The 56,440-nt window shown below is 48.4% G+C and carries 56 protein-coding genes, 2 tRNA genes and 1 other RNA gene (2 of these 59 running past the window's edge); 29 read left to right on the plus strand and 30 right to left on the minus strand.

Going from position 1 to position 56,440, the window contains the following annotated elements; translation table 11 throughout:
• The 6 genes from HA050_RS13265 to HA050_RS13290 all read right to left on the minus strand — a co-directional run.
• Positions 1-38, minus strand: partial view of a 50S ribosomal protein L25/general stress protein Ctc gene (locus HA050_RS13265; RefSeq protein ID WP_166826969.1) — the 5' end (the start) only. The gene continues 544 nt to the left of window position 1, outside the view; the window shows 38 of its 582 coding nt (coding positions 1-38); the start codon lies at positions 36-38; the stop codon falls past the left edge of the window.
• Between the two features lie 106 nt (positions 39-144).
• Positions 145-1,095, minus strand: a complete 951-nt coding sequence (locus HA050_RS13270) for a ribose-phosphate pyrophosphokinase (protein WP_099396806.1) — start codon at positions 1,093-1,095, stop codon at positions 145-147.
• A 62-nt stretch (positions 1,096-1,157) separates the two neighbouring features.
• Positions 1,158-1,234, minus strand: a tRNA-Gln gene (locus tag HA050_RS13275).
• A gap of 11 nt (positions 1,235-1,245) precedes the next feature.
• Entirely contained in the window at positions 1,246-2,097 is an 852-nt protein-coding gene (gene ispE, locus HA050_RS13280; RefSeq protein ID WP_166826972.1) for a 4-(cytidine 5'-diphospho)-2-C-methyl-D-erythritol kinase, read from the minus strand.
• On the minus strand, positions 2,097-2,624 hold the full coding sequence (gene lolB / locus HA050_RS13285; RefSeq protein WP_166826975.1) for a lipoprotein insertase outer membrane protein LolB: 528 nt from the start codon (positions 2,622-2,624) through the stop codon (positions 2,097-2,099). The genes ispE and lolB overlap by 1 nt, the downstream gene beginning before the upstream one ends.
• A complete protein-coding gene (locus HA050_RS13290; protein ID WP_166826978.1) occupies positions 2,624-4,390 on the minus strand; it encodes a tetratricopeptide repeat protein in 1,767 nt (588 codons plus the stop codon). Before HA050_RS13290 ends, lolB begins: the two co-directional genes overlap by 1 nt.
• A 244-nt stretch (positions 4,391-4,634) precedes the next feature.
• On the opposite strand from HA050_RS13290, the gene mutM reads away from it, so the two are divergent.
• From mutM to cysN, 5 genes are all read left to right on the plus strand, one after another.
• Positions 4,635-5,450: a bifunctional DNA-formamidopyrimidine glycosylase/DNA-(apurinic or apyrimidinic site) lyase gene (mutM, locus tag HA050_RS13295; protein ID WP_166826981.1), complete on the plus strand. Its 816-nt coding sequence runs from the start codon at positions 4,635-4,637 to the stop codon at positions 5,448-5,450.
• 68 nt (positions 5,451-5,518) lie between these two features.
• Positions 5,519-7,525, plus strand: a complete 2,007-nt coding sequence (locus tag HA050_RS13300; RefSeq protein WP_166826984.1) for a dynamin family protein — start codon at positions 5,519-5,521, stop codon at positions 7,523-7,525.
• 172 nt (positions 7,526-7,697) lie between these two features.
• A complete protein-coding gene (locus HA050_RS13305; RefSeq protein ID WP_166826986.1) occupies positions 7,698-8,441 on the plus strand; it encodes a copper homeostasis protein CutC in 744 nt (247 codons plus the stop codon).
• Positions 8,442-8,590: 149 nt separating this feature from the next.
• Complete coding sequence (gene cysD, locus HA050_RS13310; protein ID WP_166826989.1) at positions 8,591-9,508, plus strand: sulfate adenylyltransferase subunit CysD; 918 nt, start codon at positions 8,591-8,593, stop codon at positions 9,506-9,508.
• A 134-nt stretch (positions 9,509-9,642) separates the two neighbouring features.
• Positions 9,643-11,079, plus strand: coding sequence for a sulfate adenylyltransferase subunit CysN (gene cysN, locus HA050_RS13315; RefSeq protein ID WP_166826991.1), 1,437 nt, complete (start codon positions 9,643-9,645; stop codon positions 11,077-11,079).
• Positions 11,080-11,137: 58 nt separating this feature from the next.
• Here cysN and HA050_RS13320 read toward each other — a convergent pair whose 3' ends face one another.
• The 5 genes from HA050_RS13320 to HA050_RS13340 form a co-directional block, all read right to left on the minus strand.
• Entirely contained in the window at positions 11,138-12,868 is a 1,731-nt protein-coding gene (locus HA050_RS13320) for a PglL family O-oligosaccharyltransferase (protein ID WP_166826994.1), read from the minus strand.
• Positions 12,869-12,948: 80 nt separating this feature from the next.
• Positions 12,949-13,365 (minus strand): pilin, encoded by a 417-nt coding sequence (locus HA050_RS22385; RefSeq protein ID WP_166826997.1) that lies wholly within the window; start codon positions 13,363-13,365, stop codon positions 12,949-12,951.
• Between the two features lie 139 nt (positions 13,366-13,504).
• Positions 13,505-15,025 carry a tetratricopeptide repeat protein gene (locus tag HA050_RS13330; RefSeq protein WP_166827000.1) on the minus strand — a complete coding sequence of 507 codons (1,521 nt, stop codon included), beginning with the start codon at positions 15,023-15,025 and terminating at the stop codon, positions 13,505-13,507.
• 167 nt (positions 15,026-15,192) lie between these two features.
• A complete protein-coding gene (locus tag HA050_RS13335) occupies positions 15,193-15,603 on the minus strand; it encodes a pilin (protein WP_166827003.1) in 411 nt (136 codons plus the stop codon).
• Positions 15,604-15,710: 107 nt separating this feature from the next.
• Complete coding sequence (locus HA050_RS13340; protein ID WP_115228523.1) at positions 15,711-16,121, minus strand: pilin; 411 nt, start codon at positions 16,119-16,121, stop codon at positions 15,711-15,713.
• Positions 16,122-16,320: 199 nt separating this feature from the next.
• Between HA050_RS13340 and HA050_RS13345 the strand changes: the two genes are divergently transcribed.
• Positions 16,321-16,396 (plus strand) — tRNA-Thr (locus HA050_RS13345).
• A 187-nt stretch (positions 16,397-16,583) separates the two neighbouring features.
• On the opposite strand, the gene HA050_RS13350 is transcribed toward HA050_RS13345, so the two are convergent.
• The 3 genes from HA050_RS13350 to HA050_RS13360 form a co-directional block, all read right to left on the minus strand.
• The gene (locus HA050_RS13350; protein ID WP_166827008.1) at positions 16,584-17,186 is read right to left on the minus strand and encodes a Maf family protein; all 603 of its coding nucleotides are present in this window, start codon (positions 17,184-17,186) and stop codon (positions 16,584-16,586) included.
• Between the two features lie 94 nt (positions 17,187-17,280).
• Positions 17,281-17,751, minus strand: a complete 471-nt coding sequence (rlmH, locus tag HA050_RS13355; protein ID WP_099396792.1) for a 23S rRNA (pseudouridine(1915)-N(3))-methyltransferase RlmH — start codon at positions 17,749-17,751, stop codon at positions 17,281-17,283.
• Entirely contained in the window at positions 17,748-19,298 is a 1,551-nt protein-coding gene (locus tag HA050_RS13360) for an EAL domain-containing protein (RefSeq protein WP_166827011.1), read from the minus strand. Before HA050_RS13360 ends, rlmH begins: the two co-directional genes overlap by 4 nt.
• Before the next feature lie 67 nt (positions 19,299-19,365).
• On the opposite strand from HA050_RS13360, the gene HA050_RS13365 reads away from it, so the two are divergent.
• Positions 19,366-20,052 (plus strand): TIGR01621 family pseudouridine synthase, encoded by a 687-nt coding sequence (locus tag HA050_RS13365; RefSeq protein ID WP_166827014.1) that lies wholly within the window; start codon positions 19,366-19,368, stop codon positions 20,050-20,052.
• A 184-nt stretch (positions 20,053-20,236) separates the two neighbouring features.
• Here the strand turns inward: HA050_RS13365 and HA050_RS13370 are convergent, their stop codons facing one another.
• Positions 20,237-21,004: a LytR/AlgR family response regulator transcription factor gene (locus HA050_RS13370; protein ID WP_046353753.1), complete on the minus strand. Its 768-nt coding sequence runs from the start codon at positions 21,002-21,004 to the stop codon at positions 20,237-20,239.
• Entirely contained in the window at positions 20,973-22,025 is a 1,053-nt protein-coding gene (locus tag HA050_RS13375) for a sensor histidine kinase (protein ID WP_205836427.1), read from the minus strand. The genes HA050_RS13370 and HA050_RS13375 overlap by 32 nt, the downstream gene beginning before the upstream one ends.
• A gap of 182 nt (positions 22,026-22,207) precedes the next feature.
• Here HA050_RS13375 and HA050_RS13380 point away from each other — a divergent pair, with 182 nt between their 5' ends.
• Both HA050_RS13380 and parE read left to right on the plus strand, forming a co-directional pair.
• Positions 22,208-23,704, plus strand: coding sequence for a YifB family Mg chelatase-like AAA ATPase (locus HA050_RS13380; RefSeq protein WP_166827020.1), 1,497 nt, complete (start codon positions 22,208-22,210; stop codon positions 23,702-23,704).
• Positions 23,705-23,923: 219 nt separating this feature from the next.
• Entirely contained in the window at positions 23,924-25,900 is a 1,977-nt protein-coding gene (gene parE / locus HA050_RS13385) for a DNA topoisomerase IV subunit B (RefSeq protein ID WP_166827023.1), read from the plus strand.
• A 68-nt stretch (positions 25,901-25,968) separates the two neighbouring features.
• Here parE and HA050_RS13390 read toward each other — a convergent pair whose 3' ends face one another.
• The gene (locus HA050_RS13390) at positions 25,969-27,306 is read right to left on the minus strand and encodes a M48 family metallopeptidase (protein WP_166827026.1); all 1,338 of its coding nucleotides are present in this window, start codon (positions 27,304-27,306) and stop codon (positions 25,969-25,971) included.
• 210 nt (positions 27,307-27,516) lie between these two features.
• Here HA050_RS13390 and HA050_RS13395 point away from each other — a divergent pair, with 210 nt between their 5' ends.
• The 3 genes from HA050_RS13395 (at position 27,517) to HA050_RS13405 (ending at position 29,485) form a co-directional block, all read left to right on the plus strand.
• Positions 27,517-28,059, plus strand: a complete 543-nt coding sequence (locus tag HA050_RS13395) for a hemerythrin domain-containing protein (RefSeq protein WP_166827028.1) — start codon at positions 27,517-27,519, stop codon at positions 28,057-28,059.
• Positions 28,060-28,103: 44 nt separating this feature from the next.
• Positions 28,104-28,754 carry a 4'-phosphopantetheinyl transferase family protein gene (locus HA050_RS13400; RefSeq protein ID WP_166827031.1) on the plus strand — a complete coding sequence of 217 codons (651 nt, stop codon included), beginning with the start codon at positions 28,104-28,106 and terminating at the stop codon, positions 28,752-28,754.
• Positions 28,755-29,020: 266 nt separating this feature from the next.
• The gene (locus tag HA050_RS13405; RefSeq protein ID WP_166827033.1) at positions 29,021-29,485 is read left to right on the plus strand and encodes a ProQ/FINO family protein; all 465 of its coding nucleotides are present in this window, start codon (positions 29,021-29,023) and stop codon (positions 29,483-29,485) included.
• A 79-nt stretch (positions 29,486-29,564) separates the two neighbouring features.
• On the opposite strand, the gene HA050_RS13410 is transcribed toward HA050_RS13405, so the two are convergent.
• Complete coding sequence (locus HA050_RS13410) at positions 29,565-30,551, minus strand: TDT family transporter (protein WP_166827036.1); 987 nt, start codon at positions 30,549-30,551, stop codon at positions 29,565-29,567.
• Positions 30,552-30,648: 97 nt separating this feature from the next.
• On the opposite strand from HA050_RS13410, the gene HA050_RS13415 reads away from it, so the two are divergent.
• Positions 30,649-31,533 (plus strand): LysR substrate-binding domain-containing protein, encoded by an 885-nt coding sequence (locus HA050_RS13415; protein WP_166827039.1) that lies wholly within the window; start codon positions 30,649-30,651, stop codon positions 31,531-31,533.
• Between the two features lie 102 nt (positions 31,534-31,635).
• Positions 31,636-33,399: a SulP family inorganic anion transporter gene (locus HA050_RS13420; protein WP_166827042.1), complete on the plus strand. Its 1,764-nt coding sequence runs from the start codon at positions 31,636-31,638 to the stop codon at positions 33,397-33,399.
• Here HA050_RS13420 and HA050_RS13425 read toward each other — a convergent pair.
• The 8 genes from HA050_RS13425 to HA050_RS13460 form a co-directional block, all read right to left on the minus strand.
• Positions 33,302-34,015 (minus strand): anaerobic ribonucleoside-triphosphate reductase activating protein, encoded by a 714-nt coding sequence (locus HA050_RS13425; protein WP_166827045.1) that lies wholly within the window; start codon positions 34,013-34,015, stop codon positions 33,302-33,304. The two genes, HA050_RS13420 and HA050_RS13425, sit on opposite strands and share 98 nt — an antisense overlap.
• Complete coding sequence (gene nrdD, locus HA050_RS13430; RefSeq protein WP_099396776.1) at positions 34,015-34,194, minus strand: anaerobic ribonucleoside-triphosphate reductase; 180 nt, start codon at positions 34,192-34,194, stop codon at positions 34,015-34,017. Before nrdD ends, HA050_RS13425 begins: the two co-directional genes overlap by 1 nt.
• Positions 34,195-34,322: 128 nt before the next feature.
• Positions 34,323-36,317 carry a ribonucleoside triphosphate reductase gene (locus tag HA050_RS13435; RefSeq protein ID WP_166827048.1) on the minus strand — a complete coding sequence of 665 codons (1,995 nt, stop codon included), beginning with the start codon at positions 36,315-36,317 and terminating at the stop codon, positions 34,323-34,325.
• 158 nt (positions 36,318-36,475) lie between these two features.
• Positions 36,476-36,739, minus strand: a complete 264-nt coding sequence (locus tag HA050_RS13440; protein ID WP_166827051.1) for a hypothetical protein — start codon at positions 36,737-36,739, stop codon at positions 36,476-36,478.
• Between the two features lie 67 nt (positions 36,740-36,806).
• Complete coding sequence (gene cobS, locus HA050_RS13445; protein WP_166827054.1) at positions 36,807-37,535, minus strand: adenosylcobinamide-GDP ribazoletransferase; 729 nt, start codon at positions 37,533-37,535, stop codon at positions 36,807-36,809.
• 171 nt (positions 37,536-37,706) lie between these two features.
• A complete protein-coding gene (locus tag HA050_RS13450) occupies positions 37,707-38,321 on the minus strand; it encodes a histidine phosphatase family protein (protein ID WP_166827056.1) in 615 nt (204 codons plus the stop codon).
• 70 nt (positions 38,322-38,391) lie between these two features.
• Positions 38,392-39,429 (minus strand): nicotinate-nucleotide--dimethylbenzimidazole phosphoribosyltransferase, encoded by a 1,038-nt coding sequence (gene cobT, locus HA050_RS13455; RefSeq protein ID WP_166827059.1) that lies wholly within the window; start codon positions 39,427-39,429, stop codon positions 38,392-38,394.
• A gap of 85 nt (positions 39,430-39,514) precedes the next feature.
• A complete protein-coding gene (locus tag HA050_RS13460) occupies positions 39,515-40,117 on the minus strand; it encodes a GGDEF domain-containing protein (protein ID WP_166827062.1) in 603 nt (200 codons plus the stop codon).
• 73 nt (positions 40,118-40,190) lie between these two features.
• Here HA050_RS13460 and waaC point away from each other — a divergent pair, with 73 nt between their 5' ends.
• Entirely contained in the window at positions 40,191-41,141 is a 951-nt protein-coding gene (waaC, locus tag HA050_RS13465) for a lipopolysaccharide heptosyltransferase I (RefSeq protein ID WP_166827065.1), read from the plus strand.
• Positions 41,138-42,406, plus strand: coding sequence for a lipid IV(A) 3-deoxy-D-manno-octulosonic acid transferase (gene waaA / locus HA050_RS13470; protein ID WP_166827067.1), 1,269 nt, complete (start codon positions 41,138-41,140; stop codon positions 42,404-42,406). The genes waaC and waaA overlap by 4 nt, the downstream gene beginning before the upstream one ends.
• Positions 42,407-42,705: 299 nt before the next feature.
• On the opposite strand, the gene HA050_RS13475 is transcribed toward waaA, so the two are convergent.
• Positions 42,706-43,557: a DMT family transporter gene (locus HA050_RS13475; protein WP_166827069.1), complete on the minus strand. Its 852-nt coding sequence runs from the start codon at positions 43,555-43,557 to the stop codon at positions 42,706-42,708.
• A gap of 250 nt (positions 43,558-43,807) precedes the next feature.
• Here HA050_RS13475 and parC point away from each other — a divergent pair, with 250 nt between their 5' ends.
• The gene (gene parC / locus HA050_RS13480) at positions 43,808-46,174 is read left to right on the plus strand and encodes a DNA topoisomerase IV subunit A (RefSeq protein ID WP_166827072.1); all 2,367 of its coding nucleotides are present in this window, start codon (positions 43,808-43,810) and stop codon (positions 46,172-46,174) included.
• 8 nt (positions 46,175-46,182) lie between these two features.
• On the plus strand, positions 46,183-46,701 hold the full coding sequence (locus HA050_RS13485; protein WP_166827075.1) for a M15 family metallopeptidase: 519 nt from the start codon (positions 46,183-46,185) through the stop codon (positions 46,699-46,701).
• 395 nt (positions 46,702-47,096) lie between these two features.
• Here HA050_RS13485 and HA050_RS13490 read toward each other — a convergent pair whose 3' ends face one another.
• Positions 47,097-48,053 (minus strand): AraC family transcriptional regulator, encoded by a 957-nt coding sequence (locus HA050_RS13490; protein WP_166827078.1) that lies wholly within the window; start codon positions 48,051-48,053, stop codon positions 47,097-47,099.
• Between the two features lie 16 nt (positions 48,054-48,069).
• Positions 48,070-48,915: a bifunctional hydroxymethylpyrimidine kinase/phosphomethylpyrimidine kinase gene (gene thiD / locus HA050_RS13495; protein ID WP_115228583.1), complete on the minus strand. Its 846-nt coding sequence runs from the start codon at positions 48,913-48,915 to the stop codon at positions 48,070-48,072.
• 59 nt (positions 48,916-48,974) lie between these two features.
• On the opposite strand from thiD, the gene HA050_RS13500 reads away from it, so the two are divergent.
• From HA050_RS13500 to hemL, 5 genes are all read left to right on the plus strand, one after another.
• Positions 48,975-49,139 (plus strand): rubredoxin, encoded by a 165-nt coding sequence (locus tag HA050_RS13500; protein WP_115228584.1) that lies wholly within the window; start codon positions 48,975-48,977, stop codon positions 49,137-49,139.
• Between the two features lie 10 nt (positions 49,140-49,149).
• On the plus strand, positions 49,150-49,986 hold the full coding sequence (locus HA050_RS13505) for a M48 family metallopeptidase (protein ID WP_166827081.1): 837 nt from the start codon (positions 49,150-49,152) through the stop codon (positions 49,984-49,986).
• Positions 49,986-50,408: a CopD family protein gene (locus HA050_RS13510; protein ID WP_166827083.1), complete on the plus strand. Its 423-nt coding sequence runs from the start codon at positions 49,986-49,988 to the stop codon at positions 50,406-50,408. The genes HA050_RS13505 and HA050_RS13510 overlap by 1 nt, the downstream gene beginning before the upstream one ends.
• 22 nt (positions 50,409-50,430) lie before the next feature.
• Complete coding sequence (locus tag HA050_RS13515; RefSeq protein ID WP_166827086.1) at positions 50,431-50,892, plus strand: CYTH domain-containing protein; 462 nt, start codon at positions 50,431-50,433, stop codon at positions 50,890-50,892.
• A gap of 182 nt (positions 50,893-51,074) precedes the next feature.
• The gene (gene hemL, locus HA050_RS13520) at positions 51,075-52,355 is read left to right on the plus strand and encodes a glutamate-1-semialdehyde 2,1-aminomutase (protein ID WP_166827089.1); all 1,281 of its coding nucleotides are present in this window, start codon (positions 51,075-51,077) and stop codon (positions 52,353-52,355) included.
• A gap of 115 nt (positions 52,356-52,470) precedes the next feature.
• Here hemL and HA050_RS13525 read toward each other — a convergent pair whose 3' ends face one another.
• On the minus strand, positions 52,471-52,974 hold the full coding sequence (locus HA050_RS13525) for a TlpA family protein disulfide reductase (protein ID WP_166827092.1): 504 nt from the start codon (positions 52,972-52,974) through the stop codon (positions 52,471-52,473).
• Positions 52,975-53,342: 368 nt separating this feature from the next.
• On the opposite strand from HA050_RS13525, the gene ylqF reads away from it, so the two are divergent.
• The 6 genes from ylqF to ptsP all read left to right on the plus strand — a co-directional run.
• Positions 53,343-54,242 carry a ribosome biogenesis GTPase YlqF gene (gene ylqF / locus HA050_RS13530; RefSeq protein ID WP_099396758.1) on the plus strand — a complete coding sequence of 300 codons (900 nt, stop codon included), beginning with the start codon at positions 53,343-53,345 and terminating at the stop codon, positions 54,240-54,242.
• Between the two features lie 113 nt (positions 54,243-54,355).
• Entirely contained in the window at positions 54,356-54,556 is a 201-nt protein-coding gene (locus HA050_RS13535; protein ID WP_099396757.1) for a hypothetical protein, read from the plus strand.
• Positions 54,553-54,870 carry a cell division protein ZapA gene (locus HA050_RS13540; protein ID WP_166827095.1) on the plus strand — a complete coding sequence of 106 codons (318 nt, stop codon included), beginning with the start codon at positions 54,553-54,555 and terminating at the stop codon, positions 54,868-54,870. Before HA050_RS13535 ends, HA050_RS13540 begins: the two co-directional genes overlap by 4 nt.
• A 22-nt stretch (positions 54,871-54,892) precedes the next feature.
• Positions 54,893-55,069, plus strand: a non-coding RNA gene (ssrS, locus tag HA050_RS13545) — 6S RNA.
• A gap of 18 nt (positions 55,070-55,087) precedes the next feature.
• A complete protein-coding gene (locus HA050_RS13550) occupies positions 55,088-55,684 on the plus strand; it encodes a 5-formyltetrahydrofolate cyclo-ligase (RefSeq protein ID WP_166827098.1) in 597 nt (198 codons plus the stop codon).
• A 239-nt stretch (positions 55,685-55,923) separates the two neighbouring features.
• Positions 55,924-56,440 carry the beginning of a phosphoenolpyruvate--protein phosphotransferase gene (gene ptsP, locus HA050_RS13555; RefSeq protein WP_166827101.1) on the plus strand. The gene runs 2,033 nt beyond the window's last position, so only the first 517 of its 2,550 coding nucleotides appear in the window; the start codon lies at positions 55,924-55,926; the stop codon falls past the right edge of the window.

The following is a 56,440-nucleotide window of genomic DNA, read 5'->3' on the forward strand; positions in this document are numbered from 1 at the left end:
TGCGCGTCACGTGCTACTGCATTGATTTCAAAAGTCATGATAAAACTCCGTAAGCACTTTGCTTACCCTCAGGGCAGGCTTGGTGCATTTAAATAAGTGCTGTCCGCGACCAGACAGCACAGCAAGCGGACCGAAGTCCAAAATTTAATCTACAAACAAGGACGAAACGGATTCGTCGTTGTTGATACGGCGCATCGTTTCAGCCAAGAGGCCGGCAATCGATACTACGCGTACACGACCACTATCTTGTGCAGCCTGGCTTACCGGGATAGTGTCAGTCACAACCACTTCATCCAGGTCAGATTGCATAATGCGTTCTACTGCAGCACCCGAGAACACAGCGTGCGTTGCGTAAGCCAATACGCGTTTCGCACCGTGTTGTTTCAGGGCTTGCGCGGCTTTACACAGGGTGTTGGCGGTATCGATCATGTCATCGATAATCACACAGGTACGGTCTTTAACATCACCGATAATGTGCATGACTTCGGCAACGCCAGCCTTAGGGCGGCGTTTATCGATAATCGCCATATCCACACCCAATTGCTTAGCCATGGCACGGGCACGTAATACGCCGCCTACGTCCGGGCTGACAACCATCAGGTTTTCATAGCGCTTTTCGCGGATATCCGACAGCAACACAGGTGTCGAGTAGATGTTATCTACCGGGATATCAAAGAAGCCCTGGATTTGATCTGCGTGTACATCCACAGTCAGAACACGGTCTACCCCGGCCACGGTCAGCATATTTGCGACCACTTTGGCAGAAATAGGCACACGTGCAGAGCGTGGGCGACGATCCTGACGGGAATACCCGAGATAAGGAATCGCTGCAGTAATGCGGCCAGCCGATGCGCGTTTTAGCGAATCAACCATCAGCATGACTTCCATCAGATTGTCGTTGGTAGGTACACAGGTGGACTGAAGAACAAATACATCGCGACCGCGAACGTTCTCCAGGAGCTCAACGGTCACTTCGCCGTCAGAGAATCGACCAACCGTTGCACGGCCGATCGAGATGTCCAGGTGGTTAACTACACTGTCAGCAAGCTTGGGGTTAGCATTGCCGGTAAACACCATGAGGCTATCGTAAGCCATTTCCGTATTCCAGAATGACGAAAAGCGTGTAATTTAAAATTACACGCTTCTCTGAGAATGATTGGCAGGGGAAGAAGGATTCGAACCTTCGCATGTCGGAATCAAAATCCGATGCCTTAACCAACTTGGCGACTCCCCTAATGAAACTGCCTAAAACTCGGCAAATTCATGTAATGGATGCTTACTTAATGACCTGGCAACATATCCGGTCATATTTTTAGGCAGGTCGTATATTACACGGTTTGCTTCGTTGGGTGAAGAAAAACTTGCAAAAACACAACTACCTGAACCAGTCATCCTTGCATTAGCATACTGGCTAAGCCACGTAATGTTTTCGCGTATTTCAGGATGATTCTTACAGGCCACGTATTCCAGATCATTTTGGGTGGTGGCGCTGCTGAGGTGCGGAACTTTAATCGGCGGCGTATTTCTTGTCAAGTCAGGATCTGAAAAAATTTGTGGTGTCGACACATGGACTTGCGGATGTAAAACCACAAAATCTACGTCGGGCGTAGCCACTGGCGTCATGATTTCGCCGATTCCTTCTACGAATGCGGATTCGCCAAAAATAAAAAACGGCACATCCGCACCAAGGCTTAAACCCAGCTCCATCAGCCTGCTGCGCGGCATATTTAATTGCCATAAGCGATTTAGTGCCAGCATTACGGTAGCAGCATCCGAGCTTCCTCCGCCTACCCCGCCCCCCATAGGCAGGCGTTTTTCCACGCGGATATCCACGCCTTTGCTGCAACCGGTCTCTTTTTGCAGCAAGCGCGCAGCACGCACGGTTAAATCACTTTCTGCAGGCACCCCAGGCAAGGGGTTCAGATGCTGGATTGCTCCGTCTTCATTGATGCGCAGGCTAATGGTATCGGCCAGATCAATCAGCTGAAAAACAGATTGCAGCAGGTGATAGCCATCGCTCCGGCGCCCCACAATATGCAAAAAGAGATTGAGCTTGGCGGGGGCAGGAAAATCCTGCCAATCGTGGGAGTTACTCATTAAGGATTCCATTGCCATTCTGTAATCACAACTTTAATTTCTAAATCACTGCGGCTCAGCGTTAATTTGTGCGGCAAACTGGGCTGCCCGCGATAATCGGTGCTTTCAATACGCCAGCCTGATTGTAAGAGCAGACGGCCATTTTCAATCTCACTCTGGCTTGTTACTGCAAGCTCCGGATCAGCCTCACCGCGCAGCCACCAGCGTAATCCTGACACAGGCAAGGGCCAGCCTAAAGCTTCAGCAATTAACTCATCAGCAGAGTGAGCTTTAGTTTCCCGCTGATTTGCATCACGCAAGCTGGCACTGCCAGGACTGAACCGCAGCTCTGCCGCCGTTTGCCCAAGTGGCCCGGATAAAGAAAGCTCACTTTGTTCACCCAGCTGATGCCAGTCGAATTGCGCATAATGCCTTTCATTTGCTACTTTTAAAGCCACCCTGCCACTGGCTGAATAACCAGCACGCGGGGCCTGGGGCACAGAGCTGCAGGCGCTTAATAAAAACAGCAAAACCAGCCATAAACGCATCAGCGGATACCCAGGCGTGAAATCACCTCAAGCAGCGTTTCATTTTTTGCATCCACTAAAAGCGCTTCATCCACGATTTTTTTTGCTTCGGCTTTATCACCGAGCTGCCACAATACTTCTGCCAGATGAGCCGCCACATCCGGCTCGGTTAATTTTGCATAAGCCCGTTGCAGTAAATCTTTTGCCTCCTGCTTTTTACCCTGCTTATAACGCAGCCAGCCCAAGCTATCCAGAATAACCGGGCTGTCTGGCTCAAGCGCAATGGCCTGCTCCAGCAGTTTTTCGGCTTCTGCCAGCTTACTGGTACGCGTCAGCAGGGTATAACCCAAAGCATTCATTCCCTGAGCATTGGCTGGCATCAGCGCCACATACTTACGTAAATCGCTTTCAGCCAGGGCGTAATCACCTTGCATATCCGCCATTAAAGCCCGATCGTAAATTAAATCTGCTGACTGCGGATAAACAGCGATGCCCTTACTTAAAGTATCCACACCCTTTTTGAAATCTTTGGCCTCGCGCCACAGCTGCGCATCCATCTGGATGTGTTCAATTCGCGCCTGCTCAGTGTCTGCCGGCAAGGCCGCGATGGCTTTACGCGCCTCTTCCATTCTGCCTAAGCGGGCATAAACGCGGGGTAAGCGTTTTTTAGCAGAAGACGCAAACTCGCCCCCTACCAGGTTGTACCAGCTCAGTGCTTCATCAAAACGGTAGCGCTCTTCAGAAATCTGGCCAAGGTAATAACGCAAGTTATCCACATTGCGTGGGTTTTGTGTAATAGCCGCGCTTAAATTCCGGTAAGCCGTATCCAAATCGCGCTGCTGCAATGCAATTAAGCCAGTGCCAATTAAAGCGTCTAAATTTGTTGCCTGCAGATTCAGCACTTCCTTGTAAACCTGATTTGCCTCTGGTAAGCGCTGGGCAGCAACCAGCTCGCGTGCCAGCGAGTTGCGCAGCACCAGCGACATCGGATTGTCTTTTACTGATTTTTGCAAAAATGCCACGCTGCTGGCAGGCGATTGATTCGATAAAAGCTGAGCTTTGTACTGAATCACCGCATCCCAATTGGGACGGCTGGCCAGTGCACGATCCAACTCTGCAATTGCATCGTTAAAGCGCTCCTGATTGGCCATCGCTACCGCACGGGCAAAATGCGCCTCTGGCAGCTGCGGATATTTTTGTGTCAGCTCATCCGTCAGCAGCCATGCGGCTTTTCTGTCGCTGGTTTTATCCCACAGCAAATGCATTTGCATAAAGAAAGCAGGGGCTTCCTCAGGTTTTGCAGCGAGTAAAGCCTCAATATGCGGGCGGGCTTCTTCTATCCGGTCGGCGCGAATTAATAAAGTCAGTAATATTTGCCGGGCCCCTGCCGAGTTGGGTGCGGCAGTAATCCATTGCTGAGCGGTTTCCTGAGCAAGCCCCAGCTGCCCTGCCCCTACCGCAACTTCTGTTGCCCGGCGCGCCACACGCGGGTCATGCGTGCGATTAGCAAGGTCGTACCATGTTTGCGCAGAAAGTGCAGTACGGCCACGCTGCAAGGAAATATCCGCGACTAAAAAGCGCAGTAATAAATCATTGGTTAAAGGTAAGCGCGATAAGGATTCCGGAGCAAAACTTTCATCCCTCACAGGCTCAGCATCACCTGCAGCTTCGGCGGGCTCGCTTGCGGCAGTGCCAGACGTTGATGCAACGGGCACAGAGGCGCAGCCGCCCAGGAATAAGCCGCTAATAAGTAAGCAAAGAGCATAGTGTCGGAAAGGGACGGGCATGGCACAATCCAGTAACGTCAGTAATCATTCCATATTAACTCGGATATTTCAGATAGTAATAGCTCGTCTTACGCTTACTTTATTTGAAACGCATAGCAAGCAATAAGCTGATGAATGCACCACACCATGCAAAAACAGAACTAAATCCTTTTAAAACAGATAATTACGTTATTTTTGTACATTATTTCCACGTCAGAACACCCTACAGCCCGATCAGGCTTCAGCCCGCTCACAGGAAAACAAAGTGCCAGAATTACCAGAAGTTGAAACCACACGAAGAGGAATCGCATCGCATATTGAGGGTGCAGAGATCAAAAGTGTGATTATTCGCCAGCCAAGGCTGCGCTGGCCCATTCCTGCCGATCTGGCACAAATGCTGGAAGGCCGGAAAATTCTTAGCCTGAGCCGCCGTGCCAAATACCTTCTTTTTAGCTTTGAGCACGGCACACTGATTATCCATTTAGGCATGTCAGGTAATTTACGCGTATTAACTGAAGCTTTTCCTGCAGAAAAGCATGATCATTTTGATTTGATTTTAAGTAATGGAAAACGGCTGCGCTACCGGGACCCGCGCCGTTTTGGCGCTTGCTTGTGGCAAGCCGCAGAAAACGGGCCGCACCCGCTATTACAAAAGCTGGGGCCGGAGCCATTATCAGAGCAATTTAATACCGACCATCTTCTATCAGCCAACTCTAATCGGAAAATAGCGATTAAACTTGCGATTATGGATAATCATACAGTGGTAGGCGTAGGGAATATCTATGCCTCTGAATCATTATTCAGAGCAAAAATTAATCCAAACCGGGCGGCAAATAGCTTAAATCCTCAAGAATCAGCGCAATTAGTTGCAGCAATCAAAGCAACACTAGGGGATGCAATTATTGCGGGCGGAAGCACACTGCGTGATTATGTGGATAGCGATGGTAAAGCAGGTTATTTTCAGCTGAGTGCATTTGTATATGGCCGGGCAGGTATGCCGTGCCGCATTTGCAACTCTGAAATTAAACAAATACGCCAGGGGCAACGCAGTACATTTTATTGCCCACATTGCCAGCATTAATAATTTAATTAAAAAGAACGACTTACAAAGCCTGCATTTGTGCGGGCATCGCAAATAGAGAGATGGCAATGAGCACCGATTATCTGCATCAAAACGATTTGGCAGTAAATGACCCAAGTGGCAGCGATCGCTTAGTCGGGGATTTCCAGGCGTACAGCACTTGGCGTGCCGAACTCACGCAGGCGATCAGCCAGCTTGCACGCTGGTTAACCGAGCAGGATTTAGAAGATGCACAAAGTAATTTACGTATTTCCCAGCTGATCGAAAAACTGCGTGAAGACAAACTGAATATTGCGTTTGTAGCGGAGTTTTCCCGCGGGAAATCAGAGCTCATCAATGCGATTTTCTTTGCTCATTATGGCAAGCGCATCCTGCCTTCGTCAGCAGGCCGCACCACCATGTGCCCTACCGAGCTGCTTTACGATGCATCACGTGAGCCATCGATTCAGCTATTACCCATTGAAACCCGCGCTCAGAATGTCACCACCAGCGAATACCGCCGCTATCCGGAAGAATGGAAAACCATTCCTCTGGATATCAATGATTCTGACGCCATGTTTGAGTCGTTTCGCCATGTTGGCCTCACACGCCGTGCCCCGGTGGCAGAGGCAGCCAGCTATGGGCTTTATAATGCAGAAGACCCGGATCAGCTGATTGCAGTGGACGCCCAGGGCACTATTGAGATTCCATGCTGGCGCCATGCAGTGATCAACTTCCCGCATCCGCTGCTTAAACAAGGCCTGGTCATTTTAGACACGCCGGGCCTGAATGCGATTGGTACAGAACCTGAGCTGACGCTTAATCTGCTGCCTAATGCACACGCTATTCTGTTTATTCTGGCGGCAGATACGGGTGTAACCCGCTCGGATATTGATATCTGGCGCTCCCACATTGCCAAAGGCGGCAATCGTGGCCGCCTGGCTGTGCTTAATAAAATTGACAGTATGTGGGACGAATTAAAAACCCCGGAGCAAATCGAAGCGGAAATCGAGCACCAGATCAGTACAACGGCCGAGCTGCTGGGCGTGCCTGTTGGCCATGTTTATCCTATTTCGGCACAAAAAGCGCTGGTGGCAAAAGTAAATCAGGACGTCGATTTGCTCGCCCGCTCGCGCCTCACTGCCCTTGAAGAAGCGTTGTCTAACGAGCTGCTTCCTTCCAAGCAGGATATCGTGCGCGACAGCACCATTACCGAAGTAGAAGACATCGTTAAAAGCATGCGCTCAATCCTTAGCGTTCGCCGCAGTGGCGTGCTGGAGCAGCTGAACGAGCTATCCACCTTGCGCGGTAAAAATCAGGATGTGGTCGGGCAAATGATGGACAAAGTCCACGCCGACAAGCGCAAATTTGAACAAGGCTTAGTACGCTTTCAGGCCCTGCGCAGCATTTTTAGCCAGCAAACCAATCAATTATTATCCTTGCTGGGCATTGATGCGCTGAAAAGCAATATTGAAGCCGTACGCAATCAAATGGAACACAGTATGTTTTCCTTTGGTGAAGGCGGCCTGCGCGCCATCATGGATCAGTTTTTTAAAGACGTGAATGGCAACATCAGCCAGTCTGCCGTACAGGTAGCTGAAATCCAGGCCATGATGGCGGCAATGTATAAAAAGTTTAGTGAAGAACACGGCCTTGGCAATGTCACGCCTCCGCCCTTCTCTACTTTGAAATACCATAAAGAAATTTCACGGCTGGAAAAATCCTTCCGCGAGCATTTCAACACCATCAGCACTCTGCTGACCACCAGCAAGGGCAAGCTGTCGCACAAGTTTTTTGAAACCATCGCCAGCCGTGTGCTTTATGTATTTGAAGTAGCCAACCGCGATGTTGAAAACTGGCTGAAAGCGGTGATGGCTCCGATGGAAACACAGGTACGCGAGCATCAGCTGCAATTACGCCGCCGCCTGGAAAGCATCAAGCGCATCCATAAGGCCACCGACACACTGGAAGGCCGTATCGAAGAGCTGGAAGAAATGGACAGGCAGCTCGGCACCCAGCTGGCCGATATGGACGGACGTTTACGCAATATTTATGCCGCGCTAAATGCAGATATTTTTGCGGCAAAAGCAGCGTAAATACGCATAAAGGGTGTCTTCAGGTGAAAAAGCCCGACAGGCAGGATCCATACAACGTTTCCCGCCTTCGTGCTTTATGCCTTCACCCGAACCTTTCAAGCTTCACCGTGTCTTACAGAATCTGTCTATTAACGCCGCCTTTCACAGGCGGCGTTCTCTTTTGGAAGCTGATATGTCTGATATTTTGCTGGAAATCTGTGCCGGATCGGTCACCTCATGCCTCGCTGCCCAGGAAGGCGGAGCACATCGGGTTGAGTTTTGCGACAATCTGCTTGAAGGTGGCACCACGCCATCTTACGGACAAATCGCCGTTGCCAGAGAGCGGCTGTGGATTGGCCTGAATGTCATTATCCGCCCGCGTGGCGGCGATTTTTTATACACAGAACTGGAATACGAAGTCATGCAGCGAGATATTATCGCCTGCAAAAAGCTGGGGGCAGATGGCGTAGTCATCGGCATACTCACAGCTAATGGCTATATCGATGTACCGCGCTGCAAAGCCCTGGTTGAGCTGGCCAGCCCCATGCAAGTCACCTTCCACCGCGCTTTCGATGTGGCGCAAAACCCGCTAAAAGCGCTGGAAGACGTGATTGCCACCGGCTGTAACCGCCTGCTGAGCAGCGGCCAGGCCGCTACGGCCTCAGAGGGCGCGACCATGCTCAAAGCGCTGCAAACCGCCGCTGGTGATCGCTTAATCGTTATGCCCGGTGCAGGCGTGCGCAGTAATAATATTGCTGAATTAGTTGCCGCTACCGGCTGCAAAGAATTCCACACCTCGGCCCGCCTGCCCTTTGCCAGCAAAATGCGCTATTGCAACCCGAATGTACATATGGGCATCCCCGGCCAGGACGAATACGCCTTAGTAGAAACCAATGCCGGGCTGGTAAAAGAAATCATTGCCAGGGCCACCATATAGATATAACGATTAAATCCTTCGTTTAGCAGCCCAACTTCGGTAAATTCGTCAGGTTATAGCATTGGCTTTGCTGCGGCCCACGGCCTTGCAGAGCAAAGCTCACAGAAAATCACCCGCATTTTGAAACAATCTCTTTGCCCGGATAAAGTATGACTACCCTCAGTGAAGCAAGGCTGACTCACCTTAAGCAACTCGAAGCAGAGTCCATCCATATTATTCGAGAAGTAGCCGCAGAATTTGATAACCCGGTCATGCTTTATTCCATCGGCAAAGATTCTGCTGTAATGCTGCATCTGGCACTCAAAGCCTTTGCCCCAGGCAAGATGCCATTTCCGCTGATGCATGTGGATACCACATGGAAATTCGGCGAAATGATTACATTTCGCGATAAAATGGCGGCAAAGTGCGGCTTTGATCTGATTGTTCACGTTAACGAAGAAGGTGTAAAAGCGGGTATCAATCCATTTAGCTCCGGCTCGGCCAAGCATACCGACGTGATGAAAACCGAAGGCCTGAAGCAGGCGCTGAATAAATATAAATTTGATGCCGCTTTTGGTGGTGCCCGCCGCGATGAAGAAAAATCCCGCGCCAAAGAGCGCGTGTATTCATTCCGCGATAAAAACCATCGCTGGGACCCCAAAGTACAACGCCCGGAGCTGTGGAATATCTATAACTCCAAAATCGACCAGGGCGAAAGCATCCGAGTATTCCCATTGTCTAACTGGACAGAGCTGGATATCTGGCAATATATCTACCTGGAAAACATCGATATTGTGCCGCTCTATTACGCCGACGTTCGCCCGGTAGTAGAGCGTAATGGCACCCTGATCATGGTCGATGACGACCGTATGCCTTTAGAAGCAGGTGAAGTGCCGCAAATGAAATCGGTGCGTTTCAGAACGCTGGGCTGTTACCCGCTCACCGGCGCGGTGGAATCCACCGCGCAAACGCTGCCGGAAATCATCCAGGAAATGCTGCTCACCACCACCAGCGAGCGCCAGGGCCGCATGATCGACCACGATTCATCCGGCTCGATGGAAAAGAAAAAAATGGAAGGGTATTTCTAAGGCGGAGAGTCGGGAATGGGGGGTTGAGAGTAGGCGCAGGATGGGAAGGTTTTACTCCCGACTCCCCTCTCCCGACTCCCAAGCGTCCTCCCCGCCCTCACTCCCTTAATAATCCATACTCTCGGAATATAAACATGTCACACCAATCTGATCTGATCGCCAGCGATATCGAAGGCTATTTAAAGCAGCATGAAAACAAAGACCTGCTGCGCTTTATTACCTGTGGCAATGTGGACGACGGTAAATCCACCCTGATCGGCCGCCTGCTGCACGATTCAAAACTGATTTTTGAAGACCAGCTGGCCGCTATTCAAAAAGACAGCAAAAAGTTTAACACCACCGATCAGGAAATCGATCTGGCCCTGCTGGTGGATGGCCTGCAAGCCGAGCGTGAGCAAGGCATTACCATCGACGTGGCATACCGCTACTTCAGCACTGAAAAACGCAAATTTATCATTGCTGATTGCCCCGGCCACGAGCAATACACCCGCAATATGGCAACCGGTGCCTCCACCTGTGATCTGGCCGTCATCCTGATCGACGCGCGTTATGGCGTGCAAACCCAGACCCGCCGCCACAGCTATATCGTCAGCCTGCTGGGCATTAAACACGTGATTATCGCCATCAATAAAATGGACCTGGTTGAATTCAGCGAAGAGCGTTTTAATGAAATCCGCGCCCAATACCTGGAGCTGGCTAAATCCTTAAATATTGCCGACATTCAGTTTGTGCCGATCTCCGCCCTGCGCGGCGATAATGTGGTGACTCCGAGCGAACAATCCCCCTGGTACACCGGCCTGACCTTTATGCAGCATCTGGAAGCCGTGCAGATCAACCGCGACAGCCGCCTAGAAGCCTTCCGCCTGCCGGTGCAATACGTAAACCGCCCTAACCTCGATTTCCGTGGCTTTTGCGGCACCATCGCCGCTGGCCGAGTTTCCCCCGGCGACGAAATCATCGCCCTGCCCTCCGGCAAGGCCGCCAAAGTCAAAGCAATTGTCACCTATGAGGGCGAATTAGACACCGCCTTCACCGGCCAGGCGATTACCCTGACGCTGGATCGCGAGATCGATATCAGCCGTGGCGATATGATCGTCAAAGCCAGCGAGCTAGCCCCGCAAACCGGCCAGGCACTTGATGCCCACATCGTATGGATGAACGAAGCACCGCTCACCGTTGGCAAAGAATACAGCTTTAAACTGGCAGGCAAAAATGTCTTTGGCCGCATCGCCCAGATCGCCCACCGTGTGGACGTAAACAGCATGGAGCATGTAGAAGCCAGTGAGCTTAAACTCAACGAAATCGGCCTCTGCCGCGTCATTCTGAATGCACCCGTGGTGTTTGATAGCTACCGCGATTGCAAAGGCACCGGCAGCTTTATCGTGATCGACCGCCTGAGCAACGCCACCGCCGGCGCAGGCATGATCGAACAGGCCGCAGCCCATTCAGCCAGCAATGAGCAGGATGAACTGGCCAAATGGCGGGCGTTTGAAGTGGACCTGAACACACTGGTACGCAAACACTTCCCGGAATGGGGAGCGCGGGATGTGAGGGAGATTTTTAAGGGGTAATGATTTTTAAATACCTATAAAATATAAAAATGGCCCACTCATTGAGCGGGCCATTTTTTTAATACTTATGCTGCAATACCGTTTTTATTTTATCTAAACGCGGGTCATCCTGAACAGAAGCAAAGCTCTCTCTAAATGAGCCAATAAACTGCGGATATTGATCAAGTATATTCTTCACAATTGCCGCACCTTCATCTGGCCTGTTTTTATAGCTAATAAAAATAGCGTGCCTGAATATCATTTCTGCATGAGGGCGGAATTTCAAAATTTTGCTGCTTAAATAAAGCTTATAGTCCAAGTTTCTATCATCTAAGCTAAGCATTGCTAAAGTATAAAAATCAGCCATGTCCTCAACAAGTAAATTCCCCCCTAGCGATACACTTTCATTTACTAAAGCTTCGGAATACGCTTCGCTTTCATACCGGTTATTCAAATCAATCAACTTTACAACCGAATATAAGCCATAAATACTTGCAACAAGAATAAATACTGGAAATATATATTTAACCCCAGACCTTGCTGTTGATGTGTAACTATACAAATCCAGCTTTACTGTAGATGCCAAAATAGTAAATAAGATAAAGAAAGAAGCATACCAAAGCGGATATTCAAGCTGGCTATGAATAAACATGGTAGACAGTGCAATGAGTACAAAGGCCGCATGGATATCCAGCTTATTTTTTATAATTCCATATACTACAGCTATTGTGCCAAACAACAGGCTGATCCCGCCTAATATGCCCGTTTCTGCCAGCAGTTGTAAAAAGATATTATGGCAATGTGCAAATAACTGATAAACAATCTCCCCGCCTTTATAAGGAAACTGCGCGCCTAATTGATAACTAGCCGCAGCATAAGTACCCACCCCAGTACCAAACCAGGGGTTTGCAAGGAAGGTGTGCCAGGCTTTTTGCCACTCCGGCCAGCGCGTATCATTCACACCTGCACCCAAGCGCTTTAAGCCACTTCCCTCGGTTAATAAAGGGAAGTATTCAACCATTATTTTATTCAAATATGGGCTAAGTACCTGAAATACAATACAACACGCTAAAAACCATAAGAAAGCTTTACTAAATTTTTTAGTATCATCGCCTTTGAAGTGCAATAGGGCGACAACGGCAAATCCCATCGCAATATATAACAAAGCTGTTCTGGACATAGATAAAGAAATAGCCAAGCCAATAGCAATAATAGAGCCAATAAACGTTATTTTTTTTATTTCTGTCTGGGCATATAAATAGCAAGCTGCTGCACCACTCATAAACAAATAGTCTGCAAATTGATTGCGCTGAAACATGAAACCGTTTGGTGTTCTATTTACATTAAAATGTGGCACCCAAAAAGGCAACCCATTAATCCACTGAGAGTAAATGACAAAAAAACCTGACATTTTAGAAATACAAAAAATAAACTGAACAACCCCTCCCCAAAAAAGACCTTTTGCAATTAAATATACAACTTCATTTTTATCATTTAAATTATATATGTAGTGAGCTATAAAAAGCCCTATGAATAAATATAGCACATATATAATTAAAATTGAGTCATAAGATGGGGAATTGACAATTTTACTTAAAAACGCAGAGAATATGAGTCCCAAAAATGTAATCTGTACAGGGCCAATAAAACTATCAGTACTTTTTTCTTCATTACTGAATAAAAACATAACTGAAACTAAAACAAGTGCACTTGTTTCAGCTATCCAAGCTCCGTATGGCCTATAGGGGTATAAATATACAAATGGCAATAAAGCAACTAAAAACAATATAATTCTATTATATTTTTTCATTTTTTCTTTTCAAAAAAAACGCACAAAATTCATTTGTGCGTTTTTTATTAAGCTAACCTCAAACGAGCTTGAGGCTAAAATTAAGCATCACAACCTTTTGATTTTGCTGCAGCATCCGCAGTAGAAGAGCAAGACCATTGTCCATCGGAACTACGTGTTTGAGTGATAAGTTTACCTGCTACCGCCTTAGGGCCACCATTAATAGTACAAACGATGGTACCGCCTTCAGATGAAGATGAAAAACCATTCAAAACATTTGTAGTGCAGTTTGCAGTACCTTGCTTAATACCAATATCAGAAACAGTTGGCACTGTTCCGTCAGCAATACGAGCATCAACACCAGTCTTTGGTGAAGCTGTCTCAGCTAAAGCAGCAGCAAATTTAGATTTTGCTGTGTAATTTTGGTACGAAGGAATCGCAACCGCAGCCAAGATACCAATGATCGCAACTACGATCATCAATTCGATCAGGGTAAAACCTTTTTGCATGTTTTTCATATTTATCGCTCCCATATAATGTTCCAGAAGGAAACCCTGCGTTTCTCTTAACCAAAACATTCACGGGGAAGTACTAAGCAATAGTCATGCCAGCTTATAAAACAAGTGAACTCAAATTATTTTCCGATAAGTGCACTAATTATCGGCCACAGGCAGAGGTAAGGCCTAATGTACATGCTTTTATGTAGTTTTCTCTGGCTAGCTCTGGCTTTGCCTGAAGCTCAAAGACACGGGCACGGCCCAAGTAGGGCCTGAAGTAATCAGGCTTTAATAAAATTGACTGATTAAAGTCTTCCAGCGCCTTTTGATAATCCTGCATTTCAAGATAAACAGCTCCTCTGTCATTGTAAACAAAGCTGTACTTTGGCCATATTTCTAAGGCCTTATTAAAATCATTCAGTGCAGAAAGATATTGTTTCTCTTTAAAAAAAGCCAAACCTCTGTTGTGATAAATACGCTCTACCCCAGGTCTGTTTTCTTTTCCATCCAGTAATCTGGCTGCATCGTCCCATAATAATAATGGATGAGAAAAGCTGACTAACCTTTGCAAAGTTAATGGCAACATCAGTACGGCTATAGCACTTAGCAATATAATTGATTTTTTAGCATTCATTTTTTGTAAAAAAAACGGCAACGCGCAGGATACAAAAACAAGCCAAATATAGCTGCGATAAATAACAAATGATTCCTGAATACGTATTGTTGAAAATTCTGTAAAAAACATTATCCATGGGCAAAGGAAAGAAAAGCCTAACAATCCCGGCAAACCTCTTTTTTGCAATAAGTACATAAATGGAAATGGAAATAAAACATAGAATATGGCAGCAGGCAACTGAGGAAACAATATAAATTTGGTTGCAAAAACTTCATAAATGTCTATCGACATCCACCGCGAAGAAGGTAAAAACCAGATCATTAAATATTTATAAAACAAACCTGCCTGAGTAAATACTGAAAGTGGATAGGCTAGTTTTACGTTAAAATCAGGATCAATTAATGCCAGCCTGGAAAACATCGCCGGAGCACCTAATTCATATGCTGAGCCGTACAGGTCTATTTCGTTTTTTTTAGCATAAAAGACATACGCAGCAATAAAGGTGCATATTAAAAAATATGGCCAGCTGAATTTCAAAATATGCTTAATATCTTTTTTTACTAAAATTGCAGCAATAAATGCTATACCCGGCAACATGATAGCGTTTTCTTTGCAAAGCACAGACAAGCCATACAATAATGTTGAAATGAATAAAAATATTTTATTTTCAAAAACAATGCTTTTAATAAACAGCAGTAACATGGCTATCGCAAAAAAAGTAGCCATCAGCATACTTCTTTGTGATAAATAGGCTACAGAATAAGCAGCAGCAGGGTGCAGGGAAAAAATTAAACTTGCAAAAAACGCGGTATTTTCTAAAGATAAACCTTTGACTTCACTCTTTATTACTTCTTTAAAAATATACTTTAATAAAATGTATAGCATGATACCATTGCAGGCATGAATAATTGAGTTTCCTAAATGAAGCCATATGACATCATTTCCAAAAGCAACGCGGGTCCATTCAAATGTTGCATAAGGCAGCCATCGTAAAGAAAAATCAAAATATTTATTTAACAGCTGATCATGAACAGCACCATTAAAAAAATAATTATCGTCAAACATAATAGGGTTATTAAAAAACATGAAGTACAAAAAAAATGGAATCAGCACTATAAGAGATACATGAATTAAAAAAACATACTTCGCAATATAATATCTCAATGCCATCCCCTTTATTTTATAAAAAACCCCAAGCTTGCTTTATTGCAAACCTGGGGTTTAGATAAATATTAACGGCAATATTTAACACTAAGACAAGTACCAGACTGAGCCCAGGTAATTGCTGAGCCTGCGGCATTTAATGTTGGACTTAAAATAGAAGTATATCCTCCCGCAGCTGTGGTTCCGGTAAAATTAATAACACCATTTGCTACCGTACCGCCAGCAGCGAGACCTGTTGTAGCAGCAGGTGCAGCAGGAATGCCCTGTGTGCCCGCATTACACCCTGTAAATGTGCCTAAATCAGCATGGCACAATGCGACAGCTTGCTTGTATGAATCAGAAATGCTGAGCACTTCGGAGAATTTGGCTTTTTTAGTGTAATCCTGATATGACGGAATAGCCACCGCAGCTAAAATTCCGATAATTGCCACAACAATCATTAATTCAATCAAGGTAAAACCTTGTTGAATATCCTTCATTTCATGCTCCAAATACATATTAGTTATTAAAAATTAATAATAATTAAATATTTTTTAAAAATAGATGAGCCCGTTATTATCAAACCAGCTCATCTACAAATATATTATTAGCGGCAGTATTTAACAGACAAACAAGTACCTGTTTGTGCCCAAGTAATTGCAGATCCTGCTGCATTTAAAGTAGGAGATAAAACAGAAGTATATCCACCTGCAGCAGTAGTCCCCGTAAATGTAATAACCCCTGCTGAAATAGTGCCACCAGCAGCAAGCCCGGTTGTAGCAGCAGGAGCAGCAGGAATACCCTGAGTACCCGCATCACAACCGGTAAAAGTACCTAAATCTGCATGGCACAGTGCTACCGCTTGCTTATACGAATCAGAAATACTCAGCACTTCAGAGAATTTCGCTTTCTTGGTGTAGTCCTGATAAGAGGGGATCGCCACTGCTGCCAGGATACCGATAATGGCTACAACAATCATCAATTCGATCAGGGTAAAACCCTTTTGCATGTTTTTCATTTCTTGCTCCTAACCTTTGATTTAAAAGCTTTTTTCCCTGAGCACTTACATGCAAAATATGTTCTTTGCTTGGGTATGACAATGCAATATAGGTGCCTGACGGCATAGGTTTCAGGAGTCAGCTGATTAACGGCGGGATTTGTCGGCAGACCAACGGTGAGTGCTTTATACTTTGCTGAGTACTGCCTGCTGGGCAGCTGCCGTTGTAGCTCAGTTGGCAGAGCAACTGATTCGTAATCAGTAGGTCGGGTGTTCGATTCACCTCAACGGCACCATCTGGTTAAATTAAAAAAAGCCCCACTGGGGCTTTTTTTATTGCGGGGGCCAACTGCAATGTGACGAAAATGGTCAGGTAGCGCCCAAATTTGACATCAGGCAGATCATTTATTCCAAATGTCATATTGTAAGCACATTGTGAATAAGCTTAAAGCCAGCCACTTTTCAGGCAAAAATTGAAGTCTTTTATGCTGAAACAGCAAGTAAACCCAAACCATGGCGGGCAAGCAGTGTGGCGGTGTCGTGCAGGGGCAGGCCCATTACGCCACTAAAGCTGCCTTGCAAATCAGAGATAAACAACCCCGCCGTGCCTTGTATACCGTAACTGCCCGCCTTATCCATAGGCTCGCCACTTGCTACATAGGCAGCAATTTGGGCAGGACTCAGCAGCATAAAGGTTACGGTACTGACCGACAGCACAACGTCTGTACCGGTATTGGTGCGTAGCCCCAGGCTGGTCAGCACTTCGTGGCTGCGGCCGGAGAGCTGCTCCAGCATGGCCGCAGCGTCGCTGGCATCCAGGGGCTTACCCAGAATTTGCCCGTCCAGCACCACGGTGGTATCTGCGGCTAAAACGGGCAGGGGATGCTTACCCTGTGCAAGCATGACTTGCCAGCCTGCTTCTGCCTTGGCTTTGGCTAAGCGCAGCACATAATCTTTGGCACTTTCATTGGCCAAAGGCGTTTCGTCTATGGGGGCAGAAATACGTTCAAACTGAACGCCAATTTGCGCCAGCAGCTCCTGGCGGCGCGGGCTGCCTGAAGCAAGATAGAGTTGGGTCGTTGGCATGGTTTTTTATATCAGGTTTTAGAATAAATGGATGGCCAATTAGGGTGACGGGTATCGCAAAAAGCCGGCGCCACCCATCCTGCAAGACCAAGCATCACTCGCGATGATAAGGATGGTTATTAATGATCGATACGGCCCGATAAAGCTGCTCGGCCAGGATCACTCTGACCATGCCATGGGGCAGGGTCATGGCGGAGAGTTGTAATAGCTGATCGGCCCGTTTTTTTACGCTTGGGTCGAGGCCATCGGTACCGCCAATAATAAATACCGTTTCACGGCCGTCGATTTGCCAGGTCTTCATTTTTTCGGCCAGCTGCATGGTGGTCCAGTTGGCACCATGCTCATCCAGCGCCAGAACGCGGGCGTCTTGCGGAATAGCGGCCAGAATGCGCTCAGCTTCGTCCACCATTACTTGCTGTGCCGTTTTACCACTGCCACGTTTATCAGGCTTCAGCTCCAGCAATTGCAGAGGAAAATCGCGGGGCATGCGTTTAGAAAACTCTTTATATCCAGAGTCGATCCAATCCGGCATCTTGTGCCCAACAGCAATTAAAGTCAGTTTCATACGGCTTCAGGCAAAGGGGCGAAGCTTAGCGGTTTAAGCGTTGCAGGGGTAGGGCTCTGCAAAAATTGCCTCAGATCAGCATAAGTCATCGCCTTTGCATAAAGCCATCCCTGGCCCCATTCAACCCCCATTTCTTTCAGCGTAACTGCCTGCCCGCTGGTTTCGATTCCTTCAGCCACCACGCTCAGGCCCAGATCTTTAGCCATTTGCACAATATGCAACGCCACATGATGCGTGGCAGCACCACTGCCTAATGCATGCACAAAACTTTTATCGATTTTTAAAATATCGACGGGTAAATTATGTAAATAGCTGAGGCTGGAATATCCAGTGCCGAAATCATCAATCAAAATGATGTGACCCGCTTGCCGTAAGCGGGTAATAACTTCAATTTCTTGTTGGCCCATTACCAGGCTGCGCTCGGTGATTTCCAACTTGATGCGGTTCGGGGCCAGCTGATGTTTTTTGCACAGAGCGGCCAGGTTTTCTATAAACATCGGTGAAGCTAAATCTGCACCTGATAAATTAACAGAGACAGCAATATCCGTGTTTGCAAGCTGTGCTAAATCAGAGACCACCTTTTCCAGCACAAATTGTGTCAGCAGGCTGATCTGGCCGTTTTCTTCGGCATAGCCAATAAACAGATCAGGGCTGATTTTGGAGCCATTTTGTCTTTTCCAGCGTAATAGCGCCTCGGCAGAACTCACTTCTCCGGTAGCCAGAGCCACAATCGGCTGATAATGCACTTCAAATTCGCCTAGCCGCAGCCCTTCGATAATCTCCAGCCCCATGGTAAAACTGCGGCGGGTAAACCAAATAGTAATCCCAATAAAAACAAGACAAATGATGCTGCATAGCGGCAGCAAATCTTCAAAATAGTCCTGCCACGCGCGCTGCAATTCTTTAGGGGGCAGATAGGCAGTAATGACATACTCAGGATTCGTTTTGCTCACCCTGAACCGGCTTAGCCATGTATTGTCTGGTTTCTTCTTTGCACCCTGGCTGCTGGCCAGTATCCGATGATTCAACACGGCTTCAATATACAAGCCGCGTTTTTTTACCGGCAGAATATCCACTAAATACAGGGAATCCAACGCGGCGTAATGCGGGCCGGGCCCATATAAAACAGAACGCTTAGGAAGATCACCTTTAAACTCAAACCAAAGCGAGCGCCCCATGGTGGTTTTCTGATCCCACTTTGGCAAAGGATAAACCTGACGGCTGGAGGCAGAGCACTTCACAATACCATCAGGCGCATACAAAACATTCCGCACAAACAGCTCATCAAAGGCTATCTCACCCAAGCGTTGCTGGTGCTCTTCACTACAGTCATTTAAGGCTGAATTATTTAGTTTATCTAAAAATTGACTGCTTACTGTAAACACACGATCACTGCGTAACATGGCTTGTTCTGCAATATCCTGCAGATAGTTCTGTAACTCTTTTTTTGCCTGCGCTCTTGCCAGCCAGGCCGCAAACAGTGTTACTGCCACACAGGCAAGAATCGAGATTAAAATGGCTTGCCAGAATAGTTTCTTTTTGCGCATATGATTATGCTTACATCCTATATTTAGCAAAACGTCTCTTATCGTAATCTCTTTACCTTAGCCAAGCATGACCCTATATACAAATCACACTTTTATCGCATATGAGCACCCTGATTTTCTGGTTGCCATCAAACCTGCTGGCCTGTCTTTTCATCAGGAAGACGGAGAAGCCGGCTTTGTAGAAGTATTACGCCAGGCACTAGATGACATGCCACTTTGGCCGGTACACAGGCTGGATAAGCTAACCTCAGGTTTGCTGCTTTTTGCCAAAAGTGCAGAAGCAGCCCGCTACTTTGGCGAAGCCTTTGCTGAGCACCGGATTAATAAATATTACCTGGCCCTTTCAGATAAAAAACCATCCAAAAAACAGGGCTGGATCAAGGGGGCGATGGAAAAGGGCAGGGGAGGATCGTGGCGCTTATGCCGGGAAGGTGAATTAAAAGCCACCACGCAATTCTTTAGTTATGGAGATATACAAACAGGTAAGCGGCTGTTTGTGCTCAGGCCGCTCAGTGGGCGCACCCATCAGTTGCGTGTAGCGCTTAAAAGCCTGGGCAGCCCTATTTTGGGTGATGAGCGCTATGGCGGCACGCCTGCGGATCGCGGCTATTTACATGCATGGGCTTTAGATTTTGATTATCAGGGAGAACAGCAGCAAATTTTGCTGGCCCCGGAAACAGGATTGGCTTTTCAGGGGATTGAAGCGCAACTTGCAGAGATCTCAGCGCCCTGGGATTTAGCCTGGCCGAAATAGCTATGGATAATTTTCATTCAGGTAGTTGTACTCTGCACTTTCGCGAAGCGACTAAAATCTGTTGCACGCTGCGCTTCGGGTACGCCTTAAGCTTTGTGATCTTTTCGCTTAAGCCTGTTGGGTTACGCCTGTTTATCCGCTAAAACCCGCGTATTATTGTCTAACCCAAACTACGCCCTGGCACCTACCTGCCTTCACTTTCCAGTTTTTTAAGCTCTTTAATCACATGCTGCTGCCTGCGGCTTACTGCAAGGCGCTCGGGTAAATCGCGCAAAATCACCTGCCAGTGCGCTTCGCTGCCCCCTACCGCAGATTTTTCAAAGCCCGACATCATGTCGCGCGCAACAAGGCAATTACGATGAATACGCACAAAGTGATTGCCAAATTCTTCTTCTAAACGGGTCAGCGAATCTTCCAGCAAATACTCACGATCGCGCGTGCGCAAAGTAATGTATTTTTGCTCGGCTTTTAAGTAATACGCATCAGAAACCGGGATTAAATGCACCCGGCCACGCTCTGTAACGCTGAAATGTGTGCGGGCATGGCTGGCTGGCTCTGCTTGCGATCTGGCGGTGCGCATGTCCTGCACCCGTTTTAAAGCAGAAATCAGCCGCTCTTTACGAATCGGTTTTAAGAGGTAATCAACGGCCCGTACCTCAAATGCGGCCACACCGTATTCTTCAAAAGCTGTAGCAAAAATCACCACAGGCGGGTGTGAAAAATGGCTTAGCTCCCGGGCCAGCTCAATGCCACTCATTTGTGGCATTTGAATATCCACAATCACCGCATCGGCATCAGCTTCGGCTAAGGCAGCAAGGGCGGCCATACCGCTGGTAGCGGTACCCACCACATCATGCGGGCACTCGTCAGCAACGTCGGCCAGCACATCTTGCAGCCTGCGCAAGGCGGGTATTTCATCATCAACAAGAAAAAGGCGCAGTGGCGTTCCCATGGGGAATCTCCCGGTAAGGCAAGACGATATGTACTTGATAATAGTCGTTATTCGCGTAAGTGCTTAAATTGGCTTCAGCATCAAAGTGGAGCAACAGCCGCTGACGAATATTTTGCAGCGCCATTCCATTGCCCTTATGCTGGCTCACCGTCCCTGCTGGCGGCAGAGAATTTTTAATACCCAAATGAATGTGTTTATCTTTTTCTGCAATGCTGATCATTACCGGCCCGGGATCTAAAATGGGCTCTACTCCGTAATAAATCGCATTTTCCAGCAGGGGCTGTAATAAAAGCGGGGGAAGGGCGGCCATCAAAGAAGATGGCGCAATATCCCACTCCACTTTTAGCCTGTCCCCCAAACGCACAGCTTCAATATTCAGATAACGGCGCGCGACTTCCAGCTCACATTCCACCGTGGAAAGCTGCTGCTTATCAACCATGACCACCCTGAACAAATCAGCGAGGTCTTCCAGAACCTGCTCTGCACGCCTTGGCTCGCTGCGTATTAAGGACAGCACCGCATTCAGGCTATTAAAAAAGAAATGCGGCCTGATTCTTGCCTGCAAGGCCGCCAATCTTGCTTCTGTCAGCCTTGGTGACAATGATTTCCAGCGTAAACGCAGATAAAGCATCACAGACACTACCAACATCATGGTAAACAGAAGCGCAGGAAGCAAGGCCGTTGCAGGCTGTAATACAGAGAACAAGACTTTTCTCTGGCCAAAAACCAGCAGCATAGCCAGTGCGCTCACAGCCAAAGTGCCCGTGCGATAAGAGAAACGATTCAACCAGGGCATTACAACAGACAGCACCAATAAAGTGCCCAGCAGCGGTGGCTCTGCCCACATTGCCGCCTCGCCCAGCCTGAGCGGCCACTCCTCCCATGCAGAAAGCCCCAGCAATACGTAAGCCAGCATACCAAGGTGAATAAGCAGCAAAATACGCAGCATCACCCCAAAATTACGGAAATCAGGAATCGGGACCGGCTCTTCAGTCGATTGCTCAAGCAGCATACGATTCATCCATTTGCGTACCTACAACGTCATGATCTAAATTGAAAAAACAACCATCTTCATAAAAACCCACACAGCTGGCGGCCAACCCATTTTTGCACCAGAACTGGATCACACCTAAATCAAAACATCTCATGACTCATCGTCATATTGTTACCTACACTATAAGGAACCCACTCCGAGCCTGCTGAATGTCTCTTGCCATTGTTCATAGCCGCGCCATGATCGGAATAGAAGCAAGCGCCGTGCTGGTGGAAATCCATCTGGCCAACGGTTTACCGGCTTTTAATCTGGTAGGGCTGCCCGATTTAGAGGTCAAAGAAAGCAGGGAGCGCGTGCGGGCGGCTTTGGCTGTGTGTGGTTTTGAATTTCCAAACCGGCGCATCACCGTCAACCTTGCCCCTGCCGACTTACCCAAATCATCCGGTCTGTTTGACTTACCCATTGCTGTAGGCATTCTGGCAGCCAGTGGCCAGCTTCCTTTAGAGCCGCTGAATGATTTTGAGTTCGCCGGCGAATTAGGGCTATCGGGTGAATTACGCTCTGTTCGTGGTGCGCTGGGTATGGCCTGGGCCGCCCAAGCCGTGGGCAGAACGCTGATTCTGCCCGCAGAAAGCGCAGCAGAAGCCGCCTTACTCAGCAGCGCCAGCGTGCGGTCTGCCAATCATCTGATGCAAGTTTGCAGACATTTACTCGGCAGTGATCAACTTCCACTGGCCACCCCGGTCGCCATCGAAGCCCCGCCAGCCACGCCCGATTTAAGCGAGGTAAAAGGGCAACAACAGGCCAAACGCGCTTTAGAAATTGCGGCAGCGGGCAGGCACAGCCTGCTCCTTATCGGGCCTCCGGGCACGGGTAAATCCATGCTGGCACAGCGTTTACCCAGCTTACTGCCCGAGATGAGCGAGCTGGAAGCGCTGGAAGCAGCCAGAATTCAATCTTTAGGCCGGGAGCGCCTGGATGCCAGCCGCTTTGGGATCAGAGCTTACAGATCCCCGCATCACACCGCATCGGCAGTGGCCTTAGTTGGCGGGGGCAGTGTGCCACAACCGGGTGAAATTTCACTGGCGCATCATGGAGTGTTGTTTTTAGACGAATTACCAGAATTTGACAGAAAGGTATTGGAAGTCTTGCGAGAGCCACTAGAAAGCCAGAAAATCCACATCGCCCGGGCGGCACATTCCACCGAATTTCCGGCTGATTTTCAATTAATTGCTGCTATGAACCCCTGCCCCTGCGGTTTTTTAGGACACCCTAAAAAAGCCTGCCGCTGCACACCAGATCAAATTGCCCGTTACCGCGGTAAATTATCCGGCCCGTTTATGGATCGGATCGATTTAGTGATTGAGGTGCCACTATTACCAGAAACCACCCTGCTTGCCGCAGCGACCGGCGAGAGCTCAGCCCTTGTCAGAAAACGGGTCGCCACGGCCCACCAGATGCAGGCAGCGCGGCAAAATACACCGAACTCCCGCTTAAGTGGCAAGCTGCTGGAACAACACTGCCCGCTCGATGAGGAAGCGCGCAGCCTGCTGCAAAGCGCCATCCAAAAATTATCGCTTTCCGCCCGCGCCACCCACCGGGTGCTTAAAGTAGCCAGAACTATTGCCGATCTGGCAGGGGATGAAGCCATCAGTACGGCACATATTGCCGAAGCAATCCAATACCGGCGCGGCCTTGGCGGATAATGAATATACGAGCCTCTTTCTGTTGAGATACAACGATGCAGGATTGCCGGTAACCCTCCACGGAAATGTGGTTTTTTAAAACTTTATAGGAAGCGCTGACAAGCACTAAACAAGGTGAACTCCGGCCCTGCAGGTTTTATTTATGTGTCCTTGTGGTAGTTATATTTGTCTCAGCTTGCTAGACTCGCGACAACTTTAGTAATCGGTTTCACGTGAAACATGGCAACTCCTAAATACGACGAATCTTCCGTTAAGGTTTTAAAAGGCCTTGATCCCGTCCGGCACCGTCCCGGTATGTACACCCGCACCGATAATCCCCTGCATATCTGCCAGGAGGTGATCGACAACGCCGCCGACGAGGCTTTGGGCGGCTATGCCACTCAAATTGACGTGGTGCTGTACCGCAATCAAAGTGTGCGCGTCAGCGATAATGGCCGTGGTATTCCGGTTGGGCTGCACCCTGAAGAAGGCGTGCCGACGGTGCAAGTTGTATTTACCCAGCTGCATGCCGGCGGTAAATTCGATAAAAAAGACGGCGGTGCTTACGCGTTTTCCGGTGGTTTGCATGGTGTGGGCGTTTCGGTTACCAACGCTTTATCCACGCGTTTAGAAGTAGAAGTCAAACGTGAAGGCCAGCAGCATCGCCTTGTATTTGGCTCAGGGGAAGTCATCGAGCCACTGGTGGTACTGGGCACATGTGCCAAAAAAGACAGCGGCACCAGTGTTTATGTAGAGCCCGATCCAAAGTACTTTGATTCGCCCAATATCCCGCTGGCCGATCTGGAACATCAGCTCAAATCCAAGGCAGTGCTCTTACCGGGCTTAGTCGTCAACCTGGCCATCGAGCAGCCTAATGGCGAACTGATCAATAAAAGCTGGTGCTACCCGGATGGCTTAACGGGCTATTTATCCGAGATAGTAGCCGGCTACAACCAGCTGATCCCTATTTTTGAAGGCGAGAAATATATCGAGCAGGTTGACGATACATTCTCGCTGGGAGAAGGCTGCGCATGGGCGCTGACCTGGACAGAAGACGGCCCGGTTAACCGCGAATCCTATGTAAACCTGATTACTACGCCATCGGGCGGCACGCACGAATCGGGCCTGCGCGACGGCGTGTTTCAGGCAGTTAAAACCTTTATTGAATTCCACAGCCTGCTGCCTAAGGGCGTGAAAGTGCTGCCGGAAGACTTGTTTGGCCGCTGTTCTTTCGTACTTTCGGCCAAGATTCTGGACCCACAATTCCAAGGCCAGACCAAAGACAAGCTCACCAGCCGCGATGGCTTAAAGCTGGTTTCAACTGTAGTGCGCTCGCCATTTGAAATCTGGCTGAATCAGCACGTTGATCTGGCTAAAAAACTGGCCGAGCTGTGTATCCGTGCAGCGCAGGCGCGGCAAAAGAATTCGCAAAAAGTAGAAAAGAAAAAATCTTCTGGCGTAGCCGTTTTACCCGGCAAGCTCACCGATTGCGCATCGGATGAAAGCGAGCGCTGCGAGCTGTTTTTAGTAGAGGGTGATTCGGCGGGTGGCTCGGCCAAGCAAGGCCGCGATAAGGATTTTCAGGCCATTCTGCCGCTGCGCGGTAAAGTGCTGAACACTTGGGAAGTCGATCGCGATCAGATTTTTGCCAATAATGAAGTGCACGATATGGCAGTGGCCATTGGCGTTGATCCGCATACCCTGGATGATGTCAAAGCCGATTTATCAGGCCTGCGCTACGGCAAGATCATCATTATGTCGGATGCGGACGTAGACGGCAGCCATATTCAGGTACTGCTGCTGACACTGTTTTACCGCCATTTCCCTCAACTGATTGCCCAGGGCCATGTGTTTGTGGCGCAACCACCGCTGTATCGCGTGGATGTGGCTGGCAGCGGCAAGGCCAAACCACCGCGTAAATTCTATGCACTGGATGAAGGCGAGCTGACCGCAATTTTAGATAAGCTGCGTGTAGAAAAAATCCGCGAAAACGCATGGAGCATCAGCCGCTTTAAAGGTCTCGGGGAAATGAATGCCGAGCAATTATTCGACACCACAATGAACCCGGATACCCGCCGCATGCTGCGGGTAGGCATTAACGACGATGTGGCGCTTAACACCCGTGAGCTGATGCATATGCTGATGGGTAAAACTGAAGCCAGCAGCCGCAAGGCATGGCTGGAAGCGCGGGGTAATGAAGCCGAGGCCGATGTTTAAGCCTGATGTGATTTAAACCGCCATAAAAAAAGGGCCGCAGATTTTATCCTGCGGCCCTTTTTATTAAATTACTTTAAGAATTTAAGAAATTTACCCAGCGATGTTGTTGATTCCGGCGCTTCACTGCCAGCGTCAGATTCATCAAAAGCGGGGGAGCAATCATGTGGCAAAGCATCTGTATCCACTTTACCCTTTACGCTGCAAGCCCAGCTGACCGAGCCATCATCACCTGCAGAAGGGCTGAGAATGATCTCTTTATCCTGATGAGGCGCGTTAAGCGCTAAGCTTATTTCAGCCGATTCAGGATTGATTTCTACACTTTTAATCAGGCTCTTCGCCGGAATTTTAAAGCCCAATGCTTCAACGGCTTCCGGCATATATTGGTTTTCTTCGTAGAAGTTTCCTGCCAGCTTGGCCGCCACCATGCCCTCAGTATAAGCCTGGCTTAATTCCACCTGTGTTTTAGCATTTAGTGCTTTCGTCTGGTACTTGGAATACGCAGAGATAGAAACCGGCAACAGAATCAGCAGCAAATAGATATAAACAACCATCGCGCCAATTAAACCAAAACCTGTGTTTGGAATCGTGGCAGAAATAATCCATGCAAAGATATTACGGCGTGGAAATACCGCAGCATCACCGTTTTCTATGCGGGCAACCCGCTTACAAAGCCATGGGTAATCTGCGGTTAATTCATTCACAGCCATCCAGAAACCATCTGTATCCTGGGCCTGAGCAATATAGGCCTGAGTATTCAGGTTTTTCCAGCGGCTGCTGCCGGCTGCTAATACCGCCAGAGCATGCACAGCGCTTTGTTTATTGCTTGTGCAGGCTAAGCCGTACTGATCACAGCTGTATTCTCTGGCACGGGAGTACGCAGTGCCGAGCAGGGGAATCCAGCTGGCAAAAACCAGCCACCAGTGATGCACTAAATGCTTTTGTGCAATATGACCCAGCTCGTGGCCGATATAGAAATTGAGCGCCTCGTTATCATCCTGCAAAGCATCGACAATATCGCTGAGCAGCACCACGTAATAGCGGCGTAAAAAACGGGTGGCAAATGCATTTAAAGCGCCATTACCGGTCATTAAATAGAATTCCGGCTGTTTTTTCAGCCCGATCATCTGGCAGCAATTTTGAAAACGGGTATGTAAATCAGGAAACTGCTCAGCAGTAACTCGCACGCCATTGCCGCGTACATAAGAAATAAAATATGAAAACCCAAATAAGCCGATGAGATAAAGCACCAGCATAATGATCCAGATAATGCCAAAGGTGACCAGCGTTAAAGCCAGCCAGCTCAGCCCTGAAATCACCGCCATGATCACAAACAGGCGGCGCTCGTTAGCGTATGGCCTGATGACTGCCCTTTGGGGATGAATTGATGATGTACCCTGCTCTTCCATGATGCCTCTGCTGACTTTTTTGCAAAGCAGCAATTATAGCGTTTTAATCGCAAATTACTTAAACGAATCTGACTAATTTCGTTCAAATTAGTTAGTAAAAATACTTACACATGTAAGTATTAAATATCCTTTTCTTTTGGCTTTAATCAAACGGGGTTCTTTATTTCTGCGTAAAATCCGACTAAATTAGTCGGGAATAAAAGGAGAAGCATGATGTCGCTGTTTTCTGCTGAATCAATCACATTTGAAACACCCATCGCCATGCTGATGGCCTGTCACGACAGGGTGCGCCAGTACGCAGAATTAACGCTCAAACTGGCTCAGTACCTGATAAAAGATGGGGCCGACAGTAAGGCGCAGGACGCTGCAGCAAGTATTTTGCGTTATTTTGATGTGGCAGCACCGCTGCACCACGAAGATGAAGATCTCGATTTGTTTCCGCTGCTCAGCCATTACGGCGATGCAGAGCTGCAAGCCCTTATTGCATCGGTCAGTGCAGAGCACGAAACACTCGCACTGCTTTGGCAGGATGTACGCAGCTATTTAATTCCACTGGCAGCAGGCCATGGTGAAATCTTACCGCTGGCTCTCGCACGGGAATTTGCCAGTCTCTACCCGGCCCATGCCGATCTGGAAGAAGCCCGCATTTACCCCTGCGCCGAAAAACTGCTTGATACGCCCACACTGGCCGCAATGGGACAAAGAATGGCCGAACGGCGGACAAACAGCCCCGCAGAGGATGAAATTTTATAATCAGAGTGAGCAAACCCTTTGCCGGGCCTTGCCCTGGCACTATCATGCTCAAATCCTTTGCTCCTGGTTTTCTCATGCTTTACGCCGAAGTTCTTCTTACCCGGATTACTCAAAACCCATCCCTGAGCAGCGATCTGCTTTCCGCCAGCAGTAAAGCTAAGCTGGCAATGATCCAGTCCCCCAACCGCGCACAACAATTCATCCTTGGCCGTTTGTTGCTCGCCAGGGCAGCAAGCCAGTTTTTAGGGATTGAATACAAGGCAGGTGATATTGAAGAAGGGGAGTTCTTCCCCTATTTAAGCCAGGCCACTCATTTACATGCCAGTATTTCGCACAGCGGTGATTGCCTGGGGGTAACGGTGAACCCCCAACGAATCGGGCTGGATATAGAAAGCTGCCGCCCCAAGGCCAATATCGCCAGGCTGGCTGAATTTGCACTGCATAGGGATGAAGCCCGCTGGGTAAACGCCATTCCGGAAGAATCGCAAGAGCGTTTTTACTTGCTTTGGACTCTGCGTGAAGCGGCTTTTAAAGCCGGGATTCGTGAGCAGGTAATCCGTGGCAGCAGCTTAATGATTGATGGGGATATCAAACCAGCCTGGCACTGGGCCAGTGAAAGAGAGCCCTCTCAACGGGTCAGCATCGCCTGTTTAGCCCCCTGCTCCATGGTTTTAATCCACAAATCCAGCCTTTAGTTGCCACAAGCACAGCACTTCCGGCAAATAGTACCCCTGTAGCCAAAAATACAAAAAACAGGGTGAAATTCAGCCTAAAAGACAAAAAATGCCTGAAAAATTGAGATTAAAGATGCTTAATCCACTTTTTTCACCGTATTTCAGCAACACAAACCAGCTAAAAAGCCATTTTCAAAAAGACCGATAAGCGACACTTTGCGATAGTACGGTATATGCAAACGCTGAGTTAAGGTAAGCTACCCCTTCATACCAACCCTAGTTTTCTAATGATGACCGATCAAAATTCAGCTTTAGCTCAAGCATTACAATCTGCGATTGGCGAGAAATCAGCCCGTCAACAGCAAATTATGATTATTGAATTACTTTATCAGCGTTATCCGGTGATGAAGCAGTTCAAGCCTTTAATGATCGGTGTTCATAAAGAACTGGAAAAAGCACTGCCACAATTCGGTGCCAATCATGTACATCGCTCGATTGCGGCCCATTGCCGTAAAGTGCGCTACCTGAAATCAGTAGCCCGTGGCGGTAAACGCTTTGATCTGAATGGCAAACCGGTAGGCGATGTAACTGCAGAAGAAAAAGCAGCCGCAGCCAAGTTTGTACAAAACATCGAAGACCGCAAAAAGCCACAAACCGCAGCCACAGCAGAAGAAGTGGCGGTAGATCCAATTCTGACCAGCGAAGTGATTGCAGAAGCAGCCATCACCGGCGCAGAAAACAAAGCAGAATAAGCTTTGCTCCATAAAAAAAGGCCGCAGCAGCGGCCTTTTTTAATCCCCTCAGTAATCCACTCAGATTACGCAAACCTTCTTATCTGTGCAGCAACTGCCCTGCTTGATATGTAACTGCATCATCTTTTGCCATAAAAAACATTGCATACCGCAGCGCCACATAGCCCACTACCACGGTGGCAACACCTAATTCAAACTGTGCCAGCCATTGGATCTGATTCACATAAGCGGCAGCAAATTCCCATTGCCCAAGCAGGTGGCTCACTTTAAACAGCGCTGTAGCACCAATCACCAGCGGAAAGGTAAAGGCAGCATAGCCAGGTGAGAAAGGCAGAATCAGCAGCTTGAAAAAGGCGAGGTAGATAATACCTGTCATCAGCACCGCAATCCCGAACAACAGCGCCACAATCAGCAGCGATGGCTCGGTGGTCACAGTTAAGTAGCCAGCAAGTGAGAGGCTGGCAGGCGCCGCCAGAATGGCGATAGTGGGCTTGGCCGCATCAGGTACTTCGTAGCTGAAGATCAGGCGGTAGAGCATCAGCGGCAGCATCACGGCGTAGCAAAATATCCCAAACCACAGTAAACCATTCGCTAAAGCGGCAAACTGCCCGCCAGGAAAAGCCACATCGGCCACGATAATACCTACCGGCGGCACAAACCAGCTTGGCACCATATGGTGAATTTCAAAGTCTTTAGCACGATGCCAGATAAACGTCGCCAGAAACACCATATGCAAGATCACGGCAAACAACCAAAGACCCTCAGCAAAACCAGGGGCGAACTGGTCTAAGGCCTTAGACACCACCATCGTTGCCATTGCAAAGGTAGGCACCACGCTTCCCACCACAGGGTGGGCTAAATCTTTCAGCAGTAAGCGGGGATGAATCACAAATTTGAAAGCTAAGATAAGTAACAGCACAGCGGCAATCACAGCGCCTGATAACTGAGCATGACCAGAAAAATCGCCTGCGTTTTCCCAACACCACCCAAGGCTGGCAAGGCCTAAAGCTAAACCCGCCATTGGGGTAGGAGCGGCGGCAAGTAATTGATGAATTCGCTTAAACATACGACGACCTTCTTATTTATTGCAGTACAAATAGAATACCGCCCGGATATTGTTTATCATATCTAAATGATTTGAATAAGGTATTTAGTAAAATCAAATGAAGCTCACTCTGCAACAGCTAAAATCCTTCGCTGCCATTGCCCGCTATGGCAATCTTGGCACGGCAGCCAATGAGCTGTGCCTGAGCAAGGGCGCCATTTCGCAGTCTTTGCAAGAGTTAGAACGCCAGCTGGCCACGCCGCTGTTTGACCGGATACATCCGCGCCTGCAATTAAACGCAGAAGGTAAATTATTACAGCCCGTGGCCGAAGAATTGCTCGCCCGGATGATGGATATTGAAACGATGTTTGCCAGCGACAGCGAGCCGGTCGGCCAGCTTCGCCTTGGGGCCACCCAAACCATAGGCAACTATCTGCTGCCGATTCTGCTGGCACGCAGCGAGCAAGCCACCACGCCACGCATATCCATCGCCAATACCCATATTCTGAGCCATGCGCTTGCGCATTTTGAGCTGGATCTCGCCCTGATCGAAGGTGAAAACCACCACCCCGACCTGATCGCCGATCCCTGGCTGCAGGATGAAATGTGCATTGTGGCGGCCCCCGCTCACCCATTAGCTAAACAGACCGATCTGGCCATATCTGCATTAAGCGATGAAACATGGGTACTGCGAGAACCAATGTCAGGCAATCGTGAGCAATTTGAGCAGCTGATCCAGCCACAACTCAGCACCAGCCGCATTGGATTAGAACTAAATACACTGGAAGCGGTGATGTTAGCTGCAGAGCAGGGGCTGGGGATCAGCTTTATATCCAGGCTGGCTGCACAAGACCGTATCGATAACAAACGATTAGTTTGCCTTGCCATGCAGCAACGCTTTCCGCGCCAGCTTTACCTTGCATGGCACAGACAAAAATATCACTCCACCGCTTTGCGCAGGTTTATTCAGTTTTGCAGAGATCAGGCGGGGGTGATTTGCTAAAGCGGCACATCAATCCACAACGCTGATGTATCACCCGCGTGGGCAAAATAAAACATTTTGCCCTCCCTGCAAAAAACGTTAGCTACGCTACAGGACCCTGCATTGAACAAATTCTTTCTGCGCATCATGCCTGGGCTGGCCATATTCCTAAATTATCCCCGGGATTGCTGGCGGCAGGATTTGCTGGCGGGCTTATCGGTGGCCTCCGTCGCACTGCCGGTAGGGGTAGCCTATGCCCAGCTGGCGGGGATGAGCCCGATTGCCGGCCTTTATGCCAGCATTCTGCCTATGGTGGCTTACGCGCTGTTTGGCTCTTCACGGCAGTTAATCGTTGGCCCGGATGCCGCGACTTGCGCCATGGTGGCCTCCACTCTGCTGCCGATGGCAATGGGGAATTCTGAGCTGTATATCTCGCTTTCTGTGGCTTTGGCGCTGATTACCGGGCTGTTTTGCCTGCTTGCCAGCCGCTTTAAGCTGGGTTTTCTGGCCGACTTTTTATCCCCGCCAATTCTGGCAGGCTTTTTAAATGGCGTAGCGATCAGCATTGCGCTGGGACAGCTGGGTAAATTACTGGGTTTTACTTTTCAAAAGCATGATTTTATTGGCCGTATCCTCGAGCTGCCAGATCGCCTGCCCGAGCTGCATCCAGCCACAGCAGTCATTGGCCTTGGCACGCTGTTAGCCATTCAAGTCATTAAACGCCTGCTGCCCAAGCTGCCCACCGCCCTTGTTGCTATGGGGCTGGCAGGATTAATCATCTTTAGCCTGAATTTACAAAATGCAGGCATCGCCATTATCGGCTTATTGCCAGCGGGCTTACCTACCCTGCACTGGCCCACTGTTCCCCGGGCCCATCTGGGAGAATTACTCGGGGCAGGGGCGGGGCTGGCGCTGATCAGCTTTAGCAGCGCCATTCTGACCGCCCGCAGCTTTGCTGCCAAAAACCGCTATGAGATCAATGCAGACAGGGAGTTTACCGCACTGGGTATGGCCAATATTGCAGCTGCTTTTTCACAGGGCTTTGTAATCAGCGGGGCGGATTCCCGAACGGCGGTGAATGATCATGCCGGTGGTAAAACGCAAATGGTGAGCATGGTTGCTGCGGCGTCTGTAGCCATTGCCATCGCGCTGTTTACCACCCCGCTGCAATATGTACCGATTGCCGCGCTGGCCGCCGTGCTGATTACCGCCTCGTTTGGGCTGATGAGCTTTGCCAATTTTATATATTTTCGCCAGGCCAGCCGGGGCGAATATGGCATTGCCATCCTTACCCTGATTGGCGTGGCCTGTGTAGGCGTGATGCAGGGCATGTTGTTTGCCGTATTAATGGCAACGCTAAGGCTGCTGATTAAGCTGGCCCGGCCGCATGAAAGCCTGCTGGGCATTTATCCTGGTAAAAACAGCTTTCACGATTTATCCCACCATCCCGGCGCAGCCCCCATTGATGGCATGCTGGTGTATCGCTTTGATGCCTCGCTTAATTTCTTTAACGCCAATTACTTCCGCCAGCGGGTTTTATCTTTAGCCGACAGCAGCTCGCCGCCTGTTTCATGGGTGGTACTGGATACGGTGCCAATTAATCAAATCGATATTGCGGGCATCCAAGCGATCATTATTTTGCAAAGAGATTTAAAAGAGCGCGGCATTGCCCTTGCTCTGGCCGGACGCAAAAAACAAACCGAGTTTATCGCCGCCCGCCACCATAAGCTAGATGAATTACACGCCAATTTTCTGATTTTCTCCAGCTTAAAACAGGCTTATCGGGCATTCAGGCAACAAGTGTTGGTACAAACTCAAATGATGCAAACTGCTGCTCAATTGCCGCTAAAGTGGCAGGCTGAGGAAAATGAAGCTGAGCAGAATTAATCAAAGCAGGCTCGATACAGCCAGCAGGCCTGAAGGATTGCAAGACATAGCGCTGCACCCCTGCCTTGCTTAATATTTGGGCAAGGTGAATGAGCTCATCCTCGCTATGCAGGCTGGGGTGAATGGTGCTGCGGCATTCCAGCGCCACCTTGCCCGCCAACAGCAGCTTTAATGAAGCACTGGCAACAGCACCACTGCCAGTGACCGCAGTGACTTTTTCGTAGAGCATAAAATCACTTTTGATATCAAAGCCCACCCAATCCAGATAAGGCAGGCATTCCTGCAAACGCTTGGGATAGGAGCCGCCACTATGCAGCCCAATCTTAAAACCCAATGCTTTTACGGCATGCATCATCTCTGGTAACTGAGGCTCGATAAGCGGCTCGCCACCCGAAAAAACCACCGCATCCAAAAGACCACGGCGCGTTTTTAACCAGATGAGGATTTCATCCCACTGTGGTGCTGCATCGTGCTGCTCACGCGCTTGTAAATGCGGGTTATGACAGTAGCCACAGCGCCATGGGCAGCCCGCCAGAAACACCACACAAGCCAGCTCGCCGGGATAATCACAGCTGGAAAACGGCACCAAGCCGCCAATCTTGGGCGCGGGCTTCATTAGGAAGCGGTATTACATTCGTTAAAAAATTGCCGTTCTTTAAACTCGCCTTTTTTACCAATATTAAAACTGCTCACTGGCCGGTGATAACCCATCACCCGAGTCCAGACTTCGCAGCGGGTACGTTCTTCATCTTTCAGCTCAGGAGCCAGCTTGGTTTGCACCGATAAATCACTCATGACGGATCCTTTTTTTCAAATATTCAAAATCAACAAATGCAGGCTATTGCTGCGCAACTGCATAAGTTCGATGCACTTTTTCCCCTTTTACCAAGGGGGCAGCACTGTAGTGCCACCTGTGTAGAGACTTATGCAGCAGCACAGCTCTTCTTCGCCAGCAACTCGCCATCGCACTTCGGGCAAAACTCATGGTGGCCGCTCAGGTAGCCGTGTTTCGGACAGATAGAGAAGGTGGGCGTGATGGTGATATAGGGCAGGCGGTAGTTGGTCAGCGCTTTTTTCACCAGTGCTTTACACGCTGCGGGGCTGGAAATCGCCTCATTCATATACAGATGCAAGACCGTACCGCCGGTGTATTTACGCTGCAATTCCTGCTGACGGCCCAGGGCTTCGAACGGGTCATCAGTAAAGCCGACCGGCAGCTGGCTGGAGTTGGTATAAAAGGGCTGCTCCACCGTGCCTGCTTGCAGGATATCGGGGTAAAACTTTTTATCTTCTTTGGCAAAGCGATAAGTCGTGCCTTCGGCTGGTGTGGCTTCCAGATTGTAAAGATGGCCGGTTTCTTCCTGAAACGCACTCATTTTGGCGCGGATATGATCCAGCAGCCGAATGGCTAAGGCATAGCCTGCTTCAGAGCTGATATCGTCTTTATCATCGCTGAAATTGCGAATCATCTCGTTAATGCCATTCACCCCCAGCGTACTGAAGTGATTACGCAGCGTACCTAAGTAACGCTTGGTATAGGGGTAAAGGCCGCCATCAATTAAGCGGCCAATCAATTTGCGCTTAATTTCTAAAGATTGCTTGGCCAGATCCATCAGCTGATCAACACGCGCCAGGAGGCCCGCTTCATTGCCTTTGAATTCGTAACCAATCCGCGCACAGTTAATGGTCACCACACCTAAGGAGCCAGTCTGCTCAGCCGAGCCAAATAAGCCATTACCGCGTTTTAACAACTCGCGCAGATCGAGCTGCAAGCGGCAGCACATGGAGCGCACCATATGCGGCTCCAGATCCGAATTTAAGAAATTCTGGAAATAGGGCAGGCCATACTTAGCGGTCATTTCAAACAAAAGATCGGTATTGGGGTGATCCCATGCAAAATCTTTGGTGATGTTGTAGGTGGGAATCGGGAAGGTAAACACCCGCCCCAGCGCATCGCCTTCCATCATCACTTCGATATAGGCGCGGTTAATCATATCCATTTCGGTTTGCAAATCACCGTAGCTAAATGGCATTTCCTTGCCACCCACATAGGGGATTTGTTCGCGCAGGTCTTCCGGGCAGATCCAATCAAAAGTCAGATTAGTAAACGGCGTTTGCGTGCCCCAGCGGCTGGGCACATTCAGGTTGTAAATCAGCTCCTGGATGTATTGCTTTACCTGTGTGTATTGCAGATGATCGGCCCGCACAAAGGCTGCCATATAGGTATCAAAGGAGCTGAACGCCTGAGCGCCCGCCCATTCATTTTGCAAAGTGCCTAAAAAGTTAACAATCTGGCCGATGGCAGCAGAGAAATGCTTAGGCGGTTTGGCTTCTACCTTGCCCGGCACGCCATTAAAGCCTTCTTGCAAGAGGCGGCGTAAAGACCAGCCCGCGCAATAGCCAGACAACATATCCAAATCATGAATATGCATGGCTCCAGAGCGATGCGCCTCGCCAATTTCCGGCGGATAAACATGGCTTAGCCAGTAATTAGCAATCATCTTGCCACTGGTATTTAAGATCAGCCCACCCAGGCTCCAGCCCTGATTGGCATTGGCATTAACCCGCCAGTCTGATTGATCCAGATATTCATTAATCGAAGATTCAACATCCACCACCGTGCGCACATCCGAGCGCAAACGCGCATGCTGGCTGCGGTAAACAATATAGGCACGTGCAGTTTTTAAATAATGATATTGCAGCAGCGCTTCTTCAGCCTGATCCTGAATCTGCTCGATGGTGGGGGTGAGATCACCCTGCAAGCGGCTGCTGATCAGCGTACTTAGGCGGATTGCTTCTGCCTCATCAAACTCACCGGTTACGCGACTGGCATTCAGCAGGGCAAGGCGAATTTTATCGATATCGAAAGGCACGATGCGGCCATCGCGTTTCAGCACATATTGCGGGTATATGGTCATTTTTCCCCACCTGGACTAGGGTAGAATATTTTTACAGACCACAATATATGGTGTTTTAAATCTGTGTGCTTAGCTAGATATAGGGTATTTGACCAGAATCAAATACTTTCAGGTCAGGCTTGCAGAGCGGGCAGAATACCCGCTCCGGATCAGTAAAATTAATAATCAGGCTGGCCGTGCGCGGTCAAAATATAATCGTTTTTCGCAGGGTCCATTGGCTCAGCCACATAGGGTTGCAGCAGGGCAATACGGGCAGCATCCAGCATATAAGAGAGCTTCATTTCAGGATCAGGCTTATCTTGCTCATGGCGAAACATGCTGAATAAAAACTCAACGCTGATGGTTTCGGCTATGGCCAAATGCCCGATAAAACCACCATCCATGCCTTTTTCCCATACTTCAATATTGCGGATAATTTTCATAAACCGTTCCTATAAACACCACAATCAACGTTTTTTCACAGAGCGCACAACGGTTTCGCTGTACGCCTTATATGGCCAGAATAAGCGCGCAAAATAACAACCCAGTTTCGGTTATTTCTATCCCGGCGCCCAGGCAATCCCCAGTCATCCCGCCTAATTTATGCATCAGCCATTTGGCATAGGCCAAAATCAGCAAGGGAGCCAGCATTAATGCAGGGGCAATAAAACAGGACGCCAGCAAAAGCGCAGCCAAAAGAATATACAGCGAGTAGCTGGTTTTTTGCCACGCAAATTGCTCGGCCATGCCGGGTGCTAAAGCCGGTAAGCGGCTCCAATACAAAACGCCGAAGCGCGCCCATGCGGGGATCAGCAAAAGCGCCAGCCATTCCTGCTGCTTTGCCAGCAGCATTAAAAGCACCAGCTTTGCGGCAGACTGGCCAATCAGCGCCAAAACACCAAAGCTGCCCAGGTGCGGGTCTTTCAGCACCGCCAAAAACCGTTCCGGATCACGATGCGCAGCACCTAAGCCATCCGACATATCAGCAAGGCCATCTAAATGCAGGCCGCCGGTAATCCATGTCCAGAGCAAAAACCCCGCCAAAGCCGCCAGCCAGGGGTCTGCTTTGGCCGCAAAAAACACCGCCGCACTTAAAAACGCACCAATCAACAGCCCAACCACAGGAAACCATGGCGCGGCAGCGGCAAGTAAAGCTGGCTCAAAATGACGAATCTGCGGCGTTGGCAGCCGGGTTAAAAACTGCACCGCCAGCACGGGTTCGCGCCAGTCAAATTTCATTAATTATTCCTATTTAGTTATGCCCCATGTGCGCTAAAGCAGATGCCCACAAAAAACACATAAGGCACGAAAAAACGGATCATTTCTCTTGTTTTTTTCCGTGAAACGCCGTGTTCTCAGGGCCCGAAGCAGTTCAAGGGTGGGTTTTATCAGCACAACTATTCCAATAGCTCACGCACCCAACACAACTTCATTATCAATCCCCTGTAAAACAGGCGGATATTTATCATCCCAATAAAGCGTAATCATCCCCGCATGCGCCAGCCAAAACTGGCTATGCCGCGCTGCGGGCAGGCCCAGCCACTCCAGCAATAATGCTTTAGCCACTCCACCGTGGGTAATCAATACCCGATGATCCCCCTGGCCAGCTTGCAGCCATAAGCGAAAAGCGGCATTCACCCTGGCAGAAAAATCCGCCCAGCCTTCAATACCAGCCCCTGTATAACCCACAGGATTATGTGACCAAAGCGCCCATGCCGCCCGCTGTTGTTCGCTCCATTGCTCCATGGGCAAGCCATCCAGCTCACCAAAATGCATCTCACGCAAATTGCGATCGATATGGCAATCCAGCCCCGACGTTGCCGCCAATTGCCGGGCAAAGCCCGCACAGCGGCCAAGATCAGAGCTGGCAATGCTGCTTGGGGGAATGCGGACAAAGTAATCATTGCGGCTGGCCAGCTGCTGCTCACCCAGGGGTGACAATGACAGATCGGTATGACCGATTAACATCCCCGCCGGAGCAACCGTAGCGCCATGCCGCAAAAGCGTAAGCCGAAAACTACTCATGATTTCATACCGAAAGCTTGCAAAAAATCTGCAAACACAACTGACTAAGGTTATTTAGGAAAAAGAATGCTTACTTCGTCGTAATCCCCGCCGATGAAAACGTGGCCATATCGCGGTGCAGGGCGAGGGCGCTTTGGATGAGGGGGAGGGTGAGCGCCGCGCCGCTGGCTTCGCCTAAACGCAGACCTAATTGCAATATCGGCTCCAGCTGCAAGGCTGCCAATGCAAGGCGATGGCCTTTTTCATCTGAGCAATGGCTGGCCAACAGCCAATCGGCCACTTCAGGCTTATTTTTAACGGCAACCAAGGCGGCGGCCGTTGAAATAAACCCATCCAGTAAAACCGGAATACCTGCTTCGGCAGCGCCGGTATAAAAACCAGCTAAGGCGGCGATTTCTAAACCGCCGACTTGCATCAGCCAGTCTTTAGCCGTTACAGCACCGGCAGTACGGGCGCGGGCAAGCGCGTCTTTTACCACTTGAATTTTATTTTCACGGCTTTGAGCTGTAATGCCTGTGCCAAGGCCGACGATTTCTGCCGGATCGATATCGGTCAGCGCACAAATCAGCGCTGCGGCGGCAGTGGTATTGCCTATGCCCATTTCCCCACCAATCAAAAGCGTTTTGCTGCGCACCAGGCCTTCTTGTGCGCTGCCCACACCAATCGCCCAAGCCTTATTGCATTCTTGCTCGCTCATTGCAGGCTGAAGGCGCAAATTAGCCGTACCGGCACGCACGGGCACTCTGAACAGCTGAGCACTGCTGCCCGCCGTTACGGCGTAATGGCTGGCTACGCCCACATCAACAACAGACAAGCTTGCCCCGGCTTCGCGGGCCAAAACACTAATTGCAGCACCACCCGCCACAAAATTGGCCACCATTTGCCCGGTAACTTCGGCAGGGAAGGCAGATACCCCTTCGGCAGCCACACCATGATCAGCGGCAAAAACCACAATCGCAGGCTGCAAACGGGCAGGCATCGCCGAATTTGAGCGCGCAGCAAACCAGACTGCCAACTCTTCAAGCTTGCCTAAGCTGCCCTGCGGCTTAGTTAATTGGGCCTGATGAAGTCGTGCAGCAGTAGCAAGCGCTTGATTTGGAGTAGACATAGGAGGGGCCAGGCAAAAAGAATGCACCGTAGACGATGCACATTCATCATGCAAGCAGATAGTAAAGAGCGTCTGACTTAAAGCATTAATACATCACTTTATTTGGCCCTGTTGTCATTGCTTTTTGCAATGCAGTATCTGCAGCTAATAATAAATCTTCTGTGCTGTCCATTTCTGTCTGAGTCTGAGCCACACCTATACATACAGTCATGGCGAATTCCAGACCATCGGGCATCATTATTCTTTTTTCTTCTGCTTTTCTACGGATGCGCTCTGCAACAACAATCGCACCGTCAAGAGGAGTATCAGGCAGCAGCAGGGCGATCTCTTCACCTGAAAAACGAGCAATCAGATCAAAATCCCGAACGCTTTGCCTGCAGGCTTGCGCGATATGCTGCAAAGCTAAATCACCCCCAACCTGACCGTATGTTTTATTCAGGTTGCGTAAATCATCAACATCGATGATTAAAGCGCTAAGCGGATTAGAAAAACGCTGGCTGCGATTAATCTCACGCGCGGCAATATCCAAAAAATGCCGCCGGCTGGATAAACCAGTAAGCGGGTCTTTACCGATTAATCCTGTGAGCTTTATTTTCTGCAAGCGGCGTTCGCGCTCGCTCCACAGCCATAAGCCAAACATCAGCAGCGCCAATGCCCATGGTATAAAAAGTATGATTTTATCGATCATTATTAACTAACCCAGTAACAATGCGTCTTTGTCAGTGTAGTTCTTATAAAGCAAGTGCGGGTAGAATGCTGCCATGTTTCAGACCCTCATTATTCGTCTCTCCTCGATGGGAGACATCATTCATAATTTTCCTGCTCTTAGCGATTTAGCAAGGCACCGCCCTGACATTGCCATTGATTGGGTGGTAGAAGAGAGCTTTGCGGCCTTACCTGCTTTACACCCTGCAATACGCACGGTAATTCCCACCGCATTAAGACGCTGGCGTAAAGCACCGCTTAAATCAAAAGCAGAATTTATTCACTTTCGCCGCAAATTACACCATCACCAATATGATTTAATTATTGATTCACAAGGCTTAATTAAAAGTGCCTTTATTGCCAAACAAGCCATTGGCCCAATTAGCGGTTACGACAAAGCATCCGCAAGAGAAGGCTTAGCCAGCCTGGCGTATCAGCACAAATATGCTGTGCCACGTAATCAGCACGCCATTCTCAGAAACCGCCAGCTTAGCGCGCAGGTGTTTAACTACAAAATTGATGACACCATCGATTATGGCCTGAATATTCCACAGCTTGATTTACCATGGCGCCCGGCTCAAAGCTATGCGGTGCTGCTTTCTGCAACCAGCCGAAGCGATAAAGAATGGGCAGAAGACAACTGGATTGCGCTTGGTACACGCCTGAATGCGATGGGAATCCGTAGCGTTCTGCCATGGGGTAATGTACAGGAGCAAGAACGCAGCCTGCGCCTGGCAACCGCCATCCCCAATGCGGTTTGCCCGCCACGGATGAGCTTAGCCGAAGCAGCATCGCTTCTGGCATCCAGCCAGATTGTGGTGGGTGTAGATACTGGGCTTGCCCATCTTGCCGCCGCCGCCGCTGTGCCTGTAGTGGCTATTTTTTGTGCATCCGATCCACAGCTCACCGGCGTTCTGGCCAGCAGCTATGCCATTAATTTAGGCCACAACGGCGCACCACCAAGCCTGGAATCAGTCTGGCAAGCCACGCTGGATGGCATGAAATGAGCCGCTGGCTTTATCGCGCTCTGCTCTGCTGCGCTTTTCCTCTTATCTTTTTATATCTGCTTAAACGCTCTAAACGCCAGCCTGCTTATCGCCAGCACTGGCGCGAGCGGCTGGGCTTTTACAACAGCAAGCCAAATAGCGCTCCATTAATTTGGCTGCACGCGGTATCGGTCGGAGAAACCCGTGCTGCAGCCCCCTTAATTGCGGCGCTTAAAACAGCCTATCCGCAGCACCGGTTTTTAATCAGCTGCATGACGCCAACAGGCCGGGCCACCGCGCAAGAGCTATTTGCTGACTTCGCCGAAATCGTCTATCTGCCTTACGACTATCCCAGCGCAGCAGGGCGTTTTTTAAAGCATTTTCAGCCCAGCTTTGGCGTACTGATGGAAACCGAGATCTGGCCGAATCTGACTCACGCTTGTGCAGATCACAAGATGCCCTTGTTTTTAGCCAATGCGCGTTTATCCGAAAAATCGCTAAAGGGCTATTTAAAAATCCGCTCTTTAATCAAGCCCGCTGTCGCACGCCTTGCCGGCGTATTGGCGCAAAGCGAAATGGATGCAGCACGCTTAAAGCAATTAGGCAGCAGCAATACGCATATTGTCGGCAATATTAAATTTGATAATCTGCCCGATGAAAGCGCCATCACCCATGGGCTAAACTGGCGTTCAAACTTTGGCTATCGCAATGTGCTGCTGTTTGCATCCAGCCGGGATGGAGAAGAAGCGTTGCTGCTTGATGCTCTGGCAAGCTGGCCAGAATCATTGCTATTAATTCTGGTGCCACGTCATCCACAACGCTTTGATGAAGTTGCGACGCTTATAGAATCCCGTGGTTTACAACTGCTCAGGCGCAGCGCATGGGATGAGGGCCCGATATCAAACCATGTGCAAGTCTTGCTGGGCGACTCGATGGGGGAGATGACCCGCTACTATGCCGCCAGTGATCTGGCCATTATTGGCGGCTCCATCCTGCCTTTTGGCAGCCAGAACCTGATTGAAGCCTGCGCCCTGGGCACGCCTGTATTGCTGGGACCATCCACCTTCAACTTTAGTCAGGCCGCTACGGAAGCCATCGCCAGCCATGCAGCATGGCAAGGCGAAGACATCCACGCCATCATCCAGCAAGCCAAGTATTTGCTTACCCATACAGATGAGCGCAAAGCCATGGGGCAAGCAGGCAAATCCTTCGCCAGCGCACACCGGGGCGCTACTCAGAAGCTGCTTTCTTATTTGCCACTTGCCATAGAAAAACCCAAATCTTGAAACACTGAGGGCACAGAGATCACGGAATGTATCCTTAGGGTGGGTTAGGCGAGAAAATGTATTAAATATGGGCGTTGCCATATCTTAGCCGTAACCCACCACAGCGCAGTGTCATGGTGGGTTACGGTCGAAATAGATCAGCGCCCAAATGAGCAACAAGAGCGGCCTCACCCACACTGCGATGACCTTTTTCTTCTACATAAATTGTGTAAATACTTTTGTCCCGCGAGGATTCCGCACCTAAATAAACATACCTAAGGCACTATTTAAAAAAGGTGTACTTCACCTTAATTAAAAACTCAACCCCTCCCTCGCTGCGCCAGTAAATGCACCGCCAGCCCCAGTAAAATACACGCCGTTCCCCAAATCAAAGATCCCGAAACTTCTTCGCCATTCAGGCTGTATCCCATCCATAAAGCCGTCGTTGGCGTGATCAGGGAAATAAGTGACACGGTAATCGGCTTGCATTCACGAATCAGCCAGTAATACAAGCTAAAGCCCAACACCGAGCCAAACACCGCTAAATAGCCAATAGCAGCTAAGCTTTGCTTAGGAAAAGTTAAATTTGTGACATCGGTTTGCCATATGCACACTGCGCTCAGCACCACCGTTGCAATGCTTAATGCCCCTGCATTCACCGCCAGGGGAGACTGCCCGGCGGCTAGTTTTTTTAGTTTTACGGCAGCCGCAGCCTGCATCAATACCGCGAGCAGCACCACCGCCACACCCGATACGCCAGCCGAATTTAACTTTTCAGCAAAAATAATCAGCAAGCCTGATATCCCTATCACCATCGCCAGCACTTCAAAGCGACGTAATTTTAAGCCCAGCCATAGCCATGAAAAACCGGCTGTAGCCAAAGGGATCAAGCCAAACAACACGGCAACTAAACCAGACGATACGGATTGAGATGCCCAATACACACAGAGCATGGCCAAAGAAGTAGCAATACCAGCACAGGCACTGGCAGGCCAGCTGCTGGCAGGTATTTTTTGCTTGCAAATGATCAGCAAAAGAAGTGCTAAGGCAGCAGCCAGCCCAAATCGAGAAGCGAGTGCGGCAGAGTAGGGCACGCCTTGCACGCTCCAGTTAATCGCCAAAGGCGTGGTAGACCAGAGTAGAACTAATATTAAATACGCTATTTTTTGCATGGATTATTCTTATTTTTTCCACCTTTTACACACGTCAATTTCAACAGAAATAATACAAGACATAAAAAGTGAGTAGATTCGGGCGAGTATCTAGGCATACTATCTTGCCTTCAATGCAGGCCCACTCATACTAAAAGCAAATGCCCCTGCTGTTCTGCAAGCAGTTGCAAGGACATTGTGACATTTTGCATGCAGAGTGCAGGCTTGATAATTAGCTACAATCCCATCCTCAAATGTTCCACGTGAAACCATGACTCAGCACGATATAGAACCTAATGATGCCGACGAGTTGGAAAGCATCGCAGATCAAGGCCCGCGCCGTTTTGTTGAAGCGCAGATATCTGCTACTCCGGACGATGCCGAATCCGTACAACTAGGCTTGTACGCAGAAAAAAGCTATCTCGAATACGCAATGAGCGTGATTAAAAGCCGCGCCTTACCCCAAGTGGAAGACGGGCAAAAACCGGTACAACGCCGCATTCTTTACACCATGCACGGCCTTGGCCTGGTTGCTAACGCCAAGCCGATTAAATCGGCACGTATTGTCGGTGATGTAATGGGTAAGTACCACCCGCACGGCGATCAATCTGCTTATGACGCGCTGGTGCGGATTGCTCAGGACTTTTCGCTGCGCTACCCGCTGATCGATGGTCAGGGGAATTTTGGCAGCCGTGATGGCGATGGCGCTGCAGCGATGCGATATACCGAAGCACGCTTAACACCGATTGCCGAGCTGCTGTTGAGCGAGCTGGATAAAGGCACCACCGATTTTGTGCCCAACTATGATGGCGCATTCCAGGAGCCTTCCTTATTACCTGCACGCCTGCCCATGCTGCTGCTCAACGGCGCATCGGGGATTGCAGTAGGGATGGCAACAGAAATCCCTGCGCACAATCTGGGTGAAGTTGCTGATGCGGCTATTGCGCTGATTAAAAAGCCCACGCTTTCCACCAGCGATTTGCTCACTTATATCCAGGGGCCAGATTTACCAGGTGGCGGGCAGATTATCTCGCCACGCAAGGATATTGTGACGGCCTATGAAAATGGCCGGGGCAGCTTAAAAGTACGCGCCCGCTGGACCAAAGAAGACTTAGCCCGTGGCCAGTGGCAAATTGTGATTAATGAATTGCCGCACGGTACTTCCACCCAAAAAGTGCTGGAAGAGATTGAAGATTTAAGCAATCCCAAAATTAAAAAGGGCAAGAAAGCCCTGACCCAGGAACAGATTCAAACCAAGCAACTGATCCTGTCTTTAATCGACAGAGTAAGGGACGAATCAGGCAAGGAAAACGCCGTTCGCCTGGTGATCGAGCCTAAATCATCGCGGCAAAATCCGGACGATATGATGAAGCTGCTGCTGGCGCACACCGCGCTGGAAAGTGGTTTATCCATCAATATGGTGACTATTGGCCGTGATGGCCGGCCAGGGCAAAAATCACTGCAGCAAGTGATTGCCGAATGGATTTCTTTCCGCTTTGATACCGTTACCCGCCGTACCGAGCATCGCCTGGGGCAGGTGAATGATCGTATGCATATTTTGGAAGGCCGCTTAATTGTCTTCTTAAATATCGACGAAGTAATCCGCATTATTCGCCATAGCGACGAGCCTAAAACGGCGCTGATTGAGGCGTTTAATTTAAGTGATCGCCAGGCGGAAGATATTTTAGAAATCCGCCTGCGCCAGTTAGCACGCCTGGAAGGCATTAAGCTTGAACAAGAGCTGGCCGATTTGGCAAAAGAAAAAGCCGAGCTTGAGCATCTTTTAGCTACGCCAGAAGTCATGCAAAAGCTGATCATTAAAGAAATTGAAGCGGATAAAAAGAAGTTTGCCGATCCGCGCAGAACGCTGATTGTAGAAGCAGAACGTGCCTCGCTGGAAGTCACGGTAGTGGATGAGCCAGTCACAATTATCTTGTCTGAAAAAGGCTGGATGCGTGCACGCCAGGGCCATGGGCTTGATCTGCAAAACCTGAGCTTTAAAGACGGCGATGCAATGCTGGCCTTTATTGAATGCCGCTCTGTTGATCCGATCGCGATGTTTGCCAGCGATGGCCGGGTGTACAGCATTCAAGCCTCGGTGATTCCGGGCGGCAGGGGTGATGGCGTACCTGTGACTACTCTGGTTGATCTGGCGGCTAAATCACAAATTATTCAACTGCTGGCTGCAAAACCACAAGAACACTTAGTGATTGCCAACTCCAGTGGCTATGGTTTTTATTGTTTGTTTGAAAACCTGATGAGCCGCCAAAAAGCAGGGAAGAGCTTCCTGAACCTGGAAGAAGGTGAAACACTGCTTAAGGTTTCAACCTTTGTTCCACGTGAAACATCGCAAGTTGCTTGTCTCTCCAAAGGCGGCAAATTGCATCTGTTTGCCTTTAGCGAGTTTAAGCAGTTAACAGGTGGTGGACGTGGTGTGATTACCATGGCGCTGGATGATAAAGACACGCTCTCGGCCATTACAATTTGCGATGGAGTCACTTTACAAATCAATGGCACGGGCCGGGCTGGTAAAGCTGTGGAATGGAAGCTGAATGTAAATGAAATGGCACCTTATCAGGGTAAGCGCGCGCGTAAAGGTAAGCCAATCAGCTCCAACCTGAAGTTTCCGAGTTTTTGATCATGGCCATGACGGCGTTGATTGCAGCGGCTTGGGCTGAATTGGGTATTCCACTTGATCTGCTTGAACATCGGCCTTTGCAGCTTTTTGAAGAAGCGAGTGAGCTGGTTGATGTGGCCATCGCCAGCGACGGCCGGGTGTGGCAGCTCACCCCGAGTGCAGCAGCAGCTTGGCTGGCAATGCAGGCGGCTGCACAGGCGAATGGCATCGATATCCGCATCGCTTCTGCTTACCGGGCATCCAGCCGTCAGTGTGAACTGATTCAAAGAAAGTTATCGCAGGGGCAGGATATCGGGCAGATCTTGCAAGTGCTTGCCCCGCCTGGCTGCAGTGAACACCACACCGGCCGGGCTGTAGATATCTTTCAGCCCGGCGGGCCTGTGGTTGAAGAAGCCTTTGAAAATACCGATGCCTTTAGCTGGTTAAACCTCAACGCTGCACTCTTTGGTTTTAGCCTGTCGTTCCCACGCGGTAATCCATCCGGCTATCTTTATGAGCCTTGGCATTGGTGCTGGCATGATGTGTAGGGTGGGTGAAGCCCATGAGTGTCAGACATTTTTTTACAAACAGCGCAATCATGCAATTACCAGGCTCCTCACATGGGGCTTTTATCCTCCCCTTGAAGCACGCCGATGCAAGGAACAAGCGGGGCAGGGGTGTCGTCAATTTGTGATTGAGCGAAGCGAGTTGACACCACGCCACTGTCCGCAACGAGGGGTTTCGTGCTGGCTGGAGCGGCCTTTTTTGGCTTCATTTTTTGGCCCCGCAGAAAGGTCCAGCGAGACGCCCGCACCTAAATCAACGTGCCGAAAGCTCTAAAAAGGTCTTTTGACTTTGCTTAGTGCAAAACCAGCCATTTATTCGCTTTTGAGACATCAATCTGGCAGGTTTCACTCCCCCTACACAAGAAACAATATACACTTTATTTATCATTCACCACTGTCGTCACCAGCTTTAACAGCTCAGGCAAAATTTCTGGTAATCGATCCTGAATGCTGCGGCCAGGCAAAAGCGGCAGGCAAAGATCATAGCGCCCATCGTAATAGCACTCCACCCTTGGCCGCTGCGGGTCCAGCATCCAGCCAGAATATGGCAGCCATACCAGCATTAAATCGCGCCAGCGCGGGCCAATATCTGCTCTCTCCCCAATATGCCTGAACACAGCCCAGCGCCCGGCAGGACGCTGATACTCCCCAAATAGCCTGGGTAATTTAAATTGACGTGAGACTGGTACAGCTACATCGTAGCGGCGGCGCTCGGCAGGGGTTGTGGCAGGATCGCTCCAGACCAGGCCAAACCATCGATCGGCCTTAATCTCAAGCGTTTGGCATTGCTCCTGAAAGCTGGCCAAAAATTCTTCTAAATGAAAACCATAGTCGCCCACAGCACGCAGATATGCCATCCGTTCTGTTGGCCATTCTTCTAAGTTGATACAGGCCTCAACTTCATCCCAGCTCCAGACCCGATCCACATCGGTGCCTACAATCGCAGGCCCTGGCCGATAGGACATTGCGCCTAAATTATTAGCAATCCAGCAAATTGCCACAGCCCGCCCGGCACGTAAATCACTGGGCGTAAAACCAAAGCTGCGGCTGAATGCCCGGCTGAAAGTGGCTGGTGAAGAGAAACCAACTAAATCGGCGACCTGCCCAATGGATAAATGTGGCGACCACTGCAAAAGTGAAGCAGCAACTTCTAAGCGCAATTGCCATAAAAACGCCTGTGGGCTATCGCCATATTCACTTTGAAAGCGATGCGCCAGATGCCATGGCGAATAATGAGTGACATCGGCTAAATCAGCCAATTGCAAAGGCGCAGCCAAGCCGCGCACCATGCGATCAATCGCTTTTTCCAGTCTCAGGCAGGGGGGATTAGTCATGTTTCACGTGAAACAATTAAAGTGCCTCATCAAGCGGGGTGATCGTTACATCATCAGCAGGCCTTGCCCAAAAGAAGCGATCAGGTATCTGCTGCCCCATGCCAGGCCGGTAAGCGGCCTGCAGTGTTTGCCAGGTGTAGTCCTGGCCTTCTTTGACTGCTTCGTTAATTTCAGCGCCATTAGCCAAAGCGCCTGTTAATGCCGCGGCTAGTGTGCTGCCTGCTCCGTAAAAACTGCCAGGCAAGCGATCCCAGGTATCGACGCTGGCCCGCCCCATATCACTGTATAAAGCGTTAATGACCTTAGGCGTATTTTCGTGAGCACCGGTAATGAGTACATATTCGCAGCCACAATCTAAAATTCGGCTGGCCGCAATATCCAGTGTTAAATCTTCCTGCTCATCCAAATCATCCGAGGCCAAGTGTCTTGCTTCAATGCTGTTTAGCGTAACCAGCGTGGTATGAGGCAATAAAAGCTCACGCGTCATAGCCAGTAATTCTTCATTAGCCAAATGATCCCCGGCCTTAGAGAAAAAGACCGGGTCTAATATAAGTGGAATTTCAGGGTAATCAGATGCAATCTCAGCGATTACGGTGAGTGTTTCTAAGCTGCCAATCAGGCCTACTTTGATGGCATCTACTTTCATATCTTCAAGAATACAACGTGCCTGATCTTCTACCCATTCGCTCTCAATAAGTAAAACATCTTGTTCACCTGCGCTATCTTGAATAACGATGCCAGTAATCACTGGTGCCACATGGCAACCCAAGGATGATAAAGCAAGCATATCTGCAGCAAGTCCAGCACCACCGGATGGATCATTACCAGCAAATACAAGCACAATAGGGGGGCTGGTAGTCATGGGGACATTCACTGAATCAGGTAAAATTGAAATTTTATCTTACTTAACAGGTAACTCGAATGAAAAAATATATGTGTCTCATTTGTGGCTTTATTTACGATGAAGCTGAAGGGATGCCAAACGATGGCATTGCTGCCGGAACAACTTGGGAAGATGTTCCTCCAAACTGGACTTGCCCGGATTGTGGAGCAAGAAAAGATGATTTTGAGATGATAGAAATCTAAAGGGATAGCTATGAAAAAGCTGATTAGCGCTGTTGTACTTTCAGCCTTATTACCAGGCTGTCAGCAGGTAAGTACAACAGAATCAGGCGTAACCCAGATTAACCGCAAGCAAAACATGAGCATGCTATTGTCAGAGCAACAAGTCGACAATATGGCCAGGCAGTCTTATCAGGAAACGCTGAACAAAGCGCAAAGCAAAGGCGTGCTTAATAGTGATAAGCAAATGACAGCCAGAGTGCGTGCAATTGCTAATCGAATTATTCCGCAAACCAGCGTATTTCGCCCGGATGCCAGCAAGTGGCAATGGGAAGTCAATGTAGAAAACAGCCCGGAGCTCAACGCCTATTGCATGGCGGGTGGCAAGATTATGTTTTATTCCGGCATTATCGAAAAACTAAAACTCACCGATGATGAAATTGCCCAGATTATGGGTCATGAAATCAGCCATGCTTTAAGAGAACACAGCCGCGAGCGCATGAGCAGTGCATATAACAAGCAATTAGCCATGCAAGGCCTATCCCTGCTGACGGGTGGCAAATATGATGGTTATATGGGCATGGCCGATGAGCTGATGCAAGTAGGCTACTTCCTGCCTAATAGCCGCGAGCATGAATCTGAGGCCGATACTATGGGCTTAGAGCTGGCGGCAAGGGCTGGATATAAGCCACAGGCAGCGGTGAGCCTGTGGCAAAAAATGGCTGCGGCCAGCAAGGGGCAGCCTGCAGAATTTCTGTCTACTCACCCTTCAAATCAAACGCGTATCCAGGATTTGCAAGCCAAAATTCCAGCCGTACAAAGCTTATACGATGCAGCTGCGCGTAAATATCCAAATAAAAAGGACAATTAATGCTCTGGGTAAAAGCACTGCATATTATTTTTATTACCAGTTGGTTTGCAGGCCTGTTTTATCTGCCCAGATTATTTGTCAATCACGCCATGAGCACAGACAGCGAAACCATTGCACGCCTCAAATTAATGGAGCATAAGTTAATCCGCTTTATGACGCCTTTAGGTATTTTGGCACTGATATTAGGTATCTGGCTTTGGTCTTACTTTGATTTTTATATGGGAGCAGGCTGGCGCTGGATGCATGTAAAACTCATGCTTGTGGCCGTTTTAATTGCTTACCATGCTTATTGCTGGAAGATTTGCAAAGATTTTGCAGCAGACAGAAATACCCGCAGCCATCGCTGGTATCGTTTTTTTAATGAAATTCCTGTGCTTGTTTTAGCGGCTTGCGTCATTTTGGTTGTAGTAAAGCCCTTTTAAATGTTTTGGGGAAAAATAAATAATGGCTACAGAAATTGAACGTAAGTTTTTATTAAGTAATGAAGATTGGCGTAAAGAAGTGCATCAGTCCAGCCGGATTGCACAAGGCTATTTATCCAGCGATCCTGACCGGGTAGTGCGTGTACGTTTGCGTGCAGAGCAAGGATTTATCACTATAAAAGGTAAAACAGCAGGGATTGAACGGCTGGAGTTTGAATATGAAATTCCCTTTACTGATGCAGAAGCTTTACTGGGGCTGTGCCCCAATGTCTTAGATAAAACAAGACATTTAATCGATTTTGCAGGATATATATGGGAGATCGACGAATTTCATGGCGAAAATACTTCCCTGATTATTGCTGAGCTTGAATTACCCGCCAGTGATGCTGCTTATACCAGGCCAGCATGGTTAGGTGAAGAGGTATCGGATGATCCGCGATATTTTAATAGCTATCTTTCAGAACATCCTTATTCAAGCTGGTAATGAGCATTAATCAAAAATAAGCGTCTTGCAAAAGGCGCTTATTTTTTACCTGACGTTTTTCAACTACGTAGTTACAAATAAAACACTACGTTATATAAGAAAACAATAAACAAACAGCCTATGGCGGTTTCTGCACAAGATTGATGGCGCTATGATGTGGCTTTCTAATTGTGGAACTCGTCATGAATCAAAACCAACAATTATTTGCTGCCGCACAAAAGCATATTCCTGGTGGCGTAAATTCGCCCGTACGTGCTTTTGGTTCTGTTGGTGGCACTCCACGATTTTTTAAAAAAGGCGAGGGTGCTTATGTTTGGGATGCAGATGACCAGCGTTATATTGATTATGTAGGTTCCTGGGGGCCGCTTATTTTAGGTCACACGCATCCTAAAGTGCTTGAAGCAGTTATTCAAGCGGCTAAAAACGGTATGAGTTTCGGAGCGCCAACAGCTGCAGAAGTAGAATTAGCTGATTTAATCTGTGAAATGCTGCCATCAATTGAGCAAGTTCGGCTTGTTTCAAGTGGTACCGAAGCCACAATGAGCGCTATTCGCCTTGCTCGCGGTTTTACTGGCCGCGATAAATTAGTGAAATTTGAAGGTTGCTATCATGGCCATGCGGATAGCTTACTGGTAAAAGCAGGTTCTGGTTTGTTAACTTTCGGAAACCCTTCATCAGCCGGTGTTCCAGCGTCAGTTGCTGCCGATACCTTAGTCTTACCATATAACGATGTTGCCGCACTCGAAGCATTGTTCGCAGAAATGGGCGATAAAATTGCAGCCATTATCGTAGAACCAATCGCTGGCAATATGAATATGGTGCAAGCCAGCCCGGAATTTGTTCAGGCGATGCGTAAATTAACTGAAAAATACGGTGCAGTTTTGATTTATGACGAAGTCATGACTGGTTTTAGGGTTGATTTACACTGTACTCAGGGTTTGCATGGTGTAAAACCAGATTTAACATGCTTGGGTAAAGTCGTTGGCGGGGGTATGCCTCTGGCAGCTTTTGGTGGCCGCAGTGACATTATGTCTAAGCTGGCACCTTTAGGCCCGGTTTATCAGGCAGGTACATTATCTGGTAATCCAGTTGCGGTTGCAGCCGGGCTGGCTACATTAAAACTTATTTCTGAAGACGGTTTTTTTAATCAATTATCAATTCAGACTAAGAAATTATGTGATGGTTTAATTCAAATTGCAAAAGAAACAAACACTGTATTTTCTGCCCAAAGTACAGGGGGAATGTTTGGTTTTTACTTTAGTGAGAATATTCCCCAATCTTTTGCAGATGTAATGAATTCAGATCGTTCTAAATTTAATGCATTTTTCCATGGCATGTTAGAGCAAGGAATTTACTTAGCACCTTCTGCATTTGAAGCAGGTTTTGTTTCTGCAGCACATTCAGATCAGGATATATTATTTACTCTTGCAGCAGCTAAAAAAGTTTTTATGCAAATTAAGTAATTTTTATGATATATAAAAAAACGGCCATTTGGGCCGTTTTTTTTGTTTCTTTTTTAATGCAGGCAAGTTTTTATATTACATTATATGATATAAGTCATTGATTTTAAACGCAATTTTAAACTGATTTTTTAATTTCTTTTTCAATCAATTTTTCAATTTCATTTATATCAGCAACACCTACGTATTTTTTAATAATATCGCCATTCTTATTAATTAAAAAAGTACTGGGTGTTAATCCTACATCGCCAAAAGCTTTAGCAATATTTCCATTTACATCATGTTGTATGAAGAAAGGTAATTTTTTTTCTGCCACATAATTAGCAATATATTCTGGATTGTCATAATCCATAGCAATTGCAATGGTTTTAAAATTATTATTTTTATATTTTTCTTGCAGCTTAATTAATTCAGGCATTTCCTGAATACAGCCTGTGCAACTGGTTGCCCAGAAATTAACCAGTATGATTTGGTTTTTCAATGCAGACGGGTTTAGGTTTTGCCCCTGAATACTGGTTAATTTTATATCAGGTGCTTTTTTATTGGGTGCTTGAAAAAGTAAGTATCCAGCTATGGCTACGATGGTAGTGATAACAAGCAGATGTCGAAAATATTGTTTCATAGCTGTCTTCCTGAACATGCAAGTGGGCGATTTTAGAACATTTTTGGACAAATTTGAGCTGGAAAATATATTTACACTTTTTTTCTTTTAATACTTCATTTAAGAAGAAAGATATAAGAACAACTAATAAGGGCAGCGGTTTTCTGTGGATAAGTCATTTTTACTTGTTTTTTCAATGACTTAAGTTATCCACATGGCTGGGTGTGGAATATGTTTGGCCTGTGGATAATTTGGAGATAGTTTTTTGGGTTTTGCAGGCTTGAAGGTTTTCCACAGTGCTGCTTACTTTTATCCACAGCCCAAGTAGTTGATTTGATGGATCGTTTGATTTTTCACCGTATAATGGCCCGTTTTGATGGAGGGGTTCGATGGCGATTCAGTGGTTTCCAGGGCATATGAACACTGCCCGCAAGCAGGTTGCAGAGACCATGGCCAAGGTAGATTTGGTGATTGAGGTGGTTGATGCTCGCTTGCCACTGTCCAGCAGCAATCCCATGATTGAGCCAATGCGCCGCTTAAGGCAGCGTCCTGCTCTCAAGGTTTTGAATAAAGCTGATTTGGCAGATCCAAGGCTCAATAAAATCTGGCTGGAATGGTTTAAGTCTCAGCCAGGAACTGAAGCCGTATTGCTTGGTGAAGATAATAAGATTCAGGGTGCAAAGCTGATTCCTCAGTTATGCCAGGCACTTGCGCCGCATCGTGATGGTGAAGAAAAACCACTTCGGGCGATGATTGTAGGTATTCCTAATGTGGGTAAATCTACACTGATCAATCATTTAGCTAAGCGTAAGATCGCAAAAGTGGCTGATACGCCAGGTGTGACTAAAATGCAGCAGCGGGTAGAAACGCTGGCAGGTATGATTTTGTATGACACACCTGGTTTGATGTGGCCAAAAGTGCAGAATGAAGATTCTGGCTATCGTTTAGCGATGGCGGGATCGATTGGCCGCAATGCTTATGATGAAGTGGATGTGGCGCTGTATGCGATTGAAACTTTGGTAGAGCGTTATCCGCAACTGTTGCTTGATCGTTATAAATTGAAAGATTTGCTGGGTGATGCAGAGCCGTTATTTGAGCTTATTGGTAAGAAGCGCGGCGCTATGCTGTCGGGCGGTCGTATTGATACGCAAAAGACAGCAGATATGATTTTGACAGAGTTTCGCAGTGGTACATTAGGGCGAATTACTCTTGAAACACCGGATGATTTCCTTGAAATGCCTGTGTACGATCCAAACGATGAAGTTGAGTTGCCAGATCCGGATTTGTAAACGAAACTGGGTGTTGCACACAATTAACAGAATGAAAAGAGTCATTATCGGCGCGGCGTATTCTCTTTAAGTACCTTAGAATTCGTTTGCTCTGCTGCCTATGGAAGTCGTTGATGGAAGCTGAACTTTTAAATCTTGAAGACAAAGTGGCTCAACTTGCGTTGCTTTGCCGTGAGCTGCGTGATGAAAATCGGGGCTTGCGTCAGAAGTTATTGCTGACACAGCAGCAAAATCAAGGCTTACTGGCAAAAATAGACGGCAGCAAAGAAAGAGTTGCCGCCATTCTTGCCAAGCTGCCGGAGGATACAGAATGAGCGAGGCGGGGATTAAGCAGCTCGATGTTTCTATCATGGGGCGTGAATTTCGTGTGGCGTGCCCGGATGATGAAGAAGCCACATTGATACAGGCAGTTGAGCTGCTGGATCAGCGTATGCATGAGATCCGGGCCTCCGGAAAGGTGGTAGGGCTTGAGAAAATAGCTATCATGGCGGCTTTGAATATCACACATGAATATTTGCATACGCGGGTAGACGGGGGTTTTGACATTGCGACAATTCAGCGTAGAATTGCCAGCATGAATTCAACAATAGACGCAGTGATGGGTGAACAGACTGAATTGTTTTCCTGATTTGCGGCTTTTGTAAACCAATGCTTTCCTGCGGTGTTTGTTACGGCTTGTCTCTCTGAACCAATAATTACTTTGGTTGCCTGCCATGAGTATGCCTGTTGTGAGCATCCCCCGTTGGATGCACCTGATGGCATCCGGTCGGTGACCGCTTGAACCTTCGGTTCAAGATTGCTCGTCGGACGGCACTCGCGGGAAGCTCTTCATTGTTTCACTATTCGTGAATATCAATAGTCAATCTGCTAAATCCGAAGCGCGGCGTGTTATACGCCGCGCTCGTGCTTTGATCCCCCCCTTAGAAAGACATTCCGCAGAATCCGCTGTTGTTGCCATGGCAAAACAGCTTGGGCTATTACGCCGGGGTTTAAAAATCGCCGCGTATATTCCTGCCGGAAGTGAGTTTTCCCCCTGGCTGTTAATGTTGAATGCGTTAGTGCGTGGGGTTGATGTGTATCTGCCCAAAGTGCCAAAGCGGGGAAGAAAATTAAGTTTTGTGCGTTTAGATTCAACTAATCGCTGGAAACTGGGGCCGCAAAATATTCTTGAGCCTTTGGGTGGTGAAATATGCCCGCCACGCAATTTGGATATTGTGTTTTTGCCTTTGCTGGGGTTTGATGCAAGTCTTGCGCGAATGGGGCAAGGCGGAGGCTATTATGATTGCACGTTTGAATTCAGACGTTTGCGGCAAAGCTGGAAAAAGCCCCGTTTAGTTGGCCTTGCATTTGATGTGCAGTATTTTGAGCAATTACCCGTAGATACTTGGGATTTACGTCTAGATTACATCTTGACTGGGAAAAAAGTTTGGCGGAAGCCATAGTTATGTTGTTTTTTTGTAATTTTGCTTCTGTTAGTCTTTCTTTTTTAGAAAGTAAAAACAGTTCTCTCAGCAACTAGGCGGCAAAAATACGATTTTCATGAGAAAACGCAAATTATTGCCATGACAAAGGCAATAAATACACAGTTATTTTTTTTGACATCGCACTAAACTACGTCGCGATTGGCCATAAAGCCAACATAGAGTCTCTACAAGCACTGCCCCCCAATAATGAGGTTGCCATGAATAATTCGACTCAAGCCTCTCGGCTGGATCTTTTTGCACCGTTATCAGGTGTTGTTGTCGCGATAGAATCGGTTCCTGATCCGGTGTTTGCGCAAAAAATGGTGGGTGATGGAGTATCGATTGATCCAATTTCCAACCTGCTGCTTGCCCCTGTTGCGGGTAAAGTAACTCAGCTGCATTCATCAAAACACGCCATTACCATCACAACTCCCGCTGGGATTGAAGTGCTGATTCATATTGGTTTAGATACCGTGATGCTGCGTGGCGAAGGATTTATGGCCAAAGTGGCTGAAGGCGCTGAAGTAAAAGTGGGTCAGCCTCTGATCGAGTTTGATGCCGATTTGGTTGCTCGCAAAGCTTTGAGTTTGCTGACCCAAATCGTGATTACAACAGGCGATAAGGTTGTTAAATATATTCCAACGATTAAAAAAACGATCACTGCAGGCCAGGATATCGTGCTGTCTCTGGATTTAGCCGGTGCAACCGTGGTGGGACAGGCTGTTGCTGCTGATG

The sequence above is a fragment of the Iodobacter violaceini genome, assembly GCF_011601265.1.
Classification (GTDB): domain Bacteria; phylum Pseudomonadota; class Gammaproteobacteria; order Burkholderiales; family Chitinibacteraceae; genus Iodobacter; species Iodobacter violaceini.

What these genes read in the sequence shown, in the direction of transcription:
- HA050_RS13270 (WP_099396806.1), bottom strand. Translation starts at nt 1,095, where the DNA reads ATGGCTTACGATAGCCTCATGGTGTTTACCGGCAATGCTAACCCCAAG.
- ispE (WP_166826972.1), bottom strand. Translation starts at nt 2,097, where the DNA reads ATGAGTAACTCCCACGATTGGCAGGATTTTCCTGCCCCCGCCAAGCTC.
- lolB (WP_166826975.1), bottom strand. Translation starts at nt 2,624, where the DNA reads ATGCGTTTATGGCTGGTTTTGCTGTTTTTATTAAGCGCCTGCAGCTCT.
- HA050_RS13290 (WP_166826978.1), bottom strand. Translation starts at nt 4,390, where the DNA reads ATGCCCGTCCCTTTCCGACACTATGCTCTTTGCTTACTTATTAGCGGC.
- HA050_RS13300 (WP_166826984.1), top strand. Translation starts at nt 5,519, where the DNA reads ATGAGCACCGATTATCTGCATCAAAACGATTTGGCAGTAAATGACCCA.
- HA050_RS13305 (WP_166826986.1), top strand. Translation starts at nt 7,698, where the DNA reads ATGTCTGATATTTTGCTGGAAATCTGTGCCGGATCGGTCACCTCATGC.
- cysD (WP_166826989.1), top strand. Translation starts at nt 8,591, where the DNA reads ATGACTACCCTCAGTGAAGCAAGGCTGACTCACCTTAAGCAACTCGAA.
- cysN (WP_166826991.1), top strand. Translation starts at nt 9,643, where the DNA reads ATGTCACACCAATCTGATCTGATCGCCAGCGATATCGAAGGCTATTTA.
- HA050_RS13320 (WP_166826994.1), bottom strand. Translation starts at nt 12,868, where the DNA reads ATGAAAAAATATAATAGAATTATATTGTTTTTAGTTGCTTTATTGCCA.
- HA050_RS22385 (WP_166826997.1), bottom strand. Translation starts at nt 13,365, where the DNA reads ATGAAAAACATGCAAAAAGGTTTTACCCTGATCGAATTGATGATCGTA.
- HA050_RS13330 (WP_166827000.1), bottom strand. Translation starts at nt 15,025, where the DNA reads ATGTTTGACGATAATTATTTTTTTAATGGTGCTGTTCATGATCAGCTG.
- HA050_RS13335 (WP_166827003.1), bottom strand. Translation starts at nt 15,603, where the DNA reads ATGAAGGATATTCAACAAGGTTTTACCTTGATTGAATTAATGATTGTT.
- HA050_RS13340 (WP_115228523.1), bottom strand. Translation starts at nt 16,121, where the DNA reads ATGAAAAACATGCAAAAGGGTTTTACCCTGATCGAATTGATGATTGTT.
- HA050_RS13350 (WP_166827008.1), bottom strand. Translation starts at nt 17,186, where the DNA reads ATGCCAACGACCCAACTCTATCTTGCTTCAGGCAGCCCGCGCCGCCAG.
- rlmH (WP_099396792.1), bottom strand. Translation starts at nt 17,751, where the DNA reads ATGAAACTGACTTTAATTGCTGTTGGGCACAAGATGCCGGATTGGATC.
- HA050_RS13360 (WP_166827011.1), bottom strand. Translation starts at nt 19,298, where the DNA reads ATGCGCAAAAAGAAACTATTCTGGCAAGCCATTTTAATCTCGATTCTT.
- HA050_RS13365 (WP_166827014.1), top strand. Translation starts at nt 19,366, where the DNA reads ATGACCCTATATACAAATCACACTTTTATCGCATATGAGCACCCTGAT.
- HA050_RS13370 (WP_046353753.1), bottom strand. Translation starts at nt 21,004, where the DNA reads ATGGGAACGCCACTGCGCCTTTTTCTTGTTGATGATGAAATACCCGCC.
- HA050_RS13375 (WP_205836427.1), bottom strand. Translation starts at nt 22,025, where the DNA reads ATGAATCGTATGCTGCTTGAGCAATCGACTGAAGAGCCGGTCCCGATT.
- HA050_RS13380 (WP_166827020.1), top strand. Translation starts at nt 22,208, where the DNA reads ATGTCTCTTGCCATTGTTCATAGCCGCGCCATGATCGGAATAGAAGCA.
- parE (WP_166827023.1), top strand. Translation starts at nt 23,924, where the DNA reads ATGGCAACTCCTAAATACGACGAATCTTCCGTTAAGGTTTTAAAAGGC.
- HA050_RS13390 (WP_166827026.1), bottom strand. Translation starts at nt 27,306, where the DNA reads ATGGAAGAGCAGGGTACATCATCAATTCATCCCCAAAGGGCAGTCATC.
- HA050_RS13395 (WP_166827028.1), top strand. Translation starts at nt 27,517, where the DNA reads ATGATGTCGCTGTTTTCTGCTGAATCAATCACATTTGAAACACCCATC.
- HA050_RS13400 (WP_166827031.1), top strand. Translation starts at nt 28,104, where the DNA reads ATGCTCAAATCCTTTGCTCCTGGTTTTCTCATGCTTTACGCCGAAGTT.
- HA050_RS13405 (WP_166827033.1), top strand. Translation starts at nt 29,021, where the DNA reads ATGATGACCGATCAAAATTCAGCTTTAGCTCAAGCATTACAATCTGCG.
- HA050_RS13410 (WP_166827036.1), bottom strand. Translation starts at nt 30,551, where the DNA reads ATGTTTAAGCGAATTCATCAATTACTTGCCGCCGCTCCTACCCCAATG.
- HA050_RS13415 (WP_166827039.1), top strand. Translation starts at nt 30,649, where the DNA reads ATGAAGCTCACTCTGCAACAGCTAAAATCCTTCGCTGCCATTGCCCGC.
- HA050_RS13425 (WP_166827045.1), bottom strand. Translation starts at nt 34,015, where the DNA reads ATGAAGCCCGCGCCCAAGATTGGCGGCTTGGTGCCGTTTTCCAGCTGT.
- nrdD (WP_099396776.1), bottom strand. Translation starts at nt 34,194, where the DNA reads ATGAGTGATTTATCGGTGCAAACCAAGCTGGCTCCTGAGCTGAAAGAT.
- HA050_RS13435 (WP_166827048.1), bottom strand. Translation starts at nt 36,317, where the DNA reads ATGACCATATACCCGCAATATGTGCTGAAACGCGATGGCCGCATCGTG.
- HA050_RS13440 (WP_166827051.1), bottom strand. Translation starts at nt 36,739, where the DNA reads ATGAAAATTATCCGCAATATTGAAGTATGGGAAAAAGGCATGGATGGT.
- cobS (WP_166827054.1), bottom strand. Translation starts at nt 37,535, where the DNA reads ATGAAATTTGACTGGCGCGAACCCGTGCTGGCGGTGCAGTTTTTAACC.
- HA050_RS13450 (WP_166827056.1), bottom strand. Translation starts at nt 38,321, where the DNA reads ATGAGTAGTTTTCGGCTTACGCTTTTGCGGCATGGCGCTACGGTTGCT.
- cobT (WP_166827059.1), bottom strand. Translation starts at nt 39,429, where the DNA reads ATGTCTACTCCAAATCAAGCGCTTGCTACTGCTGCACGACTTCATCAG.
- HA050_RS13460 (WP_166827062.1), bottom strand. Translation starts at nt 40,117, where the DNA reads ATGATCGATAAAATCATACTTTTTATACCATGGGCATTGGCGCTGCTG.
- waaC (WP_166827065.1), top strand. Translation starts at nt 40,191, where the DNA reads ATGTTTCAGACCCTCATTATTCGTCTCTCCTCGATGGGAGACATCATT.
- waaA (WP_166827067.1), top strand. Translation starts at nt 41,138, where the DNA reads ATGAGCCGCTGGCTTTATCGCGCTCTGCTCTGCTGCGCTTTTCCTCTT.
- HA050_RS13475 (WP_166827069.1), bottom strand. Translation starts at nt 43,557, where the DNA reads ATGCAAAAAATAGCGTATTTAATATTAGTTCTACTCTGGTCTACCACG.
- parC (WP_166827072.1), top strand. Translation starts at nt 43,808, where the DNA reads ATGACTCAGCACGATATAGAACCTAATGATGCCGACGAGTTGGAAAGC.
- HA050_RS13485 (WP_166827075.1), top strand. Translation starts at nt 46,183, where the DNA reads ATGACGGCGTTGATTGCAGCGGCTTGGGCTGAATTGGGTATTCCACTT.
- HA050_RS13490 (WP_166827078.1), bottom strand. Translation starts at nt 48,053, where the DNA reads ATGACTAATCCCCCCTGCCTGAGACTGGAAAAAGCGATTGATCGCATG.
- thiD (WP_115228583.1), bottom strand. Translation starts at nt 48,915, where the DNA reads ATGACTACCAGCCCCCCTATTGTGCTTGTATTTGCTGGTAATGATCCA.
- HA050_RS13500 (WP_115228584.1), top strand. Translation starts at nt 48,975, where the DNA reads ATGAAAAAATATATGTGTCTCATTTGTGGCTTTATTTACGATGAAGCT.
- HA050_RS13505 (WP_166827081.1), top strand. Translation starts at nt 49,150, where the DNA reads ATGAAAAAGCTGATTAGCGCTGTTGTACTTTCAGCCTTATTACCAGGC.
- HA050_RS13510 (WP_166827083.1), top strand. Translation starts at nt 49,986, where the DNA reads ATGCTCTGGGTAAAAGCACTGCATATTATTTTTATTACCAGTTGGTTT.
- HA050_RS13515 (WP_166827086.1), top strand. Translation starts at nt 50,431, where the DNA reads ATGGCTACAGAAATTGAACGTAAGTTTTTATTAAGTAATGAAGATTGG.
- hemL (WP_166827089.1), top strand. Translation starts at nt 51,075, where the DNA reads ATGAATCAAAACCAACAATTATTTGCTGCCGCACAAAAGCATATTCCT.
- HA050_RS13525 (WP_166827092.1), bottom strand. Translation starts at nt 52,974, where the DNA reads ATGAAACAATATTTTCGACATCTGCTTGTTATCACTACCATCGTAGCC.
- ylqF (WP_099396758.1), top strand. Translation starts at nt 53,343, where the DNA reads ATGGCGATTCAGTGGTTTCCAGGGCATATGAACACTGCCCGCAAGCAG.
- HA050_RS13535 (WP_099396757.1), top strand. Translation starts at nt 54,356, where the DNA reads ATGGAAGCTGAACTTTTAAATCTTGAAGACAAAGTGGCTCAACTTGCG.
- HA050_RS13540 (WP_166827095.1), top strand. Translation starts at nt 54,553, where the DNA reads ATGAGCGAGGCGGGGATTAAGCAGCTCGATGTTTCTATCATGGGGCGT.